The organism is Pedobacter sp. NEAU-ZC8 (assembly GCF_059278965.1).
In genome coordinates, this window is record NZ_JCAJXC010000003.1 from 57454 (window position 1) to 115124 (window position 57671).

Here is a 57671-nt window from a genome sequence, read left to right on the forward strand (position 1 = left end):
CTCGCCAGAATTGAGATTAAGGAACAGGAAGTGCCTGGCTTAATCAATGAGATGAGTAAGATCTTAACTTTCATGGAGCAGTTAAATGCATTGGATACGACTGAAGTTGAGCCATTGGTGTATATGAATGAAACCCACAATGTTTGGAGGGAAGACGTTGCCAAGGCTGAGCTGCCGGTGGAGGAGGCATTGAAAAATGCCGCTGAGCACAATGACAGGTTCTTTATGGTGCCGAAAATTATAGAAAAGTAAAGCCCGGTGTAACATATCGGCAAGTACAACAGTCTTAACCCAAAAACTAAAAGCTTCTCTATGGAAACTCCATTAATCGTCATCAAAGATATCGGTCGTAAATATGTAATAGGCGCTGAAGTTATTCATGCGCTAAAATCAGTGTCACTGGATATCTACAAAGGCGAATTTGTTGCATTAATGGGGCCCTCTGGTTCTGGTAAATCCACCTTAATGAATATCCTGGGTTGTCTGGATACCCCAACTAAGGGTGACTATATCCTGAACGGCACGAATGTGAGCCACATGTCGGATAATGAACTTGCAGAAGTTCGAAATAAAGAAATTGGTTTCGTGTTTCAGACTTTCAACTTGCTGCCGCGATCCACATCATTAGATAACGTAGCGCTTCCGCTAATCTATGCAGGTGCAAATAAACAGGAGCGAGACCGCCGTGCTACTGCAGCGCTTGAGAATGTTGGATTGGGTCACCGTGTCACCCACAAGCCCAACGAGCTTTCCGGGGGGCAGCGTCAACGTGTTGCTGTTGCACGTGCCTTGATCAACAATCCTTCGATTATCCTGGCCGATGAGCCTACAGGTAACCTGGACACGAAGACCTCCATCGAGATCATGGGACTTCTGGAAGAAATTCACAGCAAAGGAAACACCATTATCCTGGTTACGCACGAAGAGGATATTGCGCAGCATGCACACCGGATTGTGCGTATGCGTGACGGCCTGATTGAAAACGATTATTTAAATACAGACATTAAAACGGTATCCCCAAGATTATCTAAATTGCAGGCGTCGGGTGACGATTTTGAACAAATTTGATAATCATGAAGATTTACACTAAAACAGGTGATAAAGGTCTTACTTCCCTTATCGGGGGAACACGCGTGCCCAAGTACCACTTGCGAATCGAATGCTATGGTACCGTAGATGAGCTAAATTCCTATATCGGACTAATCCGATGCCAGGAAATCGGTGTTCATGAGTCAAATATTCTTAAGGAGATTCAGGACAGGTTATTTACGATCGGAGCTGAGCTTGCCGCCGATCCGGAGCGTTCAAAAAAGAAGCTCCCTGATCTTAACCTTGAAGACATTTCCGTTCTTGAGCAGGAGATGGATCTTATGAATGAAACCTTACCGCAACTTACCCATTTCATACTTCCTGGCGGTAATACTACAGTGTCCTTTTGCCATGTTGCTCGTTGCATTTGCCGCCGGGCAGAACGGCTTGCAGTGCACCTGGCTACGGAAAGTCAAGTAAATGAAAATATTCTGATCTATTTAAACCGCCTAAGTGATTACTTGTTTGTACTTTCAAGAAAAGTAAATTATAATGCCGGAGCACCAGAAAATATATGGATTCCGAGAATGTAGCGTTATAGGAAAAAATAGTTTGTTCTTATGAACAATTTTATTATACTTTTGCGGAAATTAATAATTTGTATATAAAAATCGAATAATATGTATTGGACACTAGAACTAGCATCGCATTTGGAAGACGCTCCATGGCCTGCAACAAAAGACGAATTAATTGATTACGGTATAAGATCAGGTGCACCAGTTGAGGTAATCGAAAATCTACAAGCCCTTGAGGATGACGGCGAACCTTATGAAACCATTGAAGAGATTTGGCCTGATTACCCTACAAAGGATGACTTTTTCTTTAACGAAGACGAATATTAACATACAGACACATAATTAGCCTTGAACATCAAGGCTTTTTTTTTTGGAACGAAGATTGTAATAGAACTGTCAGCAGCTCAACCAGCTGGAAAAAATATTACAACCTAACTAAAAATTAAAAATTATGGGAAATCTACTCTATTTAGTAGCCGTAGTACTAGTGATACTATGGATTATTGGCTTCTTCTTTAACGGTTTTGGCGATGTAGGTGGCTTGATCCACATCTTATTGGTAATTGCAGTTATTGCGATCATTTTGAAGTTAATCAATAGAGCAACCTAGTAACTAGCAAAAGATATTAAAGGCTTCTGATTATTCAGAAGCCTTTTTTGTTAGATAGTATTTCGCAATTTCCATATCCTCCTTAAAGGTGATCTTGATGTTGCTCCGTTCCCCTTCAATCAGGTGGATCTCAGTTCCCATGCGTTCTACTACAGAGGCATCATCTGTGAAGTCGTTGCGATATGGTTGGTGGTAAGCCTTCTTAAGCAGCTTACTTTCAAAGGCCTGCGGGGTTTGAATAAGGGCAACCATGTTCCGGTTAATTGCTTCTGAACGGCCATTAACATCGATTCTTCTAATCGAATCTGTAGGTTGTACACCCACAACTGCATTACCTTTTTCTCCTGCAGCTTCAAAACATCTACGTATAAGTTCCGGCGAGATCAATGGCCGGACGGCGTCGTGTACAGCGACGATGCCATTCCCAGTGATAGCCTTCAAACCATTGCTTACCGAATGAAATCTCTCCTGGCCGCCACTCACCAGTTGATGTGGAATGTCAAAGTTATATTCTTTACATAGACGCTCCCAGTATTGGTGCTGATGGATGTTTAGGACAAGGATGATCTCCGGATTTAACGTGCAGGCAGCGAAAGCTGCTATGGTATGCATCAGGATCGGCTTGCCATGAAGTAGTAAAAACTGCTTTGGCAGCTCGGCATTCATTCTGGTGCCGGAGCCACCAGCGACGATAATTGCGAAATATTTCATCTAAATAGGGCATGATACAAAAAATGGGAGACCTTAACCTGTCGGTTTAAATCTCCCATTTCAGGATTTTGATAAATTAATGTCTTAAATAATCAACATTGCATCACCGTAGCTATAGAAGCGATATTTTTCTTTTAGGGCTACTTCATATGCATTTCTAACGTTTTCAAATCCTCCAAATGCACTTACCATCATCAATAGCGTAGATTCTGGTGTGTGGAAGTTTGTGATCATCGCGTTAGCGATGTTGAACTCGTAGGGTGGGAAAATAAACTTGCTGGTCCAGTCATTAGCGGCTTTCAATGTCCTTGCAGATGATACCGCAGACTCGATGGCACGCATGGATGTAGTTCCAACAGCACAAATTTTCTTTTTACGCTCGATACCCTGATTTACGATGTCAGCGTCTTTCTGTGAAATGATGAACTGTTCAGAGTCCATTTTGTGTTTGGTTAAATCTTCAACCTCAACGGTTCTGAACGTACCAAGACCAATATGAAGCGTCACTTCAGCGAAATTGACACCCTTAAGTTCCAGACGTTTCATCAACTCGCGGCTAAAATGCAGACCTGCGGTAGGAGCAGCAACAGCACCTTCATGTTTAGCGAAGATGGTCTGGTAACGCTCTTTATCCTGTGCAGTAGCTTTACGTTTGATGTATTTAGGTAGTGGTGTTTCTCCGAGAATTTCGATGTTCTTCCTGAACTCTTCGTCAGTACCATCAAACAAGAAACGGATGGTACGGCCACGGGATGTAGTATTGTCAACAACCTCTGCAACCAAAAGATCATCATCGCCAAAATATAATTTGTTACCTACGCGGATCTTACGAGCTGGATCAACAAGAACGTCCCATAATCTTAACTCTTTATTTAATTCACGTAGTAAAAATACTTCAATGGTTGCACCTGTTTTTTCCTTATTACCATACAGACGTGCTGGGAAAACTTTGGTGTTGTTTAAAATCATTACATCCTGGTCATCAAAATAGTCCAAAACATCCTTAAAGATCTTGTGTTCAATTTTGCCACTATCTTTATGTAAAACCATTAAACGAGCCTCATCACGTTGGTCGGAAGGCGTACTGGCAACTAATGATTCGGGTAAATTAAACTTAAATTGTGATAACTTCATGTTTCGATGTACTAATTAAAGGCGCAAAAATACGAAAATAATTTCATTAGAATTGATATATTTTTTGTAAGCGCACAACTTTTAGACCATTCCAAACCTGTTTTCAGCGATATGACAGCCAGCTAACATGCCTGGCCTTGACAAGGGGTTAACCAGGTCTTCACCTGGCTTTAGCCTTGTCAACCCCTTGTCAACCCCCTGTTAACCCCTTGTCAACGCCTTGTTAATCTTCCAAACAGCACAACGCTAATTATTTAATTTATCCTGTAACCTTTTTAGCTAACTTAGGTCTAAACGGTAATTATGATCATATTCAGACTTATAGGGGAGAGCTTCCGTTTTGCGGCGGACGCCTTGCGGCAAAATAAGCTAAGAACAATGTTGTCTTTGCTGGGCATTACCATTGGTATATTCACGATTATCTCTGTGTTTTCTGCCGTAGATACCCTGCGCTACAAGCTTCAATCAAGTGTTGACAAACTCGGCTCGAATACGTTGTTCGTGCAAAAATGGCCATGGGTTTTCGGTGGTGATTTCCAATGGTGGAGGTATGTGAACCGCCCACAGCCTACCTTGCGCGACTATAACGCCTTGCGTGAACGCCTGGAGCATGTAGATGGTATCTCGTTTGAAGCTACTGCATCAAACCGGACGCTGAAGTTTCGTAGTAGTTCCGTTGAGGGTGTGAATGTAACCGCGGTATCGCCGGATTTTAATAAGACCTGGACGCTTGATTTTCAGGAAGGCCGGTACTTTACAGAAAGCGAGGGCAGGTCGGCAAGTCCTGTGATCATTCTTGGAGCGGAAGTAGCTAACGGGTTGTTTGATGGCGAAAGTGCAATTGGGAAACAAATAAAAGTTCTTGGCCGCCGAATGACCGTTGTAGGGGTATTTAAAAAGGAAGGTGACGATATGCTGGGTATGTCTCAGGATAACAATGCTGTTATTCCGCTCGTTTACGCAAAAGGGCTTTTTGACATTGAAAATGAGCAATATCAACCGCAAATTACCGTGAGAGGAAAGGAGTCAGTGGGTCTGGAAGAGGTTGAAAGTGAACTTTATGGAACAATGCGCTCCATTCGAAGAATTCCTCCCGGGGCCGAAGATGATTTTTCCTTAAACAAAACGACCATGCTTTCCAATCAGTTGGACATTATGTTTAAGATGGTCAATATTGCAGGTTGGGTGATCGGCGGATTTTCAATCCTTGTAGGTGGATTCGGGATTGCTAACATCATGTTTGTTTCGGTGAAGGAACGTACTAACATTATCGGGATACAGAAATCGCTCGGTGCCAAGAACTACTTCATTTTGCTGCAGTTCATGTTTGAAGCGATTGCCTTGTGTCTGATGGGTGGACTACTGGGGCTACTTCTGGTGTTTATGGTTACCCAGGCCTTTACACATCTGGCAGACTTTGAAATTATACTAGACATTAATAATGTGATCATGGGCATTAGTATTTCGGTGATTATCGGTGCAATATCTGGATTTTGGCCAGCGTTCTCTGCTTCCCGCCTTGATCCCGTTGAGGCGATACGATCCTAACGGTTTAACTATAAAAGAAAGCGGACGTACCCCAGGGTACGTCCGCTTTCTTTTATAAGCATTGTTTATGCCTGTTCTAACAAAGGCAATTTGTGGTGTGAAGTCTATTTTAGGTTTGCCAATGCTGCTGTGATCCTCGACATGGCTTCTTTCAGTTGATCTTCAGAAGCTGCATAGGAAATACGGATGCAGTTTTCATTGCCGAAAGCCTCACCAGTAACTGTAGAAACGTGTGCCTCATTCAACAGATATAGGCAAAGTTCCTCTGCGTTGTTGATCACTGTGCCATTATGATTTTTGCCGAAATAAGCTTTAACTTCAGGGAAGAAGTAAAAAGCACCATCTGGAAGGTTTACTTTGATGTCTGGAATAGCTTTCAATAGATCATAAACGATGGTTCTACGTCTTCTAAAAGCTTCCTTCATCTCGTTCACGGAGTCTAGTCCTTCTTCGTAGGCAGCAAGGGCAGCACGCTGGGAGATGGATGAAGTACCTGAGGTGATCTGTCCTTGAAGTTTATCACAGGCTGCAGCGATTTCTTTGCTTGCAGCCATATAGCCGACTCTCCAACCAGTCATAGCATAGGCTTTAGAAAATCCATTGATCAGTATCACGCGTTCTTTTACCGATGGGAAAGAGGCGATAGAGTAGTGCTTATCCACGAAGTTGATGTGCTCATAAATCTCATCAGATAAGATCATAATATCTGGGTAGCGCTCAAAAACCTCTACCAGGGCGGCAAGCTCCTCATGTGAATACACCGATCCCGTCGGATTACATGGCGAAGAAAACATGAACATCTTTGTTTTCGGGGTGATGGCGGCTTCCAGCTGATCGGCTGTGATCTTAAAGTCGTTTTCCACCGTTGCATGAATAAAAACCGATTCACCTTCCGCCAGTTTGATCATTTCGGAATAGGAAACCCAGTATGGTGTAGGCACGATCACCTCATCTCCAGGATTGATCAAGCATAAAATAGCGTTTGATAGCGATTGCTTTGCGCCGGTTGAAACAACAATCTGATCAAAAGTGTAATCTAAATCATTTTCCCGCTTCAGTTTCTCTGCAACGGCCTTTCTTAGATCCGGATAACCAGAAACTGGGGTGTAGTAAGAATAATTTTCGTCGATAGCCTTTTTTGCTGCTTGCTTTACCGCATCTGGTGTGAAAAAATCGGGTTCTCCAAAACTTAAGTTGATGACATCAATGCCCTTAGCAGATAATTCTCGTCCAAGTTTGGCCATTTTTATGGTCTGAGATTCTGATAAGTTGTTGATTCTCCTAGATAATATGCTCATAATTGTTTTAAGTAGTTTAACAAATATAAAAACCTGTGCTTAGTGCTGGCCAAAAAAATAAATAATAATGCATTTTCAGCGTTATTAAGTACTTTTGCCCCCTAAATTTCAACTGTTGCAGCCCAAAAAAAAAGCAATCCTGGTCTCTTTGTGCGTCAGTGTTTTCCTGATGCTCGCCAAATTCGCGGCTTACTTCATAACGCAGTCTAATGCGATATTGACGGATGCGGCGGAGAGCATTGTGAATGTACTAGCCAGTAGCTTTGCGTTTTACAGCATCTACCTGACTACGCTCCCTAAAGACGAAAATCATCCCTATGGGCACGGCAAGGTGGAGTTCTTTTCAGCTTTCCTGGAAGGTACCCTCATCGGAATTGCTGGGATTATTATCATTCTGAAATCCGGTTATAATCTGATTTTTCCTAACCCAATTCAGAACCTGTTTGAAGGCGCGATTATCATTGCCACTACTGGTTTCATCAATATGATCGTAGGTTACTATCTGATCAATACCGGGAAGCGTCATCGCTCCATCACCCTGGAGGCAGACGGCAAGCATCTACTCACTGATGCCATAACGAGTGCCGGCCTTGTCATTGGCATTTTGATCATTTACTTTTCCCGCCTTTACTGGCTCGACAGCGTGATTTCTATCCTGCTGGGCATGTATATCATTTATAGTGGTTACAAGCTGACCAGGAAATCTGTCGGCGGACTAATGGATGAAAGTAATATCGATCTGGTGCGAAATATTGTAGGCGCGCTGCAGGAAAACCGTCGCAATCCCTGGATCGACGTACATAACTTGCGGGTGCAGCAATACGGGGCAGATGTACATATGGACTGCCACTTTACTTTTCCGTATTATTTCGATCTGAATAAGGTACATCATGAGATCTCAGAAATCGATGCCATGATCAACGGTACTGTTGGCCATCGTACAGAGCTGTTCATCCATGCAGATCCATGTTTACCGGCATGCTGCAACTATTGCCATATGGAGAATTGTCCGGTGCGGCAGGAGGATTTTAAGCGTGAAATCATCTGGACGCTGGAAAATGCAACCAAAAATCAAAAGCACTTTGATCAATGAGTTATTTTAATGTAAGAGTATATGGGTTGCTGATCAATGAACGGGATGAAATACTGATCAGCGATGAGCAGCAGGAGGGCAGGCATTTTAGTAAATTCCCCGGTGGGGGACTGGAACTTGGAGAAGGTCTTATTGATGCCTTAAAACGCGAGTTTATGGAAGAATGTGCTGCTGAAGTCGAAGTGCTAAATCACTTTTATACGACCGATTTCTACGAAAAATCTTCTTTTAATGACAGCCAGATTCTAAGCATCTATTATTTTGTAAGACCTGCCGGCAGGCTAGATCTGGAATTTAAGCATAAGCCCTTCGATTTTACAGCAGGCACAGCACAAAGTTTCCGATGGGTAAAACTCGTTGCACTAAGCGAGGATGATGTGACCTTTAAAACCGACAAAATGGTGGTTCGTCTGCTTCTCCAACAAATGGCTATTTAAACCTATACCATTACAACCTTAGTAGGGGTGATGGCGTAAAAGGTGTCGCCTTCGGAAGCTTTGATATTACTCAACCCCGTAAAAGCACTGAAGGCGGGCAGCACTGCACAAGTATCGCTGAAGTAAAAACAAGGCAGGCGTAATTGCTGCCTGGCTTTGCCGTGTATGGTGACGCCAGGATGAATGTGCCCGCTGATATTAAAATAATCATCCTTCGTTTCTGGCTTATCATGAATGAAGCGAAATGGAAATTGCAACAATTCTTTCTGATGAATCTGAATGCCTAGTCCTGCATAATCTTCCATTTTCAGACCATCATGATTTCCTTTAATCAAGTGAATTTCCAGTTGGGAATGTTGTGCTCTCCAAGATCTAAAGTCTTCTACATCGCTATTCATGTTGTTGTGGAACATATCACCTGTTATAACAAGATTATCAACGCCATATACTTCAGTTAACTTTGTTATACGGCTCAGATCTTTGTGGCCTATTGTGGCTGGAACAGGGATGCCGCTGCGCCTGAAGTGGGCTGATTTTCCAATATGAATATCGCTGATGATCAGCATCCGTTTTGCAGGCCAGTAGATGGCTCTTTCTTTATCCAGTATTAATTCTTCTCCGCTACAATTGATGGTCATTCTTTCTCCTCGACTTTTTCTCGGTCTCTGCAGTCATTCGTTCGATACGCTGACTGAGTTCCTCTGTACTCATATTTTCCCGCAAGCTATCGACCTTAATCGGGAAACACAATGGTGTATAACGGTTAGTTCTAATAATAATTATTTTACTTTGCTGTATCCGGTGTAGGGCAGCCGCTAGTCTAGGCTCTTCAATTTGCTGATAGAACGCTTCATCATAGGCTTGCCGCAGTAACAAGTTGTGTTTGTCGTAATCGCTAAACACGTTGAAGAATAATGAAGAAGAAGATTGAAGGTGTTTGTTGGCTACATACTTTCCTGGATAACCTTGAAAGACCAGTCCGGAAATGCAGGCGATATCCCGGAACTTCCTTCGTGCCATTTCCGTTGCATTGATACTCGCCACAATATCTTCAGCAAGGTTTTCAGGACTGAACAATGCTTTAATATTTGGCTCATCGAGTGGAATGGGCTGCTCGCTTAACAGTTCAAAGCCATAGTCGTTCATAGCAATTGAAAAACTGATCGGCTTAACGCGCCCCAGGCGGTAGGCGATCAAGGCAGCAAGCACTTCATGTACCAGTCTCCCTTCAAAAGGATATGCAAATAGATGATGGCCGTCTTTGGTATCGATCAGTTCAATAAGAAACTCATCATCTTTTGGAACGTGCGACACTTTCGCCTGTCGTTCAAACAGCGGATAGATGAAGGATAGTTCTTCATCATTTCTATCCTGTGATAAAGCATCGTTATACTTTCTTCTTAGTATGGCGCCCAAGTTGGCGGATAGCGGCAGACGCCCGCCGAGCCAGCTTGGCGTGATCGCAGTTTTTAGTTTGCTTTTTCGAACCAGCACGGTCATGTCTTTCACCATTACAAACTCCAGCACACGCCCAGCCAGGGCAAAGCTGTTACCTGGTTTGATTTTGGCAATGAAAGACTCCTCCAGCATACCTACATAACCGCCGGTAAGGTATTTTACTTTTAGCATAGCATCGCTCACAATCGTACCAATGTGAAGCCTGTGTCGCATGGCGATCTGCCTGCTCGTAACCTTCCAAAGTCCATCGACCAGTTCTACTTTATTAAACTCGTTGTAAGCCGACAAGCTATCTCCGCCTGAAGTAATAAATTGCATCATCCATGCCCATTCCGAGTCCAGTAGCTCCCGGTAAGCATAAGTTTCTTTTACCTCCCGGTAGATGAGTTTGTCATCAAATCCATCTCCTACAGCTAAGGTGACCAGATACTGGATCAGCGTATCAAACGCCATGACTACTGGCTGTCGGCTTTCGATGTTCTGTGTCTTTGCGGCTTCTTTTATGGCCGAAGCTTCAGCAAGTTCCAGCGCATGGGTGGGCAGAAAGTAGATGGTTGATGTTTCATAGGGTGAGTGACCGCTACGGCCGGCGCGTTGTAAGAAGCGGGCAACGCCTTTCGGGGAGCCAACCTGCACAACGGTATCCACGGGTTTGAAATCCACGCCCAGGTCCAGGGAAGAAGTGCTGATCACGGCCTTCAATGCGCCGGTGTGAATGGCGTCTTCAATCCAGTTCCGGAGTTCATGATCTATGGAGCCGTGGTGTATGGCAATCTGGCCAGCAAGACCCTCATCCAGCTTCAGTAAGTTCTGGTACCATAGCTCCGCCTGGCCCCGTGTATTCGTGAAGATCAGCGTGGTTTTACTTTTATGAATAATGGGTAGCAACTTGTGTGCAAGCTTATGACCCAGGTGCCCGGCCCAGGGTAACATGTCAATATGATCCGGCAATACGGAGCGGATATCAATTTTCTTTTCGAGATCTGCTTTTACGATAACCTTCAAGACTTCCTCATAGGGTACCAGGACATCCAGAGCTTCCTCCATATTACCTATCGTTGCCGAAATCCCCCAAATGCGCAACAGCCGCTCAGGGTGCTTTTCCTGAAGCAAGCCGCGGATTCTTGAGATGGCCAGTTCTGCAAGCACGCCGCGTTTGCTGCCGATCAGCTCGTGCCATTCGTCTGCAACGATGCAACGCAAGTTATTGAAGTTGCTAATGGTGCCTTTTTGTGCAAGCAGAAGGTGCATGCTCTCCGGAGTAATGATTAACACCTCCGGCATCTGCTTTTTCTGTTTAAGTTTATCGTTTTGCGAGGTGTCGCCGTTCCGAACACCAATGATCCAGTCCAACTCCAATTCCGCACAGACTTCGCGCATGGCTCTTGCAAGATCTTTTGCCAGCGAGCGGAGTGGTGTGATCCAAAGCAACTTCAACCCTGCATCTGTTCTCTTTTTAGGTGGTTTGACCTTGCTCGTTTTTGCTTCATGGATGATGTTAAGCTCTTCAATTACCACAGCTAAGAACATGGAGAAGGTTTTACCGAAGCCTGTTGGTGCGTTTACCATCCCACAATAGCCTTCGGCATAGTATTGCCAGGCTTCCGTCTGGAAGTCAAAAGGTTTTTTCCTGGTTTGTCGCAGCCATTTGATTACTGTTTTATAGCCGTAACTTTTGCTTAGGCTGTTGATTTCAGGACTCATGATAAGGTCGAATTTAGCAATTGTCTTAGATCTTCGAGCGTATTGATCTCTTCAGCCTTTTTGTCTTTCCGCCACCTTAGGATTCTGGGGAATCGCAGTGCCAGTCCGGCCTTATGCCTTTTGCTTTCAGCAATACCTTCGAAGGCAATCTCAAAAACAAGCTCAGGCTTGACGGTTCTAACCGGGCCGAACTTCTCTACGGCGTTCCTTTTTACGAAAGCATCGACTTCTTTGATCTCCTTGTCGGTGAGCCCTGAATATGCTTTTGCGACGGTGATCAACTTTTCGCCATCTCGGACCGCAAAGGTATAATCCGTGTAGAAGTTGGCTCTTCGGCCACTTCCTTTCTGCGCATAGATCAAAACGGTATCAACGGTATAAGGATTGATCTTCCATTTCCACCAGTCCCCACGTTTTCTGCCGCTATGATAGTGAGAATCAAGCCGCTTTAACATGATGCCTTCGCTATTCATATCACGGCTATGCTGGCGGATCTCGGTTAGTGCTTCCCAGCTTTGAAATGTGATCACCGGGGATAATACGGCTACATCCTTCGTTTGCAGCATGGATACGATCTGCTCCAGCAACGCACGCCTTTCAGCAAGCGGTTTTTCCCGGATATCGGCTGTGCCGAGTTCCAGCAGGTCGTAGATGTAAAAGCCTACAGGTGCATCATTCAGTTGAGCTTTGTTTATGGTCTTCCTGTTTAGGCGTTGCTGTAAAATGCTAAAAACCTGCACATTCCCGTCTTTAACTGAAAGTATCTCTCCATCTAATACGGTACCGTCATCGAGCTCGTCTTTAAGGAAGTGCAATTCCGGAAACTGGTCCGTAACCAGTTCCTCACCGCGCGACCAGATGAACAATTCTCCGTTCCGCTTCACGATCTGACCGCGGATGCCGTCCCATTTCCATTCTGCCTGCCAATCGTCTACCGGTCCAAGATCGTCTGCCTGCATCTCTAATGCATAAGCAAGACAGAACGGATATGGCCAGGAGTTATCGGTGTTGACGTGAGCGCCTTCTATTAGCGCATCATAGGTGATTTCTTCGGGCTGCCATTTACCCATGATGCTGTGCATGATCTTGTTGCTGTCGGTGTTGCTCTGTTTGGCCAACGCGTTAACCAGCATCTTATGCGATACGCCGATCCGGAAGTTGCCCGAGATGAGCTTATTGAATATAAATCGCTGTGGCGTGTCCAGGCTGTTCCATGCATCAAGGATGAACGTTTTCTTGTCTTCATCACTTTTACCATTTAGCCTCGCCAGGTCGGTGATCCACTCATGCAGTTTCCGATCCGTGACTTTCTCAGGAGGAGGAAGTACCAGTGCAATGGTTTCACTCAGATCACCTACACTGGAGTAGCTTTCCTGAAAAAGCCAGCCTGGTATACCACTGAGTTCTGTTGCCCAGCTGCGCAATAATGCCGTGTTTACCGGGCGCTTGGGCTTCTTGCCAGTGAACATCGCAATGACGTAGGTTTTATCACGGTCATCCGCATTGCTGAAATAATCAACTAGCGCAGCGATCTTATCGTTGGTCTTATTGCTGGTTTCCAGTTGCTGGATAAGTTCGGAGAATCGTTTCAAATTGTTTCTGTTGTCGTAGGTACTGGTTCTTCTTCATCTTCGTTTCCGTATTGTGTTTTTACCTCCTCGGATGCAATACCGATCTCGTTCAGGTATTTGGAGAAGGTAGCGGTAAAGCCGTGCGTGACGAACACTTTTTCTGCTTCCGTCGCTTTGATGGCATCCAACAAACCTGGCCAGTCCGCATGATCACTGAGCGCAAAGCCCGCGTCGGCACTGCGCCAACGGCGACCCGCACGCACCTGCATCCAGCCGGAACAAACGCCCGTCGCTGCCTGTTGCAATGTTTTAATCCATTTACCCTCCGCCATGACAGGTGGAACAATGACGATCCCTTGCTGCAGCGTTTCTTTTTTTAGTTCAGGTGTAATACGGATGGTCTCCGGCAGGCTAACGCCTGCTCTTATGAATCCTTCATTGAGGTTCGCAATGGAATTATGTACATAGATCTGGCAGTAATCTGCAAGGTTCTTGATCAACCGTTGTGCTTTTCCTAGGCTATATGCTACCAGAACACTGGTTTTACCTTTGTCATGGTTATCCGATACCCAGTTCTGAATTTGCTGGAAGATAATTTCCTGTGGCTGCCATTTGTATATAGGAAGTCCAAAGGTGCTTTCGGAAACAAAAGTATGGCACTTCACTGGTTCAAAAGCAGTGCTGATACCATCAAATTCGACTTTGTAGTCACCTGATACCACACAAATTTCCCCCTTATATTCCAAGCGGATCTGTGCGGAGCCAATGACGTGTCCTGCAGGGAAAAGACTAAGTTTGACGCCGTTTATAGTTACTTGTTTGTTGTAGGGCAGCGTTTCAATCACGAGGTCGGGACCGAGCCGTTGATTCAGGATTGGTCTTGTAAGGTCGTGGCAGAGGTAGGCTTTGTTGCCCCATTTCACATGATCAGCATGTCCGTGGGTGGTAACCGCCAGGTCTACGGGCTGCCAGGGGTCTATATAGAAGCCACCTTGCTCGCAGTAAATTCCCTTATTGGTAAACTTTATCAGGCTCATGATACCTTAACAAAAATTGAAAGTTTAAGTTTTTAGGGGTTCGCTGACGCCCATGCATTGACTTGTGCTGGTGAAAACGGTATATTGGTTAAGAGAAACAATCTAACCTTTATAAGCAATGGACCAGAAGATTATCAACCTGTACGATGAGTACACCCACACCGCCTTAAGCAGGAAAGAATTTATAAACCGCCTTGCTTTGCTCGCGGGCGGAACAGCTATGGCAATGACACTCTTGCCTATGCTGGAGAATAATTACGCACAGGCTGCAAGCCCGCTGAACGCGGACATTATTGAAGAACGGATAACTTTTCCCGGTGCAGAGGGGCAGGTGAAGGCTTTCGCTGCCCGACCAAAAGGAACGAAGAAGCTTGGTACTGTGTTGGTGATCCATGAGAATCGAGGCTTGAACCCGCATATCGTTGATGTCGCGCGACAGATGGCAGCTGAAGGTTTCATCGCTGTAGCAGTGGACGCCTTATCGCCGTTTGGCGGTACACCTGCTGATGAAGACAAAGCCCGTGAGCTAATTGGTCAGCTTGATAAGGAGAAAAACCTGAAGAACTACTTGATGGCATTGGATTACCTGCGTGACCGCAAAGACGGAAATGGCAAGGCAGGCTGCGTGGGATTTTGCTGGGGTGGTGCAATGGCGAATAATCTGGCGGTAAATGATCCCAAATTGCTGGCTGCAGTTGCTTACTATGGCATGCAGGCCAAAATTGAAGACGTACCAAGAATCAAAGCAAGTCTAATGTTGCACTATGCTGGGCTAGATGAACGTGTTAATGCGGGTATTTCAGCATATGAAGCTGCGCTTAAAGAAAACAAAAAGGATTATAAGCTTTACGTTTATGAGGGTGTGAACCATGCTTTCAACAACAATAGCTCGCCAACAAGGTACAATGAGGCGGCTGCAAAACTTGCATGGGGGAGAACCATCGGGTTGTTTAAAGATAAATTAGGATAAGTGGATTTTCGGCTAGAATAACTAACCAAGCCCGCTCTGGCCGTATTCGTTTATCTGCAATTGGTACTAACAGAAAAGCAGCCAATAAAGGCTGCTTTTCTGTTAGAGTTTTTATCGTGCTCCAGGAGGGCAATTTGCTTTCAAGAAGTTTGTAAAAGTCAGCGCCAAATGAGATCTGGTGCCTTCACCTTCACTGATGCTATGCGTACGATTAGGGTAGGCCATCATTTGGAAAGCTTTCTTGTGTTTGATCAGCTCATTGATCAGCATCTCTGCGTTTTGATAATGAACATTGTCATCGCCGGTACCATGAATATAAAGCAGATTCCCCTTCAATCCCTGAACGTGGTTGATTGGTGAACCTTTAACATATGCTTCTTTGGTTTGCAAAGGGGAACCCATGTAACGTTCCTGGTATACGTTATCATACGTCAGCTGATTGGCAACTGCTGCAATTGCAATACCTGTTTTGTAAATCTCGGGGTACTGGAACATCAGGTTCAACGTAGAGGATCCGCCTCCGCTCCAGCCATACACCGCAACACGATCTTTATCAACGAAGGGCCATTTCAGGATCTCCTTTGCAGCCATTGCCTGATCACGAATGTTTAGCACGCCAATATTCTTGTAGATGCTTTTACGCCATTCGCGGCCTTTCGGCGCTGGTGCACCACGGTTTTCAATGGAGATGGCGATGTAGCCATCCTCAGCGAGGCTACCTTGATAAAGTGCGTTATGATCCACACCATAGGTGTCGGTTACGGTTTGGGATGCGGGCTCACCATAAACATAGAATAGCACTGGGTATTTTTTATTTTCATTAAAGTTCGCTGGTTTTTTCATCCAACCATCGAGTTCAATGCCATCTTCTGTTTTGATCTTGAAGAAGGTTGTTTTGTTTGCTGCTGGTTTTTGTCTAGCCAATTGATTGGTAATGCTGCCATCCATGCTAAATGGTGTTCTAGTGTTGAGGTTCATCCATTCTGTTAGCGGTTGAATAGACGCACTCTGGTAGGTGTGTCTTGCATATAACCCATTCGGAGAGATGCTGTAAGAATGGGTGCCCGGCATCACAGAGGGGGTAACCATTTCTAAACTGCCCTTCCCATCTAACTTTGTTTTATAAAGATATTTTTGTGTGGCATTGGTTGGAGAAGCAATGAAATAGAGCATGTTGTTTTTTTCGTCAGTAAGACTTTTTTCTATCACATCATAGTTTCCTTTAGTGATCAGCGTTTGCTTTTTTCCGTCTTTACTGATTTTATAGTAATGTCTCCATCCATCTTTCTCGCTTGCCCATAAAAACTCTTTGTTGCTATTGATCCATTCGAAGTCATCTGCAGCATCTATCCAGGCCGGATCGGTTTCTGTATGAATGTTCTTCGTCGTTGCTGTTGTTGCATCACCGACAAATAACTTTGATACATTCTGCTCCCGGTTCAGCTGTTGAAGGATAACTTCGTTGGTTCCCGGGATCCATTCCATTCGCGGGATGTAGTGCTGTACATTGTCGCCTGGTACATCAAGCCACTTGGTTTTTGCTGAGGCAATATCAACGATACCAATGCGGCAAGCCGATGGATTTTCACCGACTTTCGGATACTCGACAGGGATGGTGTAAGCATAGATGGAGTCTGTGTTATTGATCATGAGGAAATTCTTGATCTTGTTCGCATCAAGTTGCCAGTAAGCGATAGACTTTCCATCAGGGCTCCAGCGAAAGCCGTCGCGGCAATTGAACTCCTCTTCATATACCCAATCAAAGGTTCCATTGATTAAGCGGTCTGTTCCATCAGTTGTAAGTGCCTTAATGGAACTGCTGGCCAGATCTTCTACATAAAGGTTGTGCTTGCTAACATACGCCACCTGTCCGCCATCTGGTGAAAACTTTGCGAACATCAACGAGGATGCCGGCATGTTTTTACCAAGCTGCTTCACTGCGCCACTGCTTAGATCAGCTACGTAGTAGTCGCCACGGGTGTTGTAACGCCAAACTTTCTTGCTGTTTGTGAAAATAAGGGCTTTGCTACCATCAGCCGATAGTTGAAATGACTGGATTCGCAAGCTGGTATTTTTTAATACCTGCTTGTGCTCCATTTTTGGTAGGGAAACCAAAACGATTCCGCCGTTTTGAATTTCATAGTAGCCATTTCCATCTTTTGTCCAGTTGAGGCCTCTTGACTGCGCAAGGGCAACACTGCTTAGGACGATAAAGAGTAAAAATTGGCTTATTAGATGCTTAAAATACTTTTTCATTTAGATTATTGTCCGCCTCCTTGCATTGCTTTCATTTCAGCAGCAGTTTTCAGTTCATAGCCTGCGGGCACTTCCATTGAAAGATTAGCCACCGTACTTTCTTTGATACTCTTCAAAGTATAGATGCTTTTTACACCATTTGCCGTCATTGCGTATTTTACAGGTGTGCCGTTTAATGGAGCGAAATCTTCGTATTCAGCACCTTTCGCAAGACGAACATCTTTGGTTAGCCAAAGTTCGTAGTTAGCGTTTTTATTGTCGGTGTAAGTGTATTTCTCTGCATTGTATCCGGCAATGGTTTGCTTTTGACCAGTCGGTTTGAAGTTGGAATACTTGATGTCGCCGCGTTCTTTTGCAACCTCTTCTGCGGACATTTTAGTTGCAAATTGCTTTTGCGCCATTGGTACGTCTACCAAAACTAAGGCGGTTTTCGTGTTTGCATCAGAGATTACTTTTACAAGCGCAGCGCCCAGGTCCATCTGAATACGTCCCAGGTTGTTGTTGAATTCCAGCACACTTTCTGTTGGTAACATGGACTCGTCAAATGATGACTTTTGTTCTGGTGTGAGTTCATATGATACCGCATAGGTTACGGTGCCTTGCTCAATTTTCTTTTGCGCTTGCGCAAGTGCTGCTGTACTAAGCAGGATGAAGGCGATTACCCCCGTTTTGATTGACTTAAACATATTGATAGTTGTAATTGGTTACCATTGAATGGGTTCTTTGCTGAGAAAAGAAGCGATACCTTTTTTGAAGTCTTCGCTTTCTCGAACCCTTGCATTGATCTGGACTGCAATTTCCAGGCTCTTCTCTAAAGTTGGGTTGGTGGTTTGACCGATAAGTTGTTTAGTGACCATCAACGCGTTCGCTGAGGCTTGTTGACATAAATTTAAGCTGAATTCCTGTACTTTATCATTTATTTCATCTTTTTCTGCCAAAAAGGTGATTAGTCCAAAGTCGAGCGCTTGTTGTGCGGTGAAAAGTTCACCTGTAAGCAGGATGCGCTTGGCGACGGTTTCACTGGTCTTTCTCAACAGGAAACAACTTACAATTGCAGGCACAAAGCCGAGCTTAACCTCCGTATACCCATATTTAGCTTCAGGTACGCTGAAAATGATGTCACATACCGTAGCCAGTCCGCATCCTCCGGCAATGGCATGACCCTCAACCTGGGCAATGACCACCTTTGGAAGGTAATAGATGGTCGTAAACAGCTTTTGAAGGTTCCTGGAATCAATAAGGTTTTCCTCGTGGGTATTGTTTTGGAGTTGTTGCAGGTAGGCGAGGTCTGCGCCGGCGCTGAATACATTTCCATTTGCTTTGAGGATGATCACTTTGACCTCGTCATCGTCCGAAGCCTCAAGCATGATCTCCGTTAATTGGGTAACCAGCTCAGCACTTAAGGCATTCTTTTTTTCCGGACGGTTCAATGTGATTGTAGCAATACGGTCGGATACGGTATATAAAACCAGCGGTTCTGACATATAATATAGGAATATTAGCTATTTGGTAAGGTTTACCAAATATGCTTTTTTATTTCTTAATTCATAAACGGGCAGATCAAAATTCTCCGCAACACTTTTGTAATGCGCTGAACGGAAAACTGTGTTGCTGCCGTCAATGATCAGCTGCTTGGTTTGGCATTGTTCCAGAAGTTGCTGGAGGTCCAGTTTAGCAAACTGACTGATGTTGAGCACATCCGCTTGCAGAGGAGTTTGCAGCACTTTATTGTTGAAGCAGGAGTCTACAAATAACAGGTGGAAATCAAGGAAACGTACTTGATGCTCTTTGATCTGAAGTTTTTGGCTCTTCAGGTTTTGATGAATGTTGAGGTATCTGATGTTTGTTACGCCGGCCTGTTCTAATGCGGGCTTTACAGCGGAACGTAATACTTTGGAGTTTTCATCGAGATCCGTAAGTAACCAGGCTTGGTTCCGGTGTACAAATCCTATCGCAGAAGAATTTCGGAGGCTAAAAAAGATGACTTGCTGTTGTTGGCTCGTTTGGTATTGCTTAAATCCAAAGTTCAGGGTAAGCAGGCAGAGTGCCGTTAACGCTACGTAGATTAGCTTTTTGCTAAAGAAAGTGAATGCTAAACAGCCAGCTAAAAGTAAGGTGGAGAGTAGGAAAAGCTCGGGCTTGCTGATCCATATTCCTGAAATGGAGGCAAATGGAAGTTCGGAGATCCGTTTGAGGCCAATATTATTAAAGTTGATTATCCATTCGAATATGGATCCAAGAATATCCAGGCGAAGTACCAGGATAGCTATGCCAAGATACATGATTAACGAAACGGGTAAAAGAATGAAGAGGTTGCTAATGAGGAAATACAAGGGAAACTGGTGGAAGTAGTATATGGCTAGAGGAAAAGTGGCAAGCTGAGCGGCTATGGACAATGCAAAAAAGTTCCACAACTTATCCGCTGCGTAGTTTTCAAAATCAAACCAGTTGTAGATGAGCGGCTGAAGGAAGATTAATCCGAAGACAGAGAGATAGGAGAGCTGAAAACCGACGTCGTAGATCAGCAAGGGGTTGTAGAGTAACATCAGAAATGCAGCACAACACAATAGGTTGTAGCTGTTTTGATGCTTCTTGAAAGTTGTACCTGTGATGTAAATGGACAACATAATGGCTGAACGCAGCACAGAGGGGGCCAGGCCAGCGATGAAGGCATAAAACCATACCAGTCCGATGACAACCATAAATTTAACTACACGTCCCTGCTGCCATTTATCCAGGAAGCTGAACATGAAGTTGATGATCAGGTAAATCAAGCCCACATGCATCCCCGATACGGAGAGGGCGTGAATGGTGCCAGTTTTGGAATAGGCGGAAAGCGTATCTTCACTAAGATCAGCACGGTAGCCAAGGATTAGCGTTGCCGCTACCGCATTGGCCTCCTCATTGTTCACTAATTTTCGAAAATACGCCACCTGTTGCTTGCGTATTTTCAAGGCCGCACTCGTCAACAGGTCACCTTGATTCGATTTATGCTTCAAGACTTGGTCCGACTGAACGAATAGCTGATGAAAAAAATTCTGATGTTTGTACCAGGAACGGACATCAAATTCGTATGGATTCCGGGGCGCAGCAATCGTATCGAAATTGCCTGGCACAAACAGTTGATCGCCATATGCAAAACTTACATCCTTGCTTTCGATCTTTCCTGCAGGCCCTGATGCGGGATTGAGTTTAGCGCTACTGTTGGCTATATTAGTAGTAGGAGGTTCTTTTTGGATCGAGATCAGGAGCTGTCCCGACACGGGGATGCCCCGGTCTTTTCGGAATGCTTTCAACACTTCTGCCCGTATGCTAATGATGTTAGCATGTTCTTTTGGTTCTTCAATGATCTGGACCTTCAAATAGTCACTTTCCCATTTGGAGAAGTGGCTGGGCAGGGCCAACTGATCGTTGAGTATAGCGAGGCTGCCACCTACCAGGAACGGGAAAATGTAAAAGCAGATGTAGACTATCCGCTTATGCATGTAGCCGCTGAATCGCGCGTATCTTAGATTTAACAGGCCGAGGAGCAGGATTGTTATGGTGCCGAGCCCAACTAGCACATATAACCAGGTGAGCCCTTGTCCTTGGGAGCAACAAAGGATGCCGATAACCAAGGGTATGGTTAACCTCAGAAAAACAATTTCATTTTGGTTCAGCATCTCAGAATTGGTATCGAAGCTGAAATTTGAGCTCGTTTTTCTTGTTACCTTGAATGAGATCAAGACCTGAGCCTACAGTCTCAACATCCTGATAAATGAAGATGGCATAACGTGCCCAAAGGTCGAGGTTTCGTAACATCTTGTAACGTAAATTCAGGTAACTCCTGAAGCCCTTACCATTATACATTCCAAAACCTGAGCTGTACAGCACGTCATCTTCATAGGCGTAAACCCTGCTGTTGTATGAATCAGTGTTAAAGTATGCTATTCTTGCCGTGCCGGATAACTTCTTTCCAGCAGGATGAATCCCCACATCCTGGTAGATCATAAAGCCGATATCCTTAACTGATGCCTTATGGTACTGAACCAACTCGCTGCGGTGCTCCAGTGTTAAACCTCTGCTAAGCTGCCAGGATAAAGCCAGTCGGTAATTGGTTTTACTTAGGCTTACAATATAGGTGCTGTCCACATCGCCGTCCGGATTTTGTTGCTTGTGTTCGGTTTTCACCCTTATGGTTGCCTTGATGGCTTTCACAGGTGTGTATATCACTTGGCTTAAGATTTCATAACCAGCGGAAGGTTGATCAATCCGGTATTTCAGCCAGGGGAATTTGAATACATCGCCATAAAGTGCAAACGTGATCCATTTATTTGGGGTAACATTAATACCTGCGTACCAGCCTTTTTCGTTACTTGCATCTGCCGTCTCTCCGAGGCTCCTGGTGAAAAAACTATGGTAGTCCTTATCATAGGAACGGTTGACAAGGACAAAAGACACAGTCTTGGAAATGCTCGCCATTGCACCCTGAACATATGCGATACCACCTCCCAGGCTATGTGCCAGCTCTCCATAGAAGTAGATGTTTTGAAAGGTGTAGTTGTAATGCAAACCCACGTTAGTAAGCTCCTTTCCAGTGAAATTAAATTGATTGTAAGCTAATGGACCGGTCACAAATGCGTTGGAATACTGACTATTATAAGCAACGATGCCGGCGTTTAAGTTGTCCGACAGGTACTGTATTGCGCCTCCAAGCACTTGCTGCCCAAGTGCGTTTCTATTTCGGATCTCCGTTGAAGTACGGTGGAGTCCGCTTGAGCTCATATTTACCTGTGTTACCGTACCGTCATCTGCGGTCTTGGTACTGGCATCGAGCTTTCGCGATGAGGCAAAGGCGGTGAGTAGCCAGCGATCATTGATGTTCAGGCTGGCTGCGGCTCCCCGAAGGAAGCTGACTTCATTCGCAGAACTGTATGGTCTAACCCCCAGGTCTTTCTTAGCCACACTGGTCACATCTGGTCCTTTGCCATATCCAAAACCCGACCACATGGTCAGGCCCTGTCCAAACTGCAGTCCGTAATCACCCACCACCAAGGTCTTGAATTTACTGAAGTTTGAGAGCGTAAGGTTGCCGGAAACGAAGTCCATTGACCTCTTGTTTATACCGCTAAAAAGGTATTCCCCCGCGTCTTTTTCAAACACAACATTGGCTGCGAGCATATCTTTATAGCGATATTTGTACTTTCCCAAAAGCTTCTCTCTGGTACCCAGGTATCTGCTTCCGGGTAGGTCTTGGAATCCACGTTGTTTCTCCAGCGTCTGCCCATAGCGCAGAAATAGTTCCTGATCGGCTGCTTTGAAGAGTTGTTTGCTGAAAACGTCTTTTAGATCCGGATCGTTTCCAACCCGGACAAAAGGCATCAGCCGTTCTAAGGTCTGCAGATCAAAGCCGTCAATTGCTTGTAATTCAAGAACATTACCAAAGGCTCCGTAAGTATTTCTGTATGTCAGAAGGTTGCTAATTTGCAGTGGAGAGAGGAAGAATAAGGTCTTCAGTTCTTCCGGACCTGTTTTGTTCAAGTCCAAGGGCTTGCGCCTATACTGGCCAAGTACTTCGATCAGCTCGGACAGGTCGTAATCCTCACCAAGTTCTGGGGCTAGTTGCTCAATGATGTCCCTTATAATGGGGTCTTCCTGTGCAAACGAGCCAAAAGGGAGCGCAAGCAGGAGTAAAACCGTGCACAGCAGGTTGCGATAAAAGCCAGAAGTTTTTGCCTGAAATACCATGCATTCAAGGTAGCTCAGGCTGCGGGAAAGTCTAAATCAACTTTAGAAAGCTATATTTCTTCATTCAACTTCAAAAGGAAATCTTTGAGCCTTTCTAGTGATGCTATAATCTTTTGATTTTCTTTAACCTCCGAATTGTTGTTTTTCAGGTGTTCTTTGGCACCCTTCAGAGTGAAACCTTTATCATCAACCAGATGAAAAATGATCTTTAAATTCTCGATATCTTCAGGTGTAAAAAGACGATTGCCTTTCTTGTTTTTCTTAGGTTGAAGTACATCAAATTCCTTTTCATAAAAGCGGATCTGGGAAGCATTAACACCAAACATTTCAGTTACTTCGCCCATTGTATAGTACATCTTATTAATTTCCCGATCTTTATATGGCATAGTTTATCTTTGATTATTAATGGTTTATGGCTCTTATCTAAAGTGTTCAAATGTAAAGGGATTTTAGTAGAATACCGTAATAAAATTTTAATTTTGTTCCTTATACTCAAATACGATGACAGCAAAAGAAATTAGAACCGCCTACTTAGAATTTTTCAGATCGAAAGCCCACCAGATTGTTCCCTCTGCGCCGATCGTCGTAAAGAATGATCCGACCCTGATGTTCACGAATGCAGGTATGAACCAATTTAAAGACCTGTTCTTAGGTGAAGCACCGATCAAATTCAGTCGTGCTGCCGATACACAGCGTTGTTTAAGGGTTTCCGGAAAGCACAACGATTTGGAAGAAGTAGGATTGGACACCTACCACCATACCATGTTTGAGATGCTTGGTAACTGGAGTTTTGGTGACTATTTCAAAAAGGAAGCTATTGCCTGGAGCTGGGAGCTGCTAACTGAGGTTTACAAGATTCCTAAAGATAAATTATATGTGTCGGTTTTCCAGGGAGATGAAAAGGAGGGTTTGCCTAAGGATCAGGAAGCATACGACATCTGGTTGCAGTATGTGCCAGAAGACCGGATCATTTTGGGTAATAAGAAGGATAACTTCTGGGAAATGGGTGATACAGGTCCATGTGGCCCATGTTCTGAGATCCACGTAGATTGCCGCCCTTTATCGGAGCGTGAAACCCTTGCTGGAAAATCATTGGTAAATGCTGATCATCCCCAGGTAATCGAGATCTGGAATAATGTATTCATGCAGTTCAACCGCTTGAAAGATGGATCATTACAGCCCTTACCTGCACAACATGTAGATACAGGAATGGGCTTCGAGCGCCTGGTACGTGTACTACAAGAAAAAGAATCAAACTACGATACGGACGTATTCCAACCACTAATCCAATTTATTGCGGCAAAGGCTGGAAAGGTATATGGCGCAGATGAAAGGTCGGATATCGCCATGCGGGTGATGGCTGATCATATCCGGGCAATATCCTTTGTAATTGCCGATGGACAATTGCCTGCAAACAACAAAGCTGGCTATGTGATCCGCAGGATCCTTCGCCGTGCGGTAAGATATGCTTACACTTTCCTCGACCTAAAAGAACCCTTTCTAAACCAGCTGGTTCCGGTGCTTGCGGAGCAGTTTGTGGGTGTATTTGATGAACTTGCTGCGCAGCAGGACTTTGTACAAAAAGTTGTCTTGGAAGAGGAGGTTTCATTTTTAAGAACCTTAGCAACAGGGATCCAGCGCTTCGAGAACTATACTGCTAAGCAAGCAGAGTTTTTGATGTCTGAAAATGCAATTGACCCTGAAAAGTCCTTCGAAGATCCATGGGTGTACAGCATCCTTAAAGACCAGATGGTTATATCGGGTGACTTCGCCTTTGAACTTAACGATACCTACGGGTTTCCGATTGATCTTACAGAACTGATGGCTCGCGAGAAACGTTGGTCTGTGGACATGGAGGAGTATCATAAAGCACTTTTACAGCAGAAGGAGCGCTCGCGTGCAGCAACTGCTATTGATACTGGTGACTGGGTGCTTGTTAAACCTGATCTCGAAGTGGAATTTGTTGGCTATGATGACTTTGAGGCTGAAACTGAGATAATCAAATATCGTAAGATCTCTGCAAAGGGAAAAGACCAATATCAGATTGTGTTGAGCAAAACACCTTTCTATGCTGAAAGCGGTGGTCAGGTGGGGGATACTGGCCGCTTAGAGGACCACAGTCGTATGTTCTTTGTAGACATCACCAACACCAAAAAGGAAAATGGTGTAATTGTACATTATGCAGATACCCTACCCGAAGACCTCGAAGGTACCTTCTGGGCTGTAATTGATGAAGATAAACGTCTGTTGTCGCAAGATAACCACAGTGCTACACACTTGCTTCATGCGGCCTTGAAAAAGATCCTTGGTCCCCATGTGAATCAGAAAGGTTCTTTAGTAACCCCAGAATACCTGCGCTTTGACTTTTCCCATTTTGCAAAGATCACTGACGAAGAGCTTGCGAAGATAGAGCACCTGGTGAATAAGAAGATCAGAGAGAACATCCCATTGAAGGAACAACGTTACGTGCCGTATGAAAAAGCTATCTCAAGTGGTGTAACTGCGTTGTTTGGTGAGAAATATGGTGATTTAGTAAGGATTATCACTTTTGATGATCATTTCTCAAAAGAGCTTTGCGGTGGTACGCACGTACAAGCCACAGGTCAGATTGGTTACTTCAAGATAACTTCTGAAAGTGCCGTTGCAGCTGGGGTAAGACGTATAGAAGCCATCACTGCTGATAAGGCAGAAGCCTTTGTAATCAATCAGGAGCGTGAGCTTAATGAACTAAGAACTTTATTGAAAGGCAACAGGGATCTTAAGTCTGCAGTATCCGCTTTGATTGATGAAAATGCGAAGCTGAAGAAAGAAGCGGAGAAAGGCCTTGTGGAGCATGCCGCCAACCTGAAAAATAGCATTATACATCATGTTAAAACCATTAAGGGAATTAATTTGATTGCTGCTCACGTGGATCTGCAGAGCGCTGATGCGGTAAAGAACCTGGCTTTTTCTGTTAAGGAAACCATGGACGAGTTATTTCTGGTTATGACCACCTTAATTGATGACAAACCAGGTATCACGGTAATGCTTTCAGAAAACCTTATTGAAGAACGGGGACTTAATGCTGCTGCAATCATACGTGATCTTGCCAAGGAGATTCAGGGTGGTGGAGGTGGCCAGCCATTTTATGCTACCGCTGGTGGCAAAAATAAAGCGGGTCTTCCGGAGGTATTGAAAAAAGCTGAGACTATCGTTAATAACCTTCCATAGGTTTGCTACACCTGTCATGTAATATCGCGTTGGCTGGGATCTTACCATATATAAACAAGAAAGGCACCCTACAGGTGCCTTTCTTGTTTAATGTCTTCCACGATAGCCGTGTTCTCTATCGTGTTTATGCTTGTTGTGTTTCTTGTTGTGGTGTTTAGGCTGCGGATAGTCGCGGTACACCACCCGATGCCTGCTTACACGTGCGGGTGCGTAGTTTGCGTATCCATATTGTGACCTATAATTATGATGACGGAGGTATGGACGTGGTGCGTTAATGACCACTTTGCGCCCCCGATGTAGATCATATCCACGGTATCTGGCCGGCAGGCGTTTCGTTTTAACCCACTTTCTACCGCTATAATAAATAAAGGTTCGGGAAGGCACATAATAGTAGGTTTCAACCTCTGGTAAGTAGTAATAATCCACATGATCGTAGCCTGCAGGCCCCCAGGCAGGCTGTGCACCAATGTTTACGTTAACACTAACCTGTGCCTCTGCAGGGCTGGTGAACAAGGCTGCTAAGCCAAGTGTCGCCATCAACAATAGTTTTTTCATAATGTTTCATTTTGTGTGTAAAAAGCAAAATTCAAAGTTTGTGCCACGATCAGCGTAGCTGCTAAACAAATCCTTTAACATATTTGGTTATCTTTGCTTTAGAAATGAATACAGATCAAACGCAATTTGAATTGGTATCAGGCCTGGAAATACATGTTCAGCTTAATACTGTAAGTAAAATCTTTTCATCCGACAGCGCATCCTTTGGCGCTGAGGCTAATGCGCATATCTCACCGGTAACCATTGGTCTGCCTGGTGCACTTCCGAAACTCAATAAGGAGGTGATCGAGAAAGCCATGCGCATCGGACTGGCATTAAACTGCAGCATCAATCAACTAAACTATTTTGATCGAAAGAACTATTTCTATGCAGACTTGCCAAAAGGCTACCAAATCACGCAGGATAATAAGCCCATTTGCATTAACGGGTATATTGACCTGACACTATCAGATGGTAGAGAGAAGCGTGTGGGAATAAACCGTATTCATCTGGAGGAAGATGCAGGTAAGAGCATGCACGATCAGGATGATGCTTATAGTCTCATTGATCTTAACCGTGCTGGTGTACCTTTGATTGAAATCGTTACCGAGCCAGACATCCGCTCTGCGGAGGAAGCTTCAGCGCTGCTTACTGAAATCAGGAAGCTCGTGCGGCACCTGAACGTGAGTGACGGGAACATGGAAGAAGGCAGCTTACGATGTGACGCAAACATCTCCATCCGCGAGGTTGGTGCAACGACATTTGGTACCCGTTGTGAGGTGAAGAACCTGAACTCTATTCGTAACGTGCGCCGTGCGATAGATTTTGAGTTTGGGCGTCAGGTTGAAGTCGTATCCGCCGGAGGCGAAATCATCCAGAGTACTTTAAACTTTGATGCTGATGCTGGCACAACTTCTCCAATGCGCAGTAAAGAAGAGGCCAATGATTATCGTTATTTCCCTGACCCTGATCTTCCGCCTGTGGTTATTTCAGATAGCTGGCTTGCAGAGGTTAAAGCCAGAATGCCGCAACTACCAAAGGAAATTATGCAAGGCTTGATGAAAGACTACAACATCAACCCTGCTGATGCCACTTTACTTGCTGAGGATGCAGACCTTCTTACATTCTTTAACACAGCAGCCGAAAGTATTAAGAATAAAAAGAGCCTTGTAAACTGGTTAACCGGGCCAATTAGGGCACTGTTAGCAGAGCAACAATGCACGATAACCAGCTTCAGCCTAAGTCCGGTGCAGCTTGCCCAGGTAATTAACCTGGTAGACGAGAAGAAAGTGACGCAACAAATTGCGCTTCAACAGCTGATTCCGAATATAAAGAACCAACAACAAGACGTTGAAGAAGTAGCTACCGCTATGAACCTGCTTATTGCTGAAAACAGCGATGAACTGGAAGGCTTTGTAGATCAGGTGTTAACCAAACTGCAGCCTCAGGTGCAAGCTTATAGAAAAGGTAAAAAGGGTGTCTTAGGTCTATTCGTTGGCGAAGTGATGAAACTTGCCAAAGGAAAAGCCGATCCCCAAAAAGTGAACTCCATTATACTCGAAAAATTAAAATAAAAATGAAGAAACTAATCTGGTTGTTCCTGATAGGTATTGTCGTATTTGCAGCCTGCAAAAGCAATGATAATTTTACCATTGAAGGTAAATTTGAGAATGCAGCACCACAAGGAAAGATTTATCTTTTCGCAATGGTCAATAACAATTCTGTTCCTGTCGATTCAACGGTATTAAGCGACAAGGGTGAGTTTAAATTTACCCGATCCACTAAGTCTGTAGACTTCTTCAAAATTGGCGCTAACCAAAACGAATATGTGGTCATTGCGCAGAATGGTGATCAAATAAAACTTAACGCAGACCTGAACGATCCTACAATGGCTTACCAGCTTTCTGGTGCAGCAGAAGCGGACAAACTGCAGGAGCTGAATACGTACAAAAACAAGTACAACGCTAAAATGGCGGCCATTCAGGCGAACTATGACCAACAGGTAAGCGCTAATCCAGATAAGCGAGAGATGATCGCGGAACAGCTCCGTCCTGAACTTATCAAGGTGTCTGACGAGATGATCAACTTTATTCTGAAGTTTGCGAACGACAATCCTGATGCCCTGACCAGCTTTTACGCTATGACTTCGCTGAACCCTTCTGATTACGAGAAGGAATTCATTGCCTACTCTGATAAAATTAAAAGCAAATTCAATGATAATCTTGCTGTAACGGAATTCCTGGTAAGGATGGCCAAGCTTAAAAGTGTTCAAGTGGGACAAGATGCGCCGGCATTTACCATGAAATCCATAGATGGTAAACCAATCAGCCTGGCAGATTTCAAAGGCAAGTATGTGCTGCTGGACTTTTGGGCCTCCTGGTGTATGCCATGCCGGAACGAAAATCCTAACATCGTAAAAGCTTATAATACTTATAAAGACAAAAACTTTACTATTCTGGGTATATCGCTCGACAAAGATCCTAAAGCCTGGGCACAGGCGATTTCGGCTGATAAGCTTACCTGGTCACATGCCAGTGAGTTGAGCGACTTTGAAGGTCCTACAGTTAGATTGTATCAAATTGAAGCTATTCCAAGTTCATTCTTAATTGACCCGACAGGAAAGATCATTGCTAAGAACCTGAGAGGTGAGGAGTTAGCTGCGTTTCTGGAGAAAACACTTTAATCAAGCAACGTAATGTTAGCTTAAAATTACGGCTTAACAATTTGTTAACCTTCAATTAACCTGCTCAAACATTACTTTGCCTAATTTCGTCACAAATAGTTTAAGGATATGAGTGCTACAAACCAGAAAATTTTAATTGTTGATGATGAACCGGATATCTTAGAGCTTGTTGAATACAACCTAAAGAAAGAGGGATACACCGTCTTTACGGCCAGTAATGGACAGGAAGGTATTACCTTAGCCAAGAAAGTTCAGCCCGATCTGATCGTACTCGATATCATGATGCCCAAGATGGATGGGATAGAAGCTTGCCGCTTAATGCGCGCCATTCCAGAGTTCAAGAACACCTTCATGGTATTCCTGACTGCAAGGAGTGAAGAGTATTCTGAAATTGCAGGTTTTAATGTTGGAGCTGACGATTACATCGCCAAGCCGATCAAGCCACGTGCACTGGTAAGCAGGATCAATGCCATACTAAGACGTAATAACAGCACTGAGGAGCTCTCCGAGAACAAGATTGAGATTGGAGACCTGGTTATCGATCGTGAAGCATATTTGGTTTACCAGGCCGGAGATAAGGTTGTACTTGCTAAAAAAGAATTTGAGTTGCTGTATCTTTTAGCATCCAAACCCGGGAAGGTATATACCCGGGAGTCTATCCTGAAAAATATATGGGAGGATTCCGTTGTGGTAACCAACCGTACCATAGATGTCCATATCCGCAAATTACGCGAGAAACTGGGCGAACATTATGTATCAACTGTAAAGGGCGTGGGGTATAAATTCGAACTTTCTTAGTACTTTTGTGCTTTAGAAAATTAGAATTTGAAATATCCTTCCTTTAAAGACCTGATCCTGTTCGAAAATGATGACTTTATTGTTGTCAACAAGCCGCCCTTTGTAGCCTCACTAGATGAGCGCGGTGGTTCGGGAGAGGTTAACATATTAAGACTAGCAAAACAATACAGTCCGGATGCGCAGGTTTGCCATCGCCTGGATAAAGAAACATCAGGTGCAATAATCATTGCAAAACACCCCGAGGCCTATCGCTCGGTAGCCATTCAGTTTGAGAAAAGAAGAATTCAGAAATTTTATCATGCCATAGTAGACGGACAGTTTGTCTTTGACAATCTGTTCGTTGATCTTCCTATTCTTAATGATGGCAATAAAAACGTAACCATCGACAGGAAAGAAGGAAAACGTGCCGAGACTTATTTCAACTCCATTACGCAGTATCGTCATTATACATTGGTTGAATGCAAGCCAATTACCGGCCGGATGCACCAAATCCGTATACACCTTGCAACACAACGTGCGGCGATTGTGGGCGACGTAATGTACCGCGGTAAACCCGTGTTCCTTTCTTCAATCAAAAAAGGATACCGGTTGTCGAAAGACGAAGAGGAGCAGCCCATCATGAAACGCTTTGCACTCCATGCAAGACAGATCATATTCAAAGGTCTGGACGATCAGGAGATTAACATAGAGGCACCTTACCCCAAGGATTTTGCAACGCTAATTAAACTATTAGACAAATTCGATAAATAAGTGCTGCATGCAGGTGAAGTTTGTAAACTATATTGATCAGGTCAACCAATTTCGACGGACGAAAATATCGAACAGAAACTTCCTTATTATATGCGCGCTTGTTGTGGGCATTATCGCGGGCCTTGCGGCCTCCGTGTTGAAATCACTTACACACTACATTGAACATTTCCTGCAAACCGAGTTTCAATGGAAGTATAAGTACTTTCTCTATTTTCTCTTTCCCATGATCGGGATCTTTCTTTCCGTGCTGTATGTACGTAAGTTCATCAGAAAAGGAAAGTTCGAGACTGGCTTAACGCCGATACTGTACGGGATCTCACGGAAGTCGAGTAATATTGAAAGTCACAATATTTACTCGCAGATCATCACTTCAGCGATAACAGTTGGTTTTGGAGGCTCCGTTGGACTGGAATCACCTATTGTAAGCAGTGGCTCTGCAATAGGGTCAACTTTGGGCCGCATTCTGGGCCTTTCTTATCGGGAGATCACGATGCTGCTAGCCTGTGGCGCTGCCGCAGGAATTGCGGGAGCCTTCAATAGCCCGATTGCAGGAATGGTATTCGCCATTGAGATCTTACTGCCCGAATTTACCATTCCGGCATTCATACCGCTACTACTTGCTTCAGCAACTGCCGCCGTAGTCGCCAGGTTGTTCTATACGGAACAGCTATTCTATCTGCTGACCGAAGGCTGGGAAACCAACGCCTTACTCTGGTATGTAGTACTAGCAGTACTTATAGGTTTGTTTTCCATCTACTTTGCCCGTGCAAACTTTGCCATCAAACATTTCTTTGCAGATATTCAGCATCCCTATAAGAAGGTAGTTGTAGGTGGGCTCATGCTTGGTGGGATGGTGTTTTTATTTCCTGCGCTATACGGAGAGGGCTATATCACCATTAAAGAACTGCTTAGCGGAAATTACAACTCCATGCTCAGCAACAGTATTTTCTCCGACTACAGCCATGTGCCGCTGTTTATCATTCTTTTCTCCGTACTTACTGTTTTCACGAAATCTGTGGCCACATTAGTCACGCTGAGCGCAGGAGGGAATGGGGGTACCTTTGCACCAAGTCTGGTTATGGGCGGGCTTATGGGCTTCACGCTGGCATATAGCATAAATACACTTGGCTTTGCGCAGGTGAGTGTGCCCAATTTCATTGTTGCAGGTATGGCGGCAGCACTCAGCGGCATCATGCACGCCCCGTTAACTGGCATATTCCTGATTGCAGAGATCACCGGAGGATACCAGTTGATGGTGCCACTGATGATTACTTCGGCAATTTCATACTTCATCAATCGTAGCAAGTTCAAATACTCCATCTATACCAAACCCCTTGCAGAATCTGGCGCATTACTTTCCCTGGAAGATAAGGATACCACCGTATTAAACATGATGAAGTTACGATACCTGATTGAGAAGAAGGATTACCTGATTCTGGATTGCAATGATCTGATCAGCGGCCGTATGAATGACATCCTTCAATCTAAGCGTAACATCTTCCCCGTAGTAGATGAAAAGCAGCAGTTTAGAGGCCTGATCTATGTAGAGGATGTACTCCGGGCGGTTAACAATCCTGAAAGCGCACAACTAACTGCAAATGACCTCATGGCCCCTGCACCGAAAGTATTGCTACTCACAGATTCTATGCAAGTTGTACTTGAGAAAATGGAGCAGGAAAATGTGTGGCTCTTACCAGCACTGAATGAACAAGGGCAGTTTCTTGGATTTGTCTCTAAAACAGCGATCTTTAATAAGTATCGGGCGATGCTTAGAAGGCAGGCTGATTACATGGAGTCCTAATCAGGAATGGAAAAGCGCGCGGATTACTCCGTTACGCGCTTTAATCCAAATTTCTCAATCTTGCTGTATAGGTGACTACGCTGAATGTCAATGTCATCAGCCGTCTTGGAAACGTTCCAGTTGTTCTTTTCCAGCTTGAATTTGATGTATTCCTTTTCAGCATGGTCTTTATATTCCTGGAAGTTGCTGAACTGGTCGAAGTTCGTTAAGGTCGATTTTCTTGGCTGTACATTGCTGCCGTTACCCTGGCCAATGTTGGTGCCACCTCCTGGATTTGCGAAAGCAATAACATCTTGTTCGGTGATCACTTTATCACTTAAGATGATCAAGCGCTCTATCATGTTGTGTAGCTCGCGCACGTTCCCCGTCCATGGTAAAGACTGCAGTGCAACCATAGCGTCATCGCTGATGCTTTTCACTGGCATGCCATAACCTTTACAGATGTCATCCAGGAAGCTTAACGCAATTTCCGGGATATCTTCCGTGCGTTCCGTTAAATTAGGCACGTGGATGTTAATCACATTCAGACGGTGGTATAAGTCCATACGGAAATTTCCAGCCTCAATCTCTTTCAGCAGATCCTTATTTGTTGCTGCAAGTACACGAACGTTCACTTCAAGCTCTTTCTCGCCACCAACCCGGGTTATTTTATGCTCCTGCAAAGCACGCAGAACCTTAGCCTGAGCAGAAAGGCTCATGTCACCAATCTCATCAAGGAAAAGCGTTCCACCATTAGCCAGCTCAAATTTTCCAATGCGCTGCTTCACCGCAGAGGTAAAGGAACCTTTTTCGTGGCCGAAAAGTTCAGATTCGATAAGCTCTGAAGGGATTGCCGCACAATTCACTTCTATAAGTGGACTATCAGCCCGGTTAGACTTCTCATGCAACCAGCGCGCTACAAGTTCTTTACCACTACCATTCGCTCCTGTAATTAATACACGGGCTTCAGTAGGCGCAACCCGCTCGATAGTTTCTTTGATTTTTTGAATGCTTTCAGAATTACCAAGAATGTCCCTGGTCTTGCTAACACGTCTTTTTAGAACTTTAGTTTCCGTTACCAGGCTACCTCTGTCAAGTGCATTTCTAACGGTGATCAATAATCTATTAAGATCAGGTGGTTTGGAGATAAAGTCGAAAGCACCCTTTTTACTGGCCTCAATAGCGGTCTCCACAGTACCATGGCCGGAGATCATGATGAAAGGAAGGTCAGGGCTGAAAGCAAGCGCTTGCTCCAAAACCTCCATGCCGTCCATGCGGTTCATCTTGATATCACAGAGTACCAGGTCGTATTTTTTCTTTTTGATTAATTCCAATCCATCCGCACCATTATCAATATCATCAACCTCGTAATTTTCATATTCCAAGATCTCACGCAAAGTGCTTCTAATCGCACGCTCATCGTCTATTATTAATAATTTCGCCATAAGGGGGTTGAGATTGTTCTAATTTAAGGACACGAATATATTACTTTTATCTTTATAGGAGAGTCACAAAAAGATAAAAAGCTGACATAAAATAAAAAATGCAAGCCTGTAAGCCGGGTTCTGTTCCGGATAACCGGTTCCTACCATTAATCTAGGATAAATGTTGCCATTTACCTCAAACGACCTACCCACTAACATCGGACGAGCAGCCCTACATGCGTTAGCCTATTTGGTCTTTCAACTCCCGGGGTTTACCACAATTACGGTCGCCCGCAACTGTCGTGAGCTCTTACCTCACGTTTTCAACCTTACCTGTGCCTAAGCCATCGGCGGTATGTTTTCTGCGGCACTTTCCATAATCCAGGCTTAAAGCCCAGACCTCTTCCCGTTAGGAAGCGAGATGCTCTGCGTTGCCCGGACTTTCCTCTTCGAATGAAATCGCAGCGATAGGACGGCTTGCATTTCCTGCAAACATACGAAAATTAATTATTTACAGTTTTCAAGGTCCCTGGCAGCATCTTCCGTGCGGTACATGCCTTGTTTATTGCCGTAGGTATTTGTGATAAACACGATCAGCTGCGCCAGATCTATATCGGTAAACTCTTCATGAGCAGGCATCTTGTCCTCAAAGGTTCGTCCATCCACTACAATCTTGCCTTCCATCCCGTTCTTGATATAGCAAGCCAGCTTGTTTCGATTTTGCCTCAGATATGTGGTGTCAGTTAAAGGTGGAATGAGGTTCTCCAGACCTTCACCTTTCTCGCCATGGCAGTTCTGGCAATGTTGCACATAGAGATCACGGCCATTGGTATAGTACATGTCCTGTTCCAGGCTACCACCCGCTTCACGGTGACACGAGTAGAAAATACTGAGCAGGGCACAAAGCAGGACCGCAAAAATCAGATGACGACGATTCATTATTTTTTGTATTCGGCAAGCAATACTGGAATGTCTTTAGCCATTTGTTCAACTTGTTTTGCATCTGTACCGTCGTAAGCACCACGGATTCGACGATCCTTGTCAACCAATACTAACCAGCCCTGATGTACGTACATCCCTTTTTGAGTTGAGTCTATGGTAACTGAAACCAGGTAGCTCTTCTCAGCGATGGTATAAATATCCTCCTTAGATCCATAGGCAAACTGCCACTTTTGATCATCAACCCCAAGTTTAGAAGCATATCGCTTTAGTACACTCGGCTTATCGTATTTAAAATCAATGGTATGTGAAAGAAAACCTACTTCCGGGTTTGATTTATATTCCTCATAAACCTTTTTCATGTTCCGATGCATGATTGGGCAAATGCTAGGGCATGAGGTAAAGAAGAAATCTGCAACGTATACCTTATTCTTAAACGTATCGTTGTTGATGTAAGTACTATCCTGATTGAGGAACGAAAAGTTTGGAATGGTTTGATACACCGTATCCACCTGCTTCGAACCGTCGGCCAATGTGACTGTTTTCGTATCCCGCATTCCAAAAATTGGCAGCTTTTTATCTTGTTTACAGGAAGTCAGCATACCGACCGTTGAAGCAAAAAGAAGCAGGGAAAATAAGGGAGAAAATTTCATCAGCTAAAAGGATTGTTGAATGAGTGTTATAATACCGGGCAAAGGTACATTACCTTCAAAATAAAATGTAACGTAGCTGTAATATTTCATACTTTTGCGCCCACATAATTGAGACATTAATGAGGATTAGATATAATGCCGCTATTACCGCTTTAGGAGGATATGTACCAGAAACTGTTCTTACCAATAAAGCTTTAGAGGAAATGGTGGATACAAACAGTGAATGGATTGTATCCAGAACAGGAATTGAAGAACGCCGGATTGTAAATGACGAACGGTTTGCGACCTCAGACCTGGCAACCATGGCGGTTAAAGACTTACTTAAAAGTGCAAACATGAGCCCTGAAGAGGTGGAATGTATCATTATCTCCACTTCAACACCCGATTACATCATGGTTTCTACAGCAAGTGTGGTTTGTGAGAAAGCCGGACTTGTTAATGCCTGGGGTGTAGATTCGAATGCTGCTTGCAGTGGTTTTTTGTATGCCTTAACACTGGGCGCAGGCCTGGTGGAGAGCGGCCGTTACAAGAATGTAATTGTTGTAGGTGCAGATAAGAACAGCAGCATCATCAATTATGAAGACCGTAACACCTGTATTCTTTTCGGAGACGGTGCTGGCGCGGTGCTCCTGGAACAAACCACGGAAGAAGTTGGTGTTATGGACAATGTTTTTAAAACAGATGGCGCAGGCCGCGAACACCTCATCGTACTTGCCGGCGGTTCACAAACGCCTTCCAGCGTAGATACTGTAAACAACAAGCTAAATTACATTAGTCAGAATGGTAAAGTGGTGTTCAAAGCCGCTATTGAAGGCATGAGTGATACCTGCACGACCTTGTTAAAACGTAATGAGTTGCGTGTTGACGAAATCAACTGGCTGATTCCACACCAGGCAAACCTACGCATCATTAATGCAGTGGGAGAGAAACTTGGTCTTACTGATGCGCAGGTTAAAGTTAACATTCAACGCTACGGAAATACTACGGCGGCGACCATACCGCTTTGCTTATGGGACTACAAAAAGGACTTTAAAGCTGGCGATAACATGATTCTTACTGCCTTTGGTGCAGGATTTTCATGGGGTGCGACCTATTTAAGGTGGGCTGAACTGAGAGGATAATTCTAAAATCATGAATAAAATTTCTTGTTTTTTCTTGCTTGCACTCGCTTTGGCATCCTGCAAGCAGCAGGCGGACTATAAGGCGAGCCGGGATGAGGTGATCAAGGTGCACGATGTTGTGATGGCCGATCATGGCAAGGTTGTCGATCAGCAATTAAAGCTTAACGATATGCTGAAAGATCTGTCGGCCTTAAAGCTGAAGAACCCCGATATTGATACCCTTAAAGTAAAAGACAGCATTACTATTGTGCGGGACAGGCTGAATGTTGCTGAAGAAGCGATGAACACCTGGATGCATGAATTTGAGCCGGACATTACTGGTAAATCAAACGAAGAGGCGATCACTTATTTTGAAGCTGAAAAGCAAAAGATCCAGAAGGTGGATACCCTTTTCAAGGCTGAACTTAAGCGTGCAGAGGCTTATTTGAGCAAGTTCAAAAAATAATTATATTCGTTGTAACGGCTAATATCGGCTGTTTTTAATAATCATTATGAAAAAGATCTGTTTCGTTGTAATGCTCCTGATTAGCCTTGTTGCTGTTAAATCTAATGCTCAGGACAAGTTTGCTGCATGGCCAGCTTTGGGAAGCTTTCATACCGTTATGTCTGCAACCTTCCATCCAGCTGAAAAGGGAGATTTTGATCCTGTTAAGCAACGCAGTGGTGAAATGGTCGACAAGGCGGCATTATTGGAAAAGTCTGCTGTGCCTGCTCAATTTGATAAGCCGGAGATCAGAGCTGCATTGAAAACACTCAAGACTAAAACCACAGCGTTAAACAAGATTGTGCTTAAAAAAGCTAAAAATGAAAAAATTAACGCTGCGCTAGTTTCGGTACATGACACCTTCCACGATATTGTTGGTCTTTGTACAGAAGACCAAGAAAGCCACTAATTTGATCTTATAAACAAGTAAGGCCTGCAGATGATGCGGGCCTTACTTGTTTATGGGTTAACCGGACCGTAACCGAGTAAGTGTTTAAACAATGGTGCATTGAACATATAGCCATTTACAACCTCATGCCCTTTATCATTGATGTTTCTGCCGTCTGTAAAGGCATAAGCTTTTTTGATCTTAAAGTCTTGCTGACTTAGCTTTTTAAGTACATCAACCACATGATCGGGATCCCATTTGATCAGTTTTTCATTGAACGTTAGCAAGCGATTACGCTGGCTTTTCGCGTTAAAGTTTCTCGGTTGTGGCCCGGCAAAAAGATAGTTGACATTTGCTTTGACCAACATCTGCCGTAAGGTTTCATAGTTGCGTATTGTCTCCTGGTCACTATAACCATTGTTGATGTCGTTGGTGGTTAGTTGTATAATCACCAGGAACGGTTTTCTTTCCAGTGCTTTGGTAATGTTCCTGTCTTTATTTGGCGCCGGCCTGTTTGTGGCTTTCGTGCCACTAGGCATAATGTGGTAGGAGGTATACGTGCGTTTGGCCAAATTTACGACCGAGACCGTTTTATTGTCTTTCTTGAGTTTTGTTTTCATCAACTCCACCCAGCTTTTGCTTTTTGTACTGGCGCCTACACCTTCTGCGGTAGCAGAACCTAAGATAACGATCGTCGGATTAGTGTTACCTCTTTTGAAGGAGGGATCAACGGGCTTCTTATTGCTTACAGGTGGAACAACCGGTGAAACATCCTCATACCATTTCACTGAAGGGCCGGTATTGGTGACAGGTTCTGGATCGGGTACAGCTGCAGATGGCGTCGTAACGACTGGACTATCAAAAAGCTGTTCTTTACAGCCAAAGAGGGTGAAGGCAATCAGTAAAATTGAAAGCCTTGAAGCGCTTAATTTCAGGTTCATTTTTGGTAGAAAACAGCTATGTTATGGTTGTTTTTGTCTATGTAATTTTGGAATACTTAGACACCACGAAAGTGCAAATAGAATTACATCTGATGCGGCACAAACTACTACACAAGAAGATGGGAAAATTAGAGAAAAATCTACATTAGGTTTAGCGCATACACTTACCAGATTCACATGGAACAGGGATGAGAGATACATCAACCCAACATCAAACACACATCCGCCTTGGGCTGATGTGCGGTTGTTGTGTGGTTCATGTGCGTTTGATGTGCGTTTGATCCGAAGCTGGCATGTCCATGTCCGATCCTATGTCCTATCCTAATATAGCTAAACCGTTTATCTGTGATTTAATTTTTAAAGCTATTATGAAAATTACTATCATTGATGAAACGCAGGGTGCTCCAGTTGCGGAAAATTCAACTAACCAGATAGAAGAATGACTGTCTATAAAAAATTTAAGAAAAAGCTGTTTCAGGTTCCTGTGCTCGTCTTTTCATTGGTATCTTTCTGCACCGGTGCAGATGCACAGATTAAAAAGATGGTACCCACGGGCCCACCAGAAAATGCATTTTCTGCATTGGTAGACACTGCAGCACCCATTACTTACCGTAATCCAGTTATTGCCGGCTTTAATTCAGATCCAAGCATCTGCAGGGTAGGTGACGATTATTACATGGTAAGCAGTACCTTTGAATACTTCCCCGGGGTTCCTGTTTATCATAGTAAGGATCTGGTCAACTGGCAACTTATTGGGCATTGTATCACCCGCCCGGATCAACTGCCCAATGAGCTTAACATCTTTGCAACAACCATCCGCCATCACAACGGCGTCTTTTATATGATTACCACAAACACCGGGATAGAGGGTAACTTCTATGTGACTGCGACCAATCCTGCTGGCCCCTGGTCTGATCCCGTATTCATTAAGGTAAAGGCGATTGACCCTGATCTGTTTTTTGATGATGACGGTAAGGTTTATGTTACCTCCTCCACATTTGAACTGTTTGAAATTGACCTTAAAACCGGCAACCTTTTATCCGAAGGACGCAAAGTTTGGAATGGCACAGGTGGACGCTACCCGGAGGGTCCGCACATTTACAAGAAAGACGGCTTCTACTACCTGATGGCCGCTGAAGGTGGGACGGAAGAAGCGCATACGCAAACAATCGCCCGCAGTAAGTACATCTGGGGTCCATATAGTGATAATCCTGCAAATCCGATTCTTTCCCACGTGAATGCCGCAGGGCAGGGCAGTCCGATACAAGGGGTGGGGCATGCCGACATTACACAAGCACATGATGGCTCCTGGTGGATGATCTTCCATGGCTATCGTCCGGTAATTGGATATCCGGTACATCATACCATTGGAAGAGAGACATTCCTTGCGCCAGTAAGCTGGCCGACAAGCGGCTGGCCTGTTGTGAATGGAAATGGAACCGTGACGCTGGATATGCGTGTCCCTACACTCCCATTGAAGCCTTTTGCGGCCAAACCTGCAAGGATCGACTTCAAGGACCAAGAACTCGATTTGGAATGGAACTATCTGCGATATCCGGTAAGCTCTAATTATTCGACTACTGCAAGGAAAGGCTACTTGAGGCTTAAAGGTTCAGCGCAGACAATTGAAGACCGAAAGTCACCCACTTTCATTGGCCGGAGGGTTCGGAACTTAAATTTTACCGCTTCCACCGAGCTGGAATTTAATCCCCGCCAGGTAAATGAAGAAGCTGGTTTAACCTTAATAAATAACGGTGCACACTTTGATCTGCTGATAAAACAGGAAAATGGTCAGCGGGTGTTGGTAAGCAGGTTAAGGTTTGGTGGTGTTGTGCATGATTCTAAGCCAATAATCTTGAAACCGGGTCCGGTAAAGCTGGCTGTTCAGGGGGAGAAAGCATCATTAACTTTTATGTATGCTCAAGGTAACGAAACACTGAAACCGGTTCAGCATGTAGATGGTCGATTCATCAGCACGGAAACCGTTGGCGGGTTCTCAGGTTTGTACCTGGGCTTATATGCGACCGGTAATGGCAAAGCCAGTACTGCGGATGCGGATTATGACTGGTTTGAATATGTAGGGGATGAGAAATAGTAGGCTTTAACACAAGAAAAGACATAGATCCGTAGTGACAGATTCAAGCAAGACAGCAAATAAATTTAGGCGGATGGCGTTGTCCATCCTGGGTGGAGCAACAACAGCAATCGTTTATAAAACCTATGAGAAGATCAGTAGTGTAGCTTCAGGCTTTTTCCCTGAACCTCCTTTTGATGGCAAATGGTTGGAAAATCAAATTCCTATGGATCCGAACAACTTTTATCAGGAAAATACACCAGTTCTTGACGCGGACTTTTCACTATTCACCAAATCTAGTTTCAGCCCGGTAGAGGCATGGGGGCAATTGTATAAGCGTTATACGAGCCATTACTTATTTCCGAATGGTACAAATGTGATCTTGAGGCAAATTAGACTGGGGGACGGAAGTGGAACCTTCGAAGACATGCCTTTTTTCATTGTCGGAACTAAACATGATGACTCCGAAGTGCTGATCTTCCAGTTTAAAGGACTGGGCTACAATACTGAAACTGTCTACGATCTGCCTGCGCCGCTAGCGCTAAAGAAGATCAGCTTCACGACATCCGAACAATGCAGACCCACTTATATTAAGTTATTTGGTGATTATCAGCCTGTAAAGATTGCATATCCAAAACTTGTAAGGTATCCATTCGGGAACCAAACAGGTGTTAATGGCTTTTCCTGGAGCTGGAGCTTTAATAAGAGCCTGAATAAAGCAGATCCATTCAATGAAAGATCTTATCAGGTCCTAAAACAACTGGGTTCATGCAGGATCTATCTGGATGCAAAGGAACTGGTTCAGGAGCAAGGTAAATACAGGTTTAAACATGATTGGAGAGGCTTTGATCTTGATGGTTTATTTTCCCGATGCAAAGCTGATCAAATTTTTGTAAACATCTGTCTGCAGGGATCGCCACCTTATGTGGTGAATACATGGCCTGCAAACAACAGAAAGGACAGTTACACGATGCCATATGGAAAGGATAAGGAAGATGTTTCTAGTTACTTAGCGCTCGGTAAAATGGCTTTTCAGTTTGCGGCTCGATATGGACGTAATAAAAACATTGAACCTTCCTTGATTGAAGTGGATGAAACGCAGCCCTGGTATGAAAGTAAATCTGGAAAGTTGGTCGGTCTTGATCTAATTACATTGATGGAGATCGGCAATGAGCTTGACAAATGGTGGGAGGGAGAAGATGCCAACTTGTTAGGTCGTCAGTTTGCATACATGCAATCCACGGTATATGATGGGCACAAAGGGACACTAGGCAGAAACGTTGGTATTAAAACGGCCGATCCGACCATGCAGGTTACTAATGCCGGACTTGCTTCAACATCTCCTGATTTTCTGATGTCTTTTGTTCAGGAATGTGCAAAAATAAGAGGGTACCATCCCGACGGCAAGGTCAATATTCCTATAGATGGCTATTATTCCTTTCACTGCTACGCAAGTTATAGCGGCGGGCAGCATGCCGAAACTGAAAATAGAGGTATGTGCATTGAACAGAGTTTAGTTCCTGCCCAGCTTAAGAAATTTCATGAGGTGAACTATCAACATCTTGGAAATAAGAGGTTGGTGGTCGGGGAAAGTGGTTATGATATCAGCAAAAATAGTCCGCTTCGTGCGGAGCCGCCTAAAAATAGCGGGTACTCCCCATATGTTTGGCAAGGGATACTGATCCTCAGAACAGCACTATTCTATGCTAAGCACGGATTGTACCGGAACTTCTTTTTTACCTGGAGGGACGATGGGGCGATAGATGGCTGGCAGTTTAGCTCTTCGGGGATCACAAGTGAAAGTGCTGAGAGGCAGCTGGTATTACGACCATCGGCAATGTACCTGATTCAGACAAATTCATTTATGAAGGACTATGTCTGGGTTGAGCAGATTAATTCAAGCCCGCTTGTAGATAAGTGGCAGCATGGAGATTCATTCGTATTCAGCTTGTACTACGATACGGAAAGCAACCAGCAAGGAAGCTATTCTTTGGAGGTGCCGACTGGAAAAGTCACTAAATATGTGTTGAATGAAGATGGAGAAATACCTGCGGTTCAGGTTTTGAATGTAACAGCTGGAACAATCAATCTTGAAATTTCAGAAAAGCCGGTGTTTATAGCAATGGAATGATCGACCAGATCACTTACAAACGCCACAGGTACCGCCATCTTTTTTACAATGTTTGCAGTACTTGCAGTTTTTACAAGCTTTGCATGAGCTAGAGCCTTTGCAAGTAGCTACGCGGGAACTGTAACTATAATTTTTCACCGCCACATTACTTGGTGAAGCACTTAGGAAGATGAATGAGACGAAGAGAATTGAGAGCGATTTTATCATGATCTTTTTTCTTCAAAGCTAATGACAATCTAAATCATAAACAAAACTGTCAGGTAATTCAACTAGTTTAAAAAAGTAAGCGACTTATTATCTTCACTTGTCTTTGAGACTGCGCTGAAATGAAAAAAACCCGTCTTAGTATTAACTAAGACGGGTTCTGCGGAGAGTGAGGGATTCGAACCCCCGGAGCTATTACACTCAACAGTTTTCAAGACTGCCGCAATCGACCACTCTGCCAACTCTCCGCGACAAAAGTACAAACTCCGGCTGGATCTGCAAACAGCGACTTGCTTTTTTTCTGGAAAACGGGCTAAGGTCTTTAAAATGAGCGAGAATAAATTTTATTTGTGCAATTTATTCTCAATTTCCACCTCTTTTTTGAATCTGTTAAAGTTCGGTTTGATGATTTTTACGCTTCTTTTTGTCAGGTCTATGCTCGCATTTAGCTCAAATCCGAGCAATAGGATTAAAGAATTCAGGTATAACCAGATCATCATCACCAGCAAAGTTCCGATGGAACCATAGATTTTGTTGTAAGATCCAAATTGATTGATGTAAAACGAAAAGCCCCAAATGGTAAGGAAAGCCAGCACCGTGGCCAGGAATGAACCCGGGCTAAAGAATTTCCACTTCTTCGCATTTGCGGGGCCATAACGATACAACACGGATATGGTTACAAAGTAAAGTACACCCAATAGTGCCCATCGTGTAAGTTGTATAGCATAGTAGGTTAAATTTCCTTTGATATGTAGTTCGGTTTTGATGTAAGTCAGGGCGATCTCGCCGATCGTCATTGCACCGATACAGATGATCACCGAGAAGGCAATTACCAGGGTAAGGACGATCGCAATCACCCTTTGCTTTAACCAGGAACGTGTTTCGATGATCAGGGATGATTTGTTGAATGCCACCATGAGGTAATGAACACCATTGGTTGCAAAAATCAGGGACAGTAGAAAGCCCAAGGAAAGTAACTTGCCATTTTGAATCTTCACAATTTCCTCGATTGTGCTCTGGAACGCTTCAAAAGCCTTTGTCGGTAGGATCAGCGCAATAAGCGACATCAACTGATTCTGAAAACCATCGGGCAGGAAGGGGATGAGGGTGAAGAGAAAGATGATTGCAGGAAAAATTGCCAGCATAAAGTTGTACGCCAGCGAGGATGCCCGGTCGATTAGGGAATCTTTAGAAATCTCCTTAAAGAAAAAGCTTGCTACGGTGTAAATCGGAAGTGGACTGAAGCCTGGTAAAACATAAACCTTAGTCCATTCTATAAATAGATGATAGATACGTATTCGTAGTAACTGCTTATGTACCCATTCCATTTATGCAAATTGCTAAAAAAACCTGAGCATTCGCTCTACAAATGCAGGTGGAGGCAGACATGGCTTCTTCTTTTCCATATCGAAAAACACCAGGGTGGTTTTACCGATATTGATCAGTTCATTCTCCTCGTTGAAGATCTCATAGATAAACTTGATTCTGATACCCGGTTTTTCTTCGACGGTGGTCTTTATGGTGAGTTCCTGATCGTAGAATGCAGGCTTGATAAACTTGCTGTTGAGTTCCAGTAGGGGCATCATCACGCCGTCTTTTTCCATTTCCTGGTAGGTCATGCCCAGGCTCCTAAGCATCTCTACACGACCTACTTCGTAGTACTGTGCATAGTTACCATTGTAGACAAAGCCCATTTGATCCGTTTCACTATACCTTACCCTTATTGTTGTGCTGTGTGTGTACATGTATCTATCTGAAAATTTTACGTGCGTCTAAGGCTGCTCTATACTTTCTTGCATTCACTTCGTGTGCTGCACGCGTTTTAGCAAAATTATGATATCCGGAAAAATCTTCCTTCGCGCACATATAAATGTATTCGTGATTTTCTTTATTTAAGACAGCATCGATCGCAGCAATGCTGGGCATCATGATAGGTCCCGGAGGAAGTCCTGCATGCTTGTAGGTGTTGTATGGTGACTCGATGCGTAACAAAGGGCCCGTAACCCGGTTAACTGTAAAATCTCCATTTGCATAGATCACCGTTGGATCTGCCTGAAGTTTTATACCCTTGGAGAGACGATTCAAGTACAGTCCGGCGATAGTAGGCATTTCCTTATCATATAATGCTTCACCATCAACGATTGAAGCCAGGATCGTAACCTGTATCGGTGTAAGGTTTAGTGCTGTTGCCTTGTCCTTTCTCGCTGAAGTCCAGAATTTGGTGTATTCCTGATGCATTCTCTCCAGGAAATCTCCTGCAGCGGTATTCCAGTACATTTCGTAGGTATTTGGAATAAACATCGTGTAGAAATTCTCTTTGTCGAAACCATATTTTTCAATCACTGCATTTGAATCGAGGTAGTTGATGAAGGTCAGGGAGTCTGGCTCAAGTTGTCGGGAGAGGTAGCCTGCGAAGTTCTGCTTAGTCCGAAGTCCTTGAAATTTCAATTTAACGGGGTCCTGATTGCCGGCTTTGATCATATTGATCAGATTGCGGTTGTTCATGCCCTTTTTTAAGGTGTATTTACCTGGCTTTAGCCGGCTGAATAGTTCCATTTTCAAGGCTGCCTTCTGAAAAGCCTCTACGTTATTTAAGATCTTTTTCTCTTCAACTTCCTTAAGTAAGGCCTTCATATCAGAACCCGTACGCACGAAAAGGAATTTCTCGTTATCAGTTACATTTGGTGCGAAATAGGTGTTATAGAACTGCAAGCCTATGACCGCGCCTACAATTAGGATCAGGGCAGCAGCGGCAATTATAATTTTGTATTTGGTAGACAAGGTCTTTTTTTTGTTACTCATAAACAGGGATGCGTTCTAAAAGGATTGGTTAGACAATACAACGTTTACCGGTGTGCCGATTTTGACTTTGGATACAGAGTCTGTAACCACAGGCGTCTGCATGATGATCACCGCATTTGCAGTGTCGGTTACGGCACCTTCATAGGTTACAGTACCGAGCGCAAGCATGGAACCTCTAAGTGCAAAGCGGGCTTCGTCAATGGTTAAGCCTAACAGTGTTGGGATTTCAACTTCCTCATTTCCTCGGCCATCGCCCAATACAAGATCTATTCTGGATCCTTTTGGCAATACCTCGCCGGCTTTGATTTCCCGTCCGCCAAAAGATGCACTCAATACCACGTCACGACTTACATCGGCTTTGTAGGTGGTGTCCCCAATTTTCAGACCATAACCTTCCAGAAGCGGTTGTACCTCGCGGATTGACTTAAATTCGATATCCGGAAACTTTACATCCGGTGCAGAGCCTTTGTTGATGGTAAGATATATGGTACGGTTATCTTTCACGAAGGTGCCTGCGTCAGGATCCTGATCTATCACGATGCCCGGTGGTTTGTCCATAATGTACACAGAGTCTACTTCATATCGTAAACCAAGGCTCTCCAATTTGGTAACTGCCTGTGTGAAAGACAATCCTTTCAGGGCGGGTACATCAAGCCCCTGACCGTGTTTAGTATAATACCTTAAACTAAAAAAAGCAATCGAGAGTAGTACGGCTACGGTCAGGATTGCTGCAAGAAGGTTATTTCGGAAGGATTTAGTTTTTAGATAGGCTATAAATTTGCTCATTTCGGTTTGTAGATGTACATGGAAACTGGTCAAAAATAGGCTAAAAAAATATTTTATAGGAATTAAAATCATTTAGGGGTACTTATTTATATTTGGCCATGAAAAAAACCATAGCATTGCTTACCGGAGGTACTACCGGGGAGTGGGTAGTGTCTGTAAAGAGTGCAGCAACGATTGCGCATCATCTGGATGCGGACAAATATGACGTCTACAAAATCATGCTTACCCAACAGGGGTGGTTTTATGAACCTGCGGATTCCGTGAAGATCGAAGTTGATCGAAATGACTTTTCCATCACGATTAAAGGTCGTAAAGTGATGTTTGACGGTGTTTATATCGCTATTCATGGTTCTCCCGGGGAAGACGGTAAGCTTCAGGGATACTTTGATATGCTTGGTATTCCATATACCACCTGCGATGCCCTTACTTCTGCAATATCAATGAATAAAGGCTATACCAAAGCAATTGTGCAGAACATTGATAAACTTCATGTGGCAAAGTCTGTACAGCTGTTTGATCATACCCCATATAGCCTGGAAAACATTAAGTCTTCGTTAAAGCTTCCTTTATTTATAAAGCCGAACAATGGCGGCAGTAGTATTGGTATGAGTAAAGTGACCAATCAGTTTGATCTGAAAGGGGCGATTGAAAAAGCTTTTAAGGAAGACAAACAAGTGCTGATTGAAGAATTTATTTCCGGTCGGGAATTTTCGGTAGGGGTGGTGAAGCTTGATGGAAAGATCACTGTGCTACCCATTACAGAGGTAGAAACCGGGAAGGACTTCTTTGATTTTGAAGCTAAATACACTCCAGGCATGGCTAAAGAAACTACGCCTGCAAATCTGAGTGCTGTAACGCGCGACCGGGTGGCGGAAATCGTAAAGAATGTTTATTTAGTGCTTAACTGCCGTGGAGTGGTGCGGATCGACTTTATTTTATCCGGCACGGAAGAGGCATTCTATTTTATTGAAATTAACACCATTCCAGGCCAGACCGCAACCAGTTTCATCCCACAACAGGTGGCTGCTATGGGTATGAAACTGAATGATTTCTATACCAAATTGGTTAAGGAAACCATTGGATAATATTCTATTCCGGGTTCAGCTTAAAATCTGAACCCAACGGCTAATCCGGCACGTACACCGGCCCAGCCTCCATCAAAGTCCATTTTGGCTCCGGTATCCGTTACCTCGTACGTGTAATCGGTTAAAGGAATATCCAGATCAGCCAGTTGTTCCCGTAAATCTTGCTGCTCAAAAGGGCTTAGGTTCTTGGCACCATCTATCTTGCCTTTTGAAGCGCCGAAGTTTGGTCCAAGAATCCACCAGTCTAAATAAAACTTCTTAGATAATCGCCATTGAGCGCCGATCATGATACCGGCAGTATAGGTGTTCATACTTCCGCTAAGTGGCATAACATCCTGCGCTACGACGGTACTGGTTGTGGGATCAGTGATGTCATAGATGAAAGGCATCTCTGCGGTATAATGCGAGTAGCGTACGAAGGGAGCGAAATAGAAGCCGCTGAGTTGCTCTTTACCCAGGTAGTAACGGAACTCCGGGGTAATTGCAAAGCTACCAGTTTCCAGGTTACGCACATTCCGCCAGGTTTCATCATCATCGATAATGGACTCTAAAGTAGATTTAAATGGAAGGCTGGACTTTGGGGTTGCTCTAAAACCCAGTGCAAGCGAGCTTTTTCTGCTGATTGCCCGTTCATACTGTATGGAAAAGGTTTTCAGGAGCAAGGCTCCAGCATTCAGCTTAACCAGGTTAATCTGTTCGTAATCGTTTGTGTTTCTTGTTGCTTGTGCTGAGGTTTGCGCAAGGCTGTTTCTGGCAATGAAAGTGGACGAAACCACGGCCAGGCCCACAAGAGATTTAATTAAATATTTCATAGGTTAGGGATTTAACAAAATCTGGGATGATTGTCTTAAATGCTGTAAGCCCGGATCATCTCTTCACTTACCTTACAGCCTCTGCCGGTATTGGTGTCGATCAAAACATAATCGAAATAACCGTCTGATGCGATCTTGCCCGTTCGTACAGCCTCAATTTCAAATTGGACCCTGCAGCCTTTTTCATTGATGGTTAAGATACCGGTTCTAATCTTCAGAACATCACCCAGCAATAACGGACGTTTAAAGTCGACCATCGCGGTTCTTACCACCCAGCCAAAGCCACTTTTCAGGAAATCTTCCATTGGCATCTTATAGAATTTTTCCATTTGTTCGTAACGTGCGGCAAGTACATAATCAAAATATTTGCTGTTGTGGACATGCTGAAACATGTCGATATCATCAGGCCTAACGGTGAGTTGCGTTTCAAAAATGCTGTATTGATTCTTTTCCATCTATGTTTTATATGGCTGCAAAATTAGAATTCGTATCAATATTATGCCAATAATCGATTTTATGCCTATTTATACTTAATGATGTACTTGGTAATAAATAAAACATACGTATCTTTGTGCCTAATTAATTAAAAAATAAACACTTTAGTAACATTCAAGAATGTATTTAAGTAAAGAAGTAAAAGCCGACATCTTTAAACAACACGGCGAAGTAGAAACCAACACTGGTTCTGCTGAAGGTCAAGTAGCATTATTCACTTACCGTATTGCGCATTTGACAGAACACTTAAAGAAAAATCGTAAAGATTATTCTACGCAGTTATCATTGCAAAAACTAGTAGGTAAACGCCGCGGAATTTTGGCTTATCTGTTTAAGAAAGATATTGCTCGCTATCGTGCTATTATCAAAGCTTTAGGGCTTAGAGATATCATCAAGTAAGAGTAGTCATATCAAGAAAAGCCATTCTTCAGGGATGGCTTTTTTAATTTGAAAAATAAATTACCATACATAAATCCGGTGTGACAGAAAGAGGAAACACACCACAACACTTTTTAAATGAATGTAATAACAAAATCGTTCGATCTGGGCGATGGAAGAACAATCGAAATTGAAACAGGTAAATTGGCTAAACAAGCTGATGGAGCTGTTGTTGTAAAAATGGGCGACACGATGTTGCTTGCCACTGTAGTTTCTACAGTAGGTGCGAAAGCTGGCGTCGACTTCTTACCATTATCTGTTGATTACCAAGAAAAATATGCTGCTGCTGGACGTATTCCAGGAGGATTTTTACGCCGTGAGGCAAGGTTGTCTGACTATGAGATTCTGATCTCTCGTCTGGTTGACCGTGCATTGCGCCCAATGTTCCCTGAAGATTATCACTCGGATACGCAGGTAATGATTTCATTAATCTCTGCAGATAAAAATATTACACCAGACTGCCTTGCTGGTCTAGCGGCTTCTGCTGCAATCGCAGTGTCTGATATTCCTTTTAACGGACCGATCTCTGAAGTTCGTGTTGCGAAAATCGACGGACAGCTGGTTATCAACCCTTACTTAAGTGATCTTGAACGTGCTACCATGGAATTCCTTGTTGCAGGTACTGAAAACGACATTGTAATGGTTGAAGGTGAAGCAAACGAGATCTCTGAAGCTGAAATGGTGGAAGCTATTGAATTTGCACACAAAGCTATTGTGGTTCAGGTTCAGGTTCAGAAAGAACTTACTGAAGCAGTTGGTAAAACTGTTAAACGTACTTATTCTCATGAAGAGAGCAACCCTGAACTTAGAGAGCAGGTTTATGCAGCGACTTATGATAAGGTATATGCTATTGCAAAAAGCGGAACTTCTAAACACGAACGTGGTGATAAGTTCGGTGAGATCCTTATGGACTTCATTGCTTCTTTAGGCGAAGACATCGATGATGTTACTGGCTTCCTTTCAAAGAAGTATTTTCATGATGTGCAGTATGATGCCATCCGTAACCTTGTTCTGGATGAAGGTATCCGTCTAGATGGTCGTGATGTACGTACCGTGCGTCCGATTTGGAGTGAAGTAGGTTACTTGCCTGCAGCACACGGATCAGCAGTATTCACCCGTGGTGAAACACAATCATTAACTACCGTTACTTTAGGATCTAAAGATGATGAGCAAATGATTGATGGTGCATTTGTTAATGGTTACAACAAATTCTTATTACACTATAACTTCCCTGGTTTCTCTACTGGTGAGGTTCGCCCGAACAGAGGTGCTGGTCGTCGTGAAATTGGTCACGGTAACCTTGCTATGCGCTCTTTGAAAAAGGTATTACCTGGACTTGAAGAAAACCCATATACCATCCGTATCGTCTCAGATATTCTGGAGTCAAACGGTTCTTCATCTATGGCTACGGTTTGTGCTGGTACATTGGCACTTATGGATGCGGGTATTAAGATCAAAGCACCAGTTTCTGGTATCGCAATGGGCTTAATCACGGATGAGAAAACAGGTAAATATGCGATTCTTTCAGATATCCTTGGTGATGAAGATCACTTAGGTGATATGGACTTCAAGGTAACTGGTACTGAAAAAGGTATCGTTGCTTGCCAAATGGATTTGAAGATCAATGGTCTGAAATGGGAAGTTTTAACCAACGCTTTAAACCAGGCTAAAGAAGCACGTTTACACATCTTGAATGAGATGAAGAAAACGATTGCTGAGCCACGTGAGGATTACAAAGCACATGCGCCTCGTATCGTTTCGCTTACCATTGATAAAGAATTTATCGGTGCGGTAATCGGGCCAGGTGGTAAGATTATCCAAGAGATGCAACGTGAAACTGGCGCTTCAATTTCAATTGAAGAGGTTGGTAACAAAGGTATCGTGGAGATCTTCGCGGACAACAAAGCTGCAATTGATGCTGCTGTTGGTCGTATCAATGCGATTGCTGCTAAGCCAGAAATTGGTGCTACTTACGAAGGTAAAGTAAAATCAATCATGCCTTTCGGTGCATTCGTTGAGATTATGCCAGGTAAAGATGGTCTGTTACATATTTCTGAAATTGCTTGGGAGCGTTTAGAAACTATGGACGGCGTACTTAAAGAAGGCGATAGGGTTACTGTAAAGTTACTTGACGTTGATAAGCAAGGCAAAATGAAGCTTTCAAAGAAAGCGTTGATGCCGCGCCCACCGAAGCCAGAGGCTACGGAGAAGAAATAAGTTCTCGGAACATGTTATTCAGTTGACATACGAAACCCCGCAATTGCGGGGTTTTTTGTTATCCAAAAAGTTTATTTATTTATATTTACCACCATGAAACACCTTATAGCGCCATCTATTCTATCAGCGGATTTCGCCAATCTACAACGTGATACCGAAATGATTAATGCCAGTGAAGCCGATTGGTTTCATGTGGATGTGATGGACGGGGTGTTTGTACCTAATATATCTTTTGGCTTTCCCGTGATGAAAGCGATAAAGAAACATGCAACGAAGCCGCTGGATGTGCACTTGATGATTGTAAACCCAGATGCTTACATTGAGCGCTTTGCACAGGCAGGTGCGGAGGTCATAACCGTACATTACGAAGCCTGTGTTCACCTTCACCGTACCGTGCAGGCCATTAAGGCCGCGGGCTGTAAAGCTGGGGTCGCCATCAACCCCCATACCCCTGTTTCTGTACTTACAGACATCCTGGTAGATCTTGATCTGGTACTCATCATGTCGGTTAATCCAGGTTTCGGTGGTCAACGTTTCATTCACAACACTTACCGGAAGATCAGTGCACTTAAGGCGATGGCAATGACGGTTCATCCCAATCTTATCATCGAAGTGGATGGGGGTGTAGGCCTGCAGAACATCGGTCTGCTGGTTGAAGCTGGTGCTACAGCATTTGTTGCGGGCAGTGCTGTATTCGCCGCCGAATCCCCATCTAAAATGATCTCGAACCTTAAAAACGTTTCTACAGGTACGGTAAATCTCTAATTCCCCGTTTCATAGTCTACTAAAATACTATATTTACATCCATACAAACCCTTATACATAATGAGACATAATTTTGGCGCAGGACCCTGCATCTTACCACAAGAAGTATTTAAACAGGCATCTCAAGCGGTGCTTGACTTTAAAGATGGCTTATCCATTCTGGAAATTTCCCACAGAACTTCCGAGTTCGAAGCTGTAATTGAGGAGGCCCGTCGACTGGTAAAGGAATTGTTGAATGTGCCTGAGGGATATTCGGTGTTGTTCTTACAAGGTGGTGCAAGTTTACAGTTCGCTATGGTGCCAATGAACTTGTTGCCGGAAGGGCAGACAGCCAGTTACCTGGATTCAGGTGTGTGGGCAACAAAAGCAATCAAAGAAGTTGCTGCTTTCGGAAAAGCAAATGTCGTTGCTTCATCTAAATCAGACAACTATACGTTTGTGCCGAAAGGCTTTGAAATTCCTGCAGATAGCGCATACTTCCACTGTACTTCTAACAACACCATTTATGGTACAGAGATTTTTAACTTCCCGCAAACGAATGTTCCCATTGTTTGTGACATGTCCTCTGATATTCTAAGCCGCCAGATTGATGTATCGAAATTCGGATTGATCTATGCCGGAGCGCAGAAAAACATCGGCCCTGCGGGTTTAACCGTGGTGGTGGTGAAAGATGAACTTCTCGGTAAAAGCGGACGTAAGATTCCTTCCATGTTGGATTATAAAGTGCACATAGATGGCGGATCACTTTACAATACGCCTCCGGTATTTTCAATATACGTAGCCATGTTAAACCTTAGATGGTTGAAGTCGAAAGGCGGCGTTGCAGAAATTGAAAAAGAGAATATCGCTAAAGCTCAGGCATTATATACAGAGATTGACCGCAATCCATTATTTAAAGGAACTTGCAACGTTGAAGACCGTTCCAGGATGAACGTTTGTTTTGTGATGAACAATCCAGAACTGGAAAAACCCTTCTTAAAGTTTGTGGAAGAGAACGGTGTTGAAGGTCTGAAAGGACACCGCAGTGTTGGTGGATTCCGTGCTTCGATATACAATGCGCTGCCAATCACTAGTGTACACCATTTAATAGATTTAATGCAAACTTTTGCAGAAAAACACCCAAATCAATAATAATGATCAGAATACTTGCTAATGATGGGATTGATCCCACCGGTAAAGCTTTACTGGAACAAGCCGGATACGTTGTGGATACAGAAACTGTTCCTCAGGATAAATTAATAGAAGCACTTCAGAATTATGATGCCATCACCGTGAGAAGTGCTACCAAGGTTAGAAAAGATGTTATTGATGCATGTCCAAACCTGAAGCTAATTGGCAGGGGTGGGGTAGGCATGGACAATATTGATGTTGAATATGCACGTGGCAAAGGTGTTGCTGTAGTAAATACACCTGCGGCCTCTTCGTTATCAGTGGCAGAGTTGGTATTTGCTCATCTGTTTACTGGTGTTAGATTCCTGCAAGATGCCAACCGCAAGATGCCAGTAGAGGGTGCAAGTACATTTAACAAGCTAAAGAAGGCTTATGCGCCTGGTATCGAGCTCAAGGGCAAAACCTTAGGTGTGATTGGATTTGGTAGAATTGGCCGTGAGGCTGCTACAATAGCGTTGCGCCTAGGCATGAAGGTACTTGCTTATGACCTGCATCCATTTGCAGTTACCATAAAGCTGGATTTTCAAGGTGGTGTAGAGGTTGATATCCCAGTGGACACGGTTTCATTCGAAGATGTGATTCAGCATAGCGATTTTATCACGCTGCATACACCTTTCGCCGACAAACCAATTTTAGGTGAAGCAGAGTTTGCAAAAATGAAGCATGGAGTGGGGGTTGTAAACTGCTCCAGAGGTGGTACAATCGACGAAGCAGCTTTAATTGCTGCACTTGATTCTGGCCAGGTAGGGTTTGCAGGATTGGATGTATTTGACAATGAACCAACACCACAAACTGCAATCTTACAGCACCCAAAGATTTCGCTTACACCACATATTGGTGCTTCGACCAATGAAGCGCAAGAGCGGATTGGAACGGAGCTTGCAAACCTAATTATAAGCCATTTCAGTAAATAGGGTCAATACACGGCTGCAATCTTCAGAAGAACATTCAGCTATGACTTACAAAAGATAAAAAATAAGGAACGTTTAGGCGTTCCTTATTTTTTTGATCAATGCTACTTTTGTGTAGATAATATAGCCAGCAGCTACGAGTAGTGCTGCCATCAACAGAATCACATAGAAGGATGCATTTCCAGATTCTTTCTCCTGTTCACTAAGTTGCTTCCTGAGTATCTCATTTTGATCCTGCAGCTTTTTAATCGCTGCCATATAGGCGCTGATCCTTTCATCACTAGCCTTTGCATTGCTTTGCACCTGCTGTACTTGCAGGTCTTTATACTCCAGTAACACCTTCAGTTCTTTGAAGATATTATTGTCATTCAGTACAATTTGCCGTAGAATTTCGTTGGAGTTTTTAATGTCTTTTTTAGTCTGGAAGCCAAAAATACCAGTACGCTGATTCAGACTTTGATCGTATTGGCCGAACCTCGCGCTGCGTTCTTTTAATAGTTCATTGATCTTAAAGCGCTGCGTTTGATAGGAGTTGGTATCTACTTGTGCTTGAGCGAAAAATGTGAAGCAAAGCAGGCATACAAATAGCAAATGTTTAATCATACCTGTGGGATATCAAACTTTATGCCTTAGGATAAAAGCTAATGAAATTCGACTCTGACAATGTCATTCAGGTGCAAACCAAGTAGTCCGCTTGCTTTTCCTTTATTAATTGCAATTTCCAGATGATTACTGATGCCAAAAAGGCATAGTTTTTCACCTTCCGGCACCTCATTATAATGCCAGCTAAGTTGCGTGATCGTCTCACTTTTCCGAAAGTATAAGGTAAAGTCACGATTGCGCTGTACCCTAGTGAATAGGTCCTTGGTAATATTGGTAATTACATTGCAAAAAGTGTCTATATAAATCACACTTCCGCGGATAATGTCTTTTTCTATTACCGGATGTAAAAGCATGCGTTCCTCGATGCTATCTGCCGGTACGCCAATGTCTCTCATGCGTCCACCTTTAGCCAGATGTATGGCGGCCTTCACAAAGATGTCAACCAGGGGGAAGTGCAGATATTTAAGATCCTGCATGATGTTTAACTCTACGACTTCATCAGGTTCCTGGTCAAAAAGCAGCGAAAAAATACCATTATCTGCACCTACAAAATAGTGGTCCTGATGCTTCAATGCTACGTATTTCGAGCCTTCATTAAACACGGAATCTATCCCTATTAAATGGACTGTTCCTTTGGGGAAATAAGGATAAACATTCTTTAAAACAAAGGCTGCATAAGAGATGTTGAAGGAAGGTACTTCATGGGTCACATCAACAATATTGGCTGTAGGCATGATGCTCAGGATACTGCCTTTAAGGGCGGCCTGGTAGAAATCTTTGGAACCTAGATCCGTTGTTAAAGTGATAATGGCCATTAAAATTTGAATATTTATGCTTAATCTTGCCTATGTGGTAAAAAGCCTACAAATATTCAATTTTTAAATCAAAGTATAGACGTCTATCTTAAAAAACAATATTTTGAACGAAAAAAAACTGACATTAGAATCTGTAGATCCCGCACAATTTTGGGGTACCAATAACGAACATTACGAACTCATTAAGCTCGCTTTTCCGAAGCTTAAAATTGTTGCCAGAGGTACTGATATAAAGGTCCTTGGTGATGAACGTGAACTTCAGAATTTCGAGAATAAATTCAACGCGCTTGTTGCGCATCTTGACCGTTTTCGGTCGCTGACACCCTCCGATGTAGAGTCTATTTTACTTATCACCAAACCTGCTGAAAGTGACAATGCTCCGGCAGCTGAAAGACCTGCTTCAGGTACTGGCGAGGTGATCGTATTTGGCAATAGTGGCCTCATGATCAAGGCCCGTACGGCCAACCAGCGAAAGATGGTTGACAGCATCGTTAAGAATGATGTGCTATTTGCCATCGGACCTGCGGGTACTGGTAAAACCTATACCGCGGTGGCACTCGCCGTACGTGCATTGAAAAATAAAGAGGTTAAGCGGATCATCCTAACACGCCCGGCAGTAGAAGCAGGGGAGAGCCTTGGCTTCCTTCCTGGTGATCTGAAGGAAAAGGTAGATCCATATCTACGACCTTTATATGACGCCTTAGACGACATGATCCCTGCAGATAAGCTTAGAATGTATCTGGAGAACCGGACCATCGAAATTGCTCCTTTGGCATTCATGCGTGGTAGAACATTGGATAACTGCTTCGTGATCCTCGATGAGGCCCAGAACTCCACCGACCTTCAGCTGAAAATGTTCCTGACCAGGATGGGACCAACGGCGAAATTCATTGTTACTGGTGACGTTACGCAGATCGATTTACCAAAGAAGCAAATGTCGGGGCTGCACAACGCACTAAGAATCCTCGGAGATATTCCTGGTATTGATATCATCTATCTAACCGGGGAAGATGTGGTAAGGCATAAACTTGTAAAACGAATACTAAAAGCTTACGGCGATATTCAATAGCCGAGAGCTTCATTAATAACAGCCCCAAAAAGGCATCAAAATAAAACACGCGAATACCAACAGAATGAAGGCAATTAAAGAAACCAATTTCCAGTTTCCAGGACAAACAAATTTTTACAAGGGTAAAGTCAGAGACGTCTACACCATTTCGAACCAGTTTATGGCGATGGTGGTTACCGACCGTATCTCCGCCTTCGATGTCGTGCTCCCTGAAGCAATTCCCTACAAGGGGCAGGTTCTGAATCAGATTGCAGCCAAGTTTCTTGAAGCCACTAAAGATATTGTGCCGAACTGGGTATTGGCTGTGCCGGATGAAATGGTAACGATTGGCCGGATCTGTGAACCCTTCAAAGTTGAAATGGTGATCAGAGGTTACCTTGCAGGTCATGCCTGGCGTGAGTATAACGCCGGTAAACGCAGCGTTTGTGGCG

Annotated in this window: 54 protein-coding genes, 1 tRNA gene and 1 other RNA gene (2 of these 56 only partly in view); 28 read left to right on the forward strand and 28 right to left on the reverse strand. The window is 43.8% G+C overall.

Features of this window, described 5'->3' with window-relative positions; genetic code table 11:
- The 5 genes from gatC to AC5WJX_RS03445 form a co-directional block, all read left to right on the forward strand.
- Window positions 1–252, forward strand: the 3' portion of a protein-coding gene (gatC, locus tag AC5WJX_RS03425) for an Asp-tRNA(Asn)/Glu-tRNA(Gln) amidotransferase subunit GatC (RefSeq protein WP_494483361.1). It extends 39 nt beyond the left edge of the window; 252 of the gene's 291 nt are visible here — the last part of the coding sequence; its start codon lies off the left edge, out of view; it ends in the stop codon at window positions 250–252.
- A 60-nt stretch (window positions 253–312) separates the two neighbouring features.
- A complete protein-coding gene (locus AC5WJX_RS03430; protein WP_440429242.1) occupies window positions 313–1068 on the forward strand; it encodes an ABC transporter ATP-binding protein in 756 nt (251 codons plus the stop codon).
- A 5-nt stretch (window positions 1069–1073) separates the two neighbouring features.
- The gene (locus AC5WJX_RS03435) at window positions 1074–1622 is read left to right on the forward strand and encodes a cob(I)yrinic acid a,c-diamide adenosyltransferase (RefSeq protein ID WP_494483362.1); all 549 of its coding nucleotides are present in this window, start codon (window positions 1074–1076) and stop codon (window positions 1620–1622) included.
- An 87-nt stretch (window positions 1623–1709) separates the two neighbouring features.
- Window positions 1710–1931 (forward strand): DUF2795 domain-containing protein, encoded by a 222-nt coding sequence (locus tag AC5WJX_RS03440; RefSeq protein ID WP_008240955.1) that lies wholly within the window; start codon window positions 1710–1712, stop codon window positions 1929–1931.
- A gap of 124 nt (window positions 1932–2055) precedes the next feature.
- Window positions 2056–2214: a lmo0937 family membrane protein gene (locus AC5WJX_RS03445; RefSeq protein ID WP_440429244.1), complete on the forward strand. Its 159-nt coding sequence runs from the start codon at window positions 2056–2058 to the stop codon at window positions 2212–2214.
- Between the two features lie 30 nt (window positions 2215–2244).
- Here the strand turns inward: AC5WJX_RS03445 and AC5WJX_RS03450 are convergent, their stop codons facing one another.
- Window positions 2245–2925 carry a 2-C-methyl-D-erythritol 4-phosphate cytidylyltransferase gene (locus AC5WJX_RS03450; protein ID WP_494483363.1) on the reverse strand — a complete coding sequence of 227 codons (681 nt, stop codon included), beginning with the start codon at window positions 2923–2925 and terminating at the stop codon, window positions 2245–2247.
- An 84-nt stretch (window positions 2926–3009) separates the two neighbouring features.
- Complete coding sequence (gene queA, locus AC5WJX_RS03455) at window positions 3010–4059, reverse strand: tRNA preQ1(34) S-adenosylmethionine ribosyltransferase-isomerase QueA (RefSeq protein WP_440429246.1); 1050 nt, start codon at window positions 4057–4059, stop codon at window positions 3010–3012.
- 303 nt (window positions 4060–4362) lie between these two features.
- On the opposite strand from queA, the gene AC5WJX_RS03460 reads away from it, so the two are divergent.
- Entirely contained in the window at window positions 4363–5607 is a 1245-nt protein-coding gene (locus AC5WJX_RS03460) for an ABC transporter permease (protein ID WP_440429247.1), read from the forward strand.
- A gap of 104 nt (window positions 5608–5711) precedes the next feature.
- Here AC5WJX_RS03460 and AC5WJX_RS03465 read toward each other — a convergent pair whose 3' ends face one another.
- Entirely contained in the window at window positions 5712–6905 is a 1194-nt protein-coding gene (locus tag AC5WJX_RS03465) for a pyridoxal phosphate-dependent aminotransferase (protein ID WP_440429248.1), read from the reverse strand.
- A 115-nt stretch (window positions 6906–7020) separates the two neighbouring features.
- Here AC5WJX_RS03465 and AC5WJX_RS03470 point away from each other — a divergent pair, with 115 nt between their 5' ends.
- Window positions 7021–7998 carry a cation diffusion facilitator family transporter gene (locus AC5WJX_RS03470; protein ID WP_494483364.1) on the forward strand — a complete coding sequence of 326 codons (978 nt, stop codon included), beginning with the start codon at window positions 7021–7023 and terminating at the stop codon, window positions 7996–7998.
- Window positions 7995–8435 (forward strand): NUDIX domain-containing protein, encoded by a 441-nt coding sequence (locus tag AC5WJX_RS03475; protein ID WP_494483365.1) that lies wholly within the window; start codon window positions 7995–7997, stop codon window positions 8433–8435. Before AC5WJX_RS03470 ends, AC5WJX_RS03475 begins: the two co-directional genes overlap by 4 nt.
- A gap of 2 nt (window positions 8436–8437) precedes the next feature.
- On the opposite strand, the gene pdeM is transcribed toward AC5WJX_RS03475, so the two are convergent.
- The 4 genes from pdeM to AC5WJX_RS03495 are packed head-to-tail and all read right to left on the reverse strand — an operon-like array spanning window position 8438 to window position 14205.
- On the reverse strand, window positions 8438–9073 hold the full coding sequence (gene pdeM / locus AC5WJX_RS03480; RefSeq protein WP_494483366.1) for a ligase-associated DNA damage response endonuclease PdeM: 636 nt from the start codon (window positions 9071–9073) through the stop codon (window positions 8438–8440).
- Window positions 9057–11597 carry a ligase-associated DNA damage response DEXH box helicase gene (locus AC5WJX_RS03485; protein WP_494483367.1) on the reverse strand — a complete coding sequence of 847 codons (2541 nt, stop codon included), beginning with the start codon at window positions 11595–11597 and terminating at the stop codon, window positions 9057–9059. The genes pdeM and AC5WJX_RS03485 overlap by 17 nt, the downstream gene beginning before the upstream one ends.
- Window positions 11594–13189 (reverse strand): ATP-dependent DNA ligase, encoded by a 1596-nt coding sequence (locus tag AC5WJX_RS03490; RefSeq protein ID WP_494483368.1) that lies wholly within the window; start codon window positions 13187–13189, stop codon window positions 11594–11596. Before AC5WJX_RS03490 ends, AC5WJX_RS03485 begins: the two co-directional genes overlap by 4 nt.
- Entirely contained in the window at window positions 13186–14205 is a 1020-nt protein-coding gene (locus AC5WJX_RS03495) for a ligase-associated DNA damage response exonuclease (protein ID WP_494483369.1), read from the reverse strand. Before AC5WJX_RS03495 ends, AC5WJX_RS03490 begins: the two co-directional genes overlap by 4 nt.
- 118 nt (window positions 14206–14323) lie before the next feature.
- Between AC5WJX_RS03495 and AC5WJX_RS03500 the strand changes: the two genes are divergently transcribed.
- Entirely contained in the window at window positions 14324–15175 is an 852-nt protein-coding gene (locus AC5WJX_RS03500) for a dienelactone hydrolase family protein (protein ID WP_494483370.1), read from the forward strand.
- Window positions 15176–15286: 111 nt separating this feature from the next.
- On the opposite strand, the gene AC5WJX_RS03505 is transcribed toward AC5WJX_RS03500, so the two are convergent.
- The 6 genes from AC5WJX_RS03505 to AC5WJX_RS03530 are packed head-to-tail and all read right to left on the reverse strand — an operon-like array spanning window position 15287 to window position 23544.
- On the reverse strand, window positions 15287–17431 hold the full coding sequence (locus AC5WJX_RS03505; RefSeq protein ID WP_494483371.1) for a S9 family peptidase: 2145 nt from the start codon (window positions 17429–17431) through the stop codon (window positions 15287–15289).
- 5 nt (window positions 17432–17436) lie between these two features.
- Entirely contained in the window at window positions 17437–18117 is a 681-nt protein-coding gene (locus AC5WJX_RS03510) for a DUF4412 domain-containing protein (RefSeq protein WP_494483372.1), read from the reverse strand.
- An 18-nt stretch (window positions 18118–18135) separates the two neighbouring features.
- Complete coding sequence (locus AC5WJX_RS03515) at window positions 18136–18915, reverse strand: enoyl-CoA hydratase/isomerase family protein (RefSeq protein WP_494483373.1); 780 nt, start codon at window positions 18913–18915, stop codon at window positions 18136–18138.
- 18 nt (window positions 18916–18933) lie between these two features.
- On the reverse strand, window positions 18934–21093 hold the full coding sequence (locus AC5WJX_RS03520; RefSeq protein WP_494483374.1) for a ComEC/Rec2 family competence protein: 2160 nt from the start codon (window positions 21091–21093) through the stop codon (window positions 18934–18936).
- Between the two features lies 1 nt (window position 21094).
- On the reverse strand, window positions 21095–23158 hold the full coding sequence (locus tag AC5WJX_RS03525) for a ComEA family DNA-binding protein (protein ID WP_494483375.1): 2064 nt from the start codon (window positions 23156–23158) through the stop codon (window positions 21095–21097).
- Window positions 23159–23208: 50 nt separating this feature from the next.
- Window positions 23209–23544, reverse strand: a complete 336-nt coding sequence (locus tag AC5WJX_RS03530) for a MerR family transcriptional regulator (protein ID WP_494483376.1) — start codon at window positions 23542–23544, stop codon at window positions 23209–23211.
- 115 nt (window positions 23545–23659) lie between these two features.
- Between AC5WJX_RS03530 and alaS the strand changes: the two genes are divergently transcribed.
- On the forward strand, window positions 23660–26368 hold the full coding sequence (gene alaS, locus AC5WJX_RS03535; protein WP_494483377.1) for an alanine--tRNA ligase: 2709 nt from the start codon (window positions 23660–23662) through the stop codon (window positions 26366–26368).
- Between the two features lie 87 nt (window positions 26369–26455).
- Here alaS and AC5WJX_RS03540 read toward each other — a convergent pair whose 3' ends face one another.
- A complete protein-coding gene (locus AC5WJX_RS03540; RefSeq protein ID WP_494483378.1) occupies window positions 26456–26923 on the reverse strand; it encodes a hypothetical protein in 468 nt (155 codons plus the stop codon).
- Window positions 26924–27027: 104 nt separating this feature from the next.
- Between AC5WJX_RS03540 and gatB the strand changes: the two genes are divergently transcribed.
- The 5 genes from gatB to AC5WJX_RS03565 all read left to right on the forward strand — a co-directional run bounded on the left by gatB (window position 27028) and on the right by AC5WJX_RS03565 (window position 32934).
- Window positions 27028–28476 carry an Asp-tRNA(Asn)/Glu-tRNA(Gln) amidotransferase subunit GatB gene (gene gatB, locus AC5WJX_RS03545; RefSeq protein ID WP_494483379.1) on the forward strand — a complete coding sequence of 483 codons (1449 nt, stop codon included), beginning with the start codon at window positions 27028–27030 and terminating at the stop codon, window positions 28474–28476.
- Window positions 28477–28478: 2 nt separating this feature from the next.
- Window positions 28479–29585: a redoxin domain-containing protein gene (locus AC5WJX_RS03550; RefSeq protein WP_494483380.1), complete on the forward strand. Its 1107-nt coding sequence runs from the start codon at window positions 28479–28481 to the stop codon at window positions 29583–29585.
- A gap of 108 nt (window positions 29586–29693) precedes the next feature.
- Window positions 29694–30383, forward strand: coding sequence for a response regulator transcription factor (locus tag AC5WJX_RS03555; protein ID WP_440429268.1), 690 nt, complete (start codon window positions 29694–29696; stop codon window positions 30381–30383).
- A 27-nt stretch (window positions 30384–30410) separates the two neighbouring features.
- Window positions 30411–31133: an RluA family pseudouridine synthase gene (locus tag AC5WJX_RS03560; protein ID WP_440429269.1), complete on the forward strand. Its 723-nt coding sequence runs from the start codon at window positions 30411–30413 to the stop codon at window positions 31131–31133.
- 7 nt (window positions 31134–31140) lie between these two features.
- Window positions 31141–32934, forward strand: coding sequence for a chloride channel protein (locus AC5WJX_RS03565; RefSeq protein ID WP_494483381.1), 1794 nt, complete (start codon window positions 31141–31143; stop codon window positions 32932–32934).
- 23 nt (window positions 32935–32957) lie between these two features.
- Here AC5WJX_RS03565 and AC5WJX_RS03570 read toward each other — a convergent pair whose 3' ends face one another.
- From AC5WJX_RS03570 to AC5WJX_RS03585, 4 genes are all read right to left on the reverse strand, one after another.
- Entirely contained in the window at window positions 32958–34358 is a 1401-nt protein-coding gene (locus AC5WJX_RS03570; protein WP_494483382.1) for a sigma-54-dependent transcriptional regulator, read from the reverse strand.
- A gap of 93 nt (window positions 34359–34451) precedes the next feature.
- Window positions 34452–34821: RNase P RNA component class A (rnpB, locus tag AC5WJX_RS03575), an RNA gene on the reverse strand.
- Window positions 34822–34844: 23 nt separating this feature from the next.
- Window positions 34845–35276, reverse strand: a complete 432-nt coding sequence (locus AC5WJX_RS03580) for a c-type cytochrome (protein WP_494483383.1) — start codon at window positions 35274–35276, stop codon at window positions 34845–34847.
- Window positions 35276–35929 (reverse strand): SCO family protein, encoded by a 654-nt coding sequence (locus AC5WJX_RS03585; RefSeq protein WP_494483384.1) that lies wholly within the window; start codon window positions 35927–35929, stop codon window positions 35276–35278. The genes AC5WJX_RS03580 and AC5WJX_RS03585 overlap by 1 nt, the downstream gene beginning before the upstream one ends.
- A gap of 119 nt (window positions 35930–36048) precedes the next feature.
- Between AC5WJX_RS03585 and AC5WJX_RS03590 the strand changes: the two genes are divergently transcribed.
- Genes AC5WJX_RS03590 through AC5WJX_RS03600 form a run of 3 tightly spaced genes read left to right on the forward strand, consistent with a single transcriptional unit; the run spans window position 36049 to window position 37943 of the window.
- Entirely contained in the window at window positions 36049–37050 is a 1002-nt protein-coding gene (locus tag AC5WJX_RS03590; protein ID WP_494483385.1) for a beta-ketoacyl-ACP synthase III, read from the forward strand.
- A gap of 10 nt (window positions 37051–37060) precedes the next feature.
- Window positions 37061–37495 carry a hypothetical protein gene (locus AC5WJX_RS03595; RefSeq protein ID WP_494483386.1) on the forward strand — a complete coding sequence of 145 codons (435 nt, stop codon included), beginning with the start codon at window positions 37061–37063 and terminating at the stop codon, window positions 37493–37495.
- Between the two features lie 46 nt (window positions 37496–37541).
- Window positions 37542–37943 carry a hypothetical protein gene (locus AC5WJX_RS03600; protein ID WP_494483387.1) on the forward strand — a complete coding sequence of 134 codons (402 nt, stop codon included), beginning with the start codon at window positions 37542–37544 and terminating at the stop codon, window positions 37941–37943.
- Window positions 37944–37993: 50 nt separating this feature from the next.
- On the opposite strand, the gene AC5WJX_RS03605 is transcribed toward AC5WJX_RS03600, so the two are convergent.
- A complete protein-coding gene (locus AC5WJX_RS03605; protein WP_494483388.1) occupies window positions 37994–38863 on the reverse strand; it encodes an SGNH/GDSL hydrolase family protein in 870 nt (289 codons plus the stop codon).
- 439 nt (window positions 38864–39302) lie between these two features.
- Here AC5WJX_RS03605 and AC5WJX_RS03610 point away from each other — a divergent pair, with 439 nt between their 5' ends.
- On the forward strand, window positions 39303–40958 hold the full coding sequence (locus AC5WJX_RS03610; protein WP_494483389.1) for a glycoside hydrolase family 43 protein: 1656 nt from the start codon (window positions 39303–39305) through the stop codon (window positions 40956–40958).
- A gap of 73 nt (window positions 40959–41031) precedes the next feature.
- A complete protein-coding gene (locus tag AC5WJX_RS03615) occupies window positions 41032–43068 on the forward strand; it encodes a hypothetical protein (protein WP_494483390.1) in 2037 nt (678 codons plus the stop codon).
- A gap of 367 nt (window positions 43069–43435) precedes the next feature.
- Here the strand turns inward: AC5WJX_RS03615 and AC5WJX_RS03620 are convergent.
- From AC5WJX_RS03620 to AC5WJX_RS03640, 5 genes are all read right to left on the reverse strand, one after another.
- A tRNA-Ser gene (locus AC5WJX_RS03620) sits at window positions 43436–43520 on the reverse strand.
- 96 nt (window positions 43521–43616) lie between these two features.
- Complete coding sequence (locus tag AC5WJX_RS03625) at window positions 43617–44600, reverse strand: YihY/virulence factor BrkB family protein (RefSeq protein WP_494483391.1); 984 nt, start codon at window positions 44598–44600, stop codon at window positions 43617–43619.
- Window positions 44601–44612: 12 nt separating this feature from the next.
- A complete protein-coding gene (locus AC5WJX_RS03630) occupies window positions 44613–45017 on the reverse strand; it encodes an acyl-CoA thioesterase (protein WP_494483392.1) in 405 nt (134 codons plus the stop codon).
- Window positions 45018–45021: 4 nt separating this feature from the next.
- Window positions 45022–46074, reverse strand: coding sequence for an endolytic transglycosylase MltG (gene mltG / locus AC5WJX_RS03635; RefSeq protein ID WP_494483393.1), 1053 nt, complete (start codon window positions 46072–46074; stop codon window positions 45022–45024).
- A gap of 15 nt (window positions 46075–46089) precedes the next feature.
- A complete protein-coding gene (locus AC5WJX_RS03640) occupies window positions 46090–46860 on the reverse strand; it encodes a PASTA domain-containing protein (RefSeq protein ID WP_440429284.1) in 771 nt (256 codons plus the stop codon).
- 98 nt (window positions 46861–46958) lie between these two features.
- On the opposite strand from AC5WJX_RS03640, the gene AC5WJX_RS03645 reads away from it, so the two are divergent.
- A complete protein-coding gene (locus tag AC5WJX_RS03645; protein ID WP_494483394.1) occupies window positions 46959–47945 on the forward strand; it encodes a D-alanine--D-alanine ligase in 987 nt (328 codons plus the stop codon).
- Between the two features lie 20 nt (window positions 47946–47965).
- Here AC5WJX_RS03645 and AC5WJX_RS03650 read toward each other — a convergent pair whose 3' ends face one another.
- The gene (locus tag AC5WJX_RS03650) at window positions 47966–48757 is read right to left on the reverse strand and encodes a DUF3575 domain-containing protein (RefSeq protein WP_494483395.1); all 792 of its coding nucleotides are present in this window, start codon (window positions 48755–48757) and stop codon (window positions 47966–47968) included.
- A 35-nt stretch (window positions 48758–48792) separates the two neighbouring features.
- Window positions 48793–49212, reverse strand: coding sequence for an acyl-CoA thioesterase (locus AC5WJX_RS03655; RefSeq protein WP_440429289.1), 420 nt, complete (start codon window positions 49210–49212; stop codon window positions 48793–48795).
- 160 nt (window positions 49213–49372) lie between these two features.
- On the opposite strand from AC5WJX_RS03655, the gene rpsO reads away from it, so the two are divergent.
- From rpsO to AC5WJX_RS03680, 5 genes are all read left to right on the forward strand, one after another.
- Complete coding sequence (gene rpsO, locus AC5WJX_RS03660; protein ID WP_440429291.1) at window positions 49373–49651, forward strand: 30S ribosomal protein S15; 279 nt, start codon at window positions 49373–49375, stop codon at window positions 49649–49651.
- 117 nt (window positions 49652–49768) lie between these two features.
- A complete protein-coding gene (pnp, locus tag AC5WJX_RS03665) occupies window positions 49769–51907 on the forward strand; it encodes a polyribonucleotide nucleotidyltransferase (RefSeq protein WP_494483396.1) in 2139 nt (712 codons plus the stop codon).
- 93 nt (window positions 51908–52000) lie between these two features.
- On the forward strand, window positions 52001–52672 hold the full coding sequence (gene rpe / locus AC5WJX_RS03670; protein WP_494483397.1) for a ribulose-phosphate 3-epimerase: 672 nt from the start codon (window positions 52001–52003) through the stop codon (window positions 52670–52672).
- 60 nt (window positions 52673–52732) lie between these two features.
- A complete protein-coding gene (gene serC / locus AC5WJX_RS03675; RefSeq protein ID WP_494483398.1) occupies window positions 52733–53803 on the forward strand; it encodes a 3-phosphoserine/phosphohydroxythreonine transaminase in 1071 nt (356 codons plus the stop codon).
- Between the two features lie 2 nt (window positions 53804–53805).
- Window positions 53806–54756: a D-2-hydroxyacid dehydrogenase gene (locus AC5WJX_RS03680; RefSeq protein ID WP_494483399.1), complete on the forward strand. Its 951-nt coding sequence runs from the start codon at window positions 53806–53808 to the stop codon at window positions 54754–54756.
- Between the two features lie 72 nt (window positions 54757–54828).
- Here the strand turns inward: AC5WJX_RS03680 and AC5WJX_RS03685 are convergent, their stop codons facing one another.
- Both AC5WJX_RS03685 and AC5WJX_RS03690 read right to left on the reverse strand, forming a co-directional pair.
- Window positions 54829–55356, reverse strand: coding sequence for a hypothetical protein (locus AC5WJX_RS03685; protein WP_494483400.1), 528 nt, complete (start codon window positions 55354–55356; stop codon window positions 54829–54831).
- A 38-nt stretch (window positions 55357–55394) separates the two neighbouring features.
- On the reverse strand, window positions 55395–56171 hold the full coding sequence (locus AC5WJX_RS03690) for an SAM hydrolase/SAM-dependent halogenase family protein (protein WP_440429303.1): 777 nt from the start codon (window positions 56169–56171) through the stop codon (window positions 55395–55397).
- Window positions 56172–56274: 103 nt separating this feature from the next.
- On the opposite strand from AC5WJX_RS03690, the gene AC5WJX_RS03695 reads away from it, so the two are divergent.
- Window positions 56275–57240: a PhoH family protein gene (locus tag AC5WJX_RS03695; RefSeq protein WP_494483401.1), complete on the forward strand. Its 966-nt coding sequence runs from the start codon at window positions 56275–56277 to the stop codon at window positions 57238–57240.
- Window positions 57241–57304: 64 nt separating this feature from the next.
- Window positions 57305–57671, forward strand: the start of a protein-coding gene (locus AC5WJX_RS03700; RefSeq protein ID WP_494483402.1) for a phosphoribosylaminoimidazolesuccinocarboxamide synthase. The gene runs 581 nt beyond the window's last position; only the first 367 of its 948 coding nucleotides appear in the window; it begins with the start codon at window positions 57305–57307; the stop codon falls past the right edge of the window.

What these genes read in the sequence shown, in the direction of transcription:
- AC5WJX_RS03595 (WP_494483386.1), top strand. Translation starts at nt 37,061, where the DNA reads ATGAATAAAATTTCTTGTTTTTTCTTGCTTGCACTCGCTTTGGCATCC.
- AC5WJX_RS03445 (WP_440429244.1), top strand. Translation starts at nt 2,056, where the DNA reads ATGGGAAATCTACTCTATTTAGTAGCCGTAGTACTAGTGATACTATGG.
- AC5WJX_RS03645 (WP_494483394.1), top strand. Translation starts at nt 46,959, where the DNA reads ATGAAAAAAACCATAGCATTGCTTACCGGAGGTACTACCGGGGAGTGG.
- AC5WJX_RS03640 (WP_440429284.1), bottom strand. Translation starts at nt 46,860, where the DNA reads ATGAGCAAATTTATAGCCTATCTAAAAACTAAATCCTTCCGAAATAAC.
- AC5WJX_RS03530 (WP_494483376.1), bottom strand. Translation starts at nt 23,544, where the DNA reads ATGCCATATAAAGATCGGGAAATTAATAAGATGTACTATACAATGGGC.
- gatB (WP_494483379.1), top strand. Translation starts at nt 27,028, where the DNA reads ATGAATACAGATCAAACGCAATTTGAATTGGTATCAGGCCTGGAAATA.
- AC5WJX_RS03680 (WP_494483399.1), top strand. Translation starts at nt 53,806, where the DNA reads ATGATCAGAATACTTGCTAATGATGGGATTGATCCCACCGGTAAAGCT.
- mltG (WP_494483393.1), bottom strand. Translation starts at nt 46,074, where the DNA reads ATGAGTAACAAAAAAAAGACCTTGTCTACCAAATACAAAATTATAATT.
- AC5WJX_RS03580 (WP_494483383.1), bottom strand. Translation starts at nt 35,276, where the DNA reads ATGAATCGTCGTCATCTGATTTTTGCGGTCCTGCTTTGTGCCCTGCTC.
- AC5WJX_RS03430 (WP_440429242.1), top strand. Translation starts at nt 313, where the DNA reads ATGGAAACTCCATTAATCGTCATCAAAGATATCGGTCGTAAATATGTA.
- AC5WJX_RS03615 (WP_494483390.1), top strand. Translation starts at nt 41,032, where the DNA reads ATGGCGTTGTCCATCCTGGGTGGAGCAACAACAGCAATCGTTTATAAA.
- AC5WJX_RS03475 (WP_494483365.1), top strand. Translation starts at nt 7,995, where the DNA reads ATGAGTTATTTTAATGTAAGAGTATATGGGTTGCTGATCAATGAACGG.
- AC5WJX_RS03460 (WP_440429247.1), top strand. Translation starts at nt 4,363, where the DNA reads ATGATCATATTCAGACTTATAGGGGAGAGCTTCCGTTTTGCGGCGGAC.
- AC5WJX_RS03450 (WP_494483363.1), bottom strand. Translation starts at nt 2,925, where the DNA reads ATGAAATATTTCGCAATTATCGTCGCTGGTGGCTCCGGCACCAGAATG.
- AC5WJX_RS03690 (WP_440429303.1), bottom strand. Translation starts at nt 56,171, where the DNA reads ATGGCCATTATCACTTTAACAACGGATCTAGGTTCCAAAGATTTCTAC.
- AC5WJX_RS03520 (WP_494483374.1), bottom strand. Translation starts at nt 21,093, where the DNA reads ATGCTGAACCAAAATGAAATTGTTTTTCTGAGGTTAACCATACCCTTG.
- AC5WJX_RS03590 (WP_494483385.1), top strand. Translation starts at nt 36,049, where the DNA reads ATGAGGATTAGATATAATGCCGCTATTACCGCTTTAGGAGGATATGTA.
- AC5WJX_RS03605 (WP_494483388.1), bottom strand. Translation starts at nt 38,863, where the DNA reads ATGAACCTGAAATTAAGCGCTTCAAGGCTTTCAATTTTACTGATTGCC.
- AC5WJX_RS03565 (WP_494483381.1), top strand. Translation starts at nt 31,141, where the DNA reads ATGCAGGTGAAGTTTGTAAACTATATTGATCAGGTCAACCAATTTCGA.
- AC5WJX_RS03555 (WP_440429268.1), top strand. Translation starts at nt 29,694, where the DNA reads ATGAGTGCTACAAACCAGAAAATTTTAATTGTTGATGATGAACCGGAT.
- AC5WJX_RS03585 (WP_494483384.1), bottom strand. Translation starts at nt 35,929, where the DNA reads ATGAAATTTTCTCCCTTATTTTCCCTGCTTCTTTTTGCTTCAACGGTC.
- AC5WJX_RS03650 (WP_494483395.1), bottom strand. Translation starts at nt 48,757, where the DNA reads ATGAAATATTTAATTAAATCTCTTGTGGGCCTGGCCGTGGTTTCGTCC.
- alaS (WP_494483377.1), top strand. Translation starts at nt 23,660, where the DNA reads ATGACAGCAAAAGAAATTAGAACCGCCTACTTAGAATTTTTCAGATCG.
- AC5WJX_RS03630 (WP_494483392.1), bottom strand. Translation starts at nt 45,017, where the DNA reads ATGTACACACACAGCACAACAATAAGGGTAAGGTATAGTGAAACGGAT.
- AC5WJX_RS03685 (WP_494483400.1), bottom strand. Translation starts at nt 55,356, where the DNA reads ATGATTAAACATTTGCTATTTGTATGCCTGCTTTGCTTCACATTTTTC.
- AC5WJX_RS03495 (WP_494483369.1), bottom strand. Translation starts at nt 14,205, where the DNA reads ATGAGCCTGATAAAGTTTACCAATAAGGGAATTTACTGCGAGCAAGGT.
- AC5WJX_RS03500 (WP_494483370.1), top strand. Translation starts at nt 14,324, where the DNA reads ATGGACCAGAAGATTATCAACCTGTACGATGAGTACACCCACACCGCC.
- AC5WJX_RS03540 (WP_494483378.1), bottom strand. Translation starts at nt 26,923, where the DNA reads ATGAAAAAACTATTGTTGATGGCGACACTTGGCTTAGCAGCCTTGTTC.
- serC (WP_494483398.1), top strand. Translation starts at nt 52,733, where the DNA reads ATGAGACATAATTTTGGCGCAGGACCCTGCATCTTACCACAAGAAGTA.
- pnp (WP_494483396.1), top strand. Translation starts at nt 49,769, where the DNA reads ATGAATGTAATAACAAAATCGTTCGATCTGGGCGATGGAAGAACAATC.
- AC5WJX_RS03625 (WP_494483391.1), bottom strand. Translation starts at nt 44,600, where the DNA reads ATGGAATGGGTACATAAGCAGTTACTACGAATACGTATCTATCATCTA.
- AC5WJX_RS03655 (WP_440429289.1), bottom strand. Translation starts at nt 49,212, where the DNA reads ATGGAAAAGAATCAATACAGCATTTTTGAAACGCAACTCACCGTTAGG.
- AC5WJX_RS03510 (WP_494483372.1), bottom strand. Translation starts at nt 18,117, where the DNA reads ATGTTTAAGTCAATCAAAACGGGGGTAATCGCCTTCATCCTGCTTAGT.
- queA (WP_440429246.1), bottom strand. Translation starts at nt 4,059, where the DNA reads ATGAAGTTATCACAATTTAAGTTTAATTTACCCGAATCATTAGTTGCC.
- AC5WJX_RS03525 (WP_494483375.1), bottom strand. Translation starts at nt 23,158, where the DNA reads ATGGTATTTCAGGCAAAAACTTCTGGCTTTTATCGCAACCTGCTGTGC.
- AC5WJX_RS03515 (WP_494483373.1), bottom strand. Translation starts at nt 18,915, where the DNA reads ATGTCAGAACCGCTGGTTTTATATACCGTATCCGACCGTATTGCTACA.
- AC5WJX_RS03550 (WP_494483380.1), top strand. Translation starts at nt 28,479, where the DNA reads ATGAAGAAACTAATCTGGTTGTTCCTGATAGGTATTGTCGTATTTGCA.
- AC5WJX_RS03610 (WP_494483389.1), top strand. Translation starts at nt 39,303, where the DNA reads ATGACTGTCTATAAAAAATTTAAGAAAAAGCTGTTTCAGGTTCCTGTG.
- pdeM (WP_494483366.1), bottom strand. Translation starts at nt 9,073, where the DNA reads ATGACCATCAATTGTAGCGGAGAAGAATTAATACTGGATAAAGAAAGA.
- rpe (WP_494483397.1), top strand. Translation starts at nt 52,001, where the DNA reads ATGAAACACCTTATAGCGCCATCTATTCTATCAGCGGATTTCGCCAAT.
- AC5WJX_RS03485 (WP_494483367.1), bottom strand. Translation starts at nt 11,597, where the DNA reads ATGAGTCCTGAAATCAACAGCCTAAGCAAAAGTTACGGCTATAAAACA.
- AC5WJX_RS03465 (WP_440429248.1), bottom strand. Translation starts at nt 6,905, where the DNA reads ATGAGCATATTATCTAGGAGAATCAACAACTTATCAGAATCTCAGACC.
- AC5WJX_RS03570 (WP_494483382.1), bottom strand. Translation starts at nt 34,358, where the DNA reads ATGGCGAAATTATTAATAATAGACGATGAGCGTGCGATTAGAAGCACT.
- AC5WJX_RS03440 (WP_008240955.1), top strand. Translation starts at nt 1,710, where the DNA reads ATGTATTGGACACTAGAACTAGCATCGCATTTGGAAGACGCTCCATGG.
- AC5WJX_RS03505 (WP_494483371.1), bottom strand. Translation starts at nt 17,431, where the DNA reads ATGAAAAAGTATTTTAAGCATCTAATAAGCCAATTTTTACTCTTTATC.
- AC5WJX_RS03435 (WP_494483362.1), top strand. Translation starts at nt 1,074, where the DNA reads ATGAAGATTTACACTAAAACAGGTGATAAAGGTCTTACTTCCCTTATC.
- AC5WJX_RS03600 (WP_494483387.1), top strand. Translation starts at nt 37,542, where the DNA reads ATGAAAAAGATCTGTTTCGTTGTAATGCTCCTGATTAGCCTTGTTGCT.
- rpsO (WP_440429291.1), top strand. Translation starts at nt 49,373, where the DNA reads ATGTATTTAAGTAAAGAAGTAAAAGCCGACATCTTTAAACAACACGGC.